52 protein-coding genes (2 of these 52 running past the window's edge) are annotated in these 56,436 nt (G+C 71.5%); 30 read left to right on the forward strand and 22 right to left on the reverse strand.

Translation table 11 applies throughout. From position 1 onward, the window contains the following. The 5 genes from rpsB to ABD331_RS08645 form a co-directional block, all read left to right on the forward strand. Positions 1–41: the 3' end of a 30S ribosomal protein S2 gene (gene rpsB, locus ABD331_RS08625; protein ID WP_344472354.1), read on the forward strand. Its footprint begins 931 nt before the window's first position; only the last 41 of its 972 coding nucleotides appear in the window; the start codon falls outside the window, past its left edge; its stop codon occupies positions 39–41. A gap of 992 nt (positions 42–1,033) precedes the next feature. Further along, on the forward strand, positions 1,034–1,867 hold the full coding sequence (tsf, locus tag ABD331_RS08630) for a translation elongation factor Ts (RefSeq protein WP_344472356.1): 834 nt from the start codon (positions 1,034–1,036) through the stop codon (positions 1,865–1,867). Between the two features lie 157 nt (positions 1,868–2,024). Then, entirely contained in the window at positions 2,025–2,723 is a 699-nt protein-coding gene (gene pyrH / locus ABD331_RS08635) for a UMP kinase (protein WP_344472499.1), read from the forward strand. Between the two features lie 43 nt (positions 2,724–2,766). Next, positions 2,767–3,324, forward strand: a complete 558-nt coding sequence (gene frr, locus ABD331_RS08640; protein WP_148435144.1) for a ribosome recycling factor — start codon at positions 2,767–2,769, stop codon at positions 3,322–3,324. 104 nt (positions 3,325–3,428) lie between these two features. After that, positions 3,429–4,268 carry a phosphatidate cytidylyltransferase gene (locus ABD331_RS08645; protein ID WP_344472358.1) on the forward strand — a complete coding sequence of 280 codons (840 nt, stop codon included), beginning with the start codon at positions 3,429–3,431 and terminating at the stop codon, positions 4,266–4,268. Between the two features lie 71 nt (positions 4,269–4,339). On the opposite strand, the gene ABD331_RS08650 is transcribed toward ABD331_RS08645, so the two are convergent. After that, a complete protein-coding gene (locus tag ABD331_RS08650) occupies positions 4,340–5,356 on the reverse strand; it encodes a suppressor of fused domain protein (protein WP_344472360.1) in 1,017 nt (338 codons plus the stop codon). Positions 5,357–5,480: 124 nt separating this feature from the next. Here ABD331_RS08650 and rlmN point away from each other — a divergent pair, with 124 nt between their 5' ends. Beyond that, the gene (gene rlmN, locus ABD331_RS08655; protein WP_344472362.1) at positions 5,481–6,581 is read left to right on the forward strand and encodes a dual-specificity RNA methyltransferase RlmN; all 1,101 of its coding nucleotides are present in this window, start codon (positions 5,481–5,483) and stop codon (positions 6,579–6,581) included. 52 nt (positions 6,582–6,633) lie between these two features. Here rlmN and ABD331_RS08660 read toward each other — a convergent pair whose 3' ends face one another. Together ABD331_RS08660 and ABD331_RS08665 are read right to left on the reverse strand one after the other, a co-directional pair. Beyond that, the gene (locus tag ABD331_RS08660) at positions 6,634–7,302 is read right to left on the reverse strand and encodes a hypothetical protein (protein WP_344472364.1); all 669 of its coding nucleotides are present in this window, start codon (positions 7,300–7,302) and stop codon (positions 6,634–6,636) included. Continuing rightward, the gene (locus ABD331_RS08665; protein ID WP_344472366.1) at positions 7,299–8,096 is read right to left on the reverse strand and encodes an ABC transporter ATP-binding protein; all 798 of its coding nucleotides are present in this window, start codon (positions 8,094–8,096) and stop codon (positions 7,299–7,301) included. The genes ABD331_RS08660 and ABD331_RS08665 overlap by 4 nt, the downstream gene beginning before the upstream one ends. Before the next feature lie 117 nt (positions 8,097–8,213). Here ABD331_RS08665 and ABD331_RS08670 point away from each other — a divergent pair, with 117 nt between their 5' ends. Then, positions 8,214–8,738: a DivIVA domain-containing protein gene (locus tag ABD331_RS08670; protein ID WP_344472368.1), complete on the forward strand. Its 525-nt coding sequence runs from the start codon at positions 8,214–8,216 to the stop codon at positions 8,736–8,738. Between the two features lie 102 nt (positions 8,739–8,840). On the opposite strand, the gene ABD331_RS08675 is transcribed toward ABD331_RS08670, so the two are convergent. Further along, complete coding sequence (locus ABD331_RS08675) at positions 8,841–9,491, reverse strand: HAD family hydrolase (RefSeq protein WP_344472370.1); 651 nt, start codon at positions 9,489–9,491, stop codon at positions 8,841–8,843. A gap of 19 nt (positions 9,492–9,510) precedes the next feature. On the opposite strand from ABD331_RS08675, the gene ABD331_RS08680 reads away from it, so the two are divergent. Next, positions 9,511–9,993 (forward strand): GNAT family N-acetyltransferase, encoded by a 483-nt coding sequence (locus ABD331_RS08680; protein ID WP_344472372.1) that lies wholly within the window; start codon positions 9,511–9,513, stop codon positions 9,991–9,993. A 147-nt stretch (positions 9,994–10,140) separates the two neighbouring features. Here the strand turns inward: ABD331_RS08680 and ABD331_RS08685 are convergent, their stop codons facing one another. From ABD331_RS08685 to iolC, 5 genes are all read right to left on the reverse strand, one after another. Then, positions 10,141–11,160, reverse strand: coding sequence for an AI-2E family transporter (locus ABD331_RS08685; RefSeq protein WP_344472374.1), 1,020 nt, complete (start codon positions 11,158–11,160; stop codon positions 10,141–10,143). Between the two features lie 212 nt (positions 11,161–11,372). Then, entirely contained in the window at positions 11,373–13,217 is a 1,845-nt protein-coding gene (iolD, locus tag ABD331_RS08690) for a 3D-(3,5/4)-trihydroxycyclohexane-1,2-dione acylhydrolase (decyclizing) (protein WP_344472501.1), read from the reverse strand. After that, positions 13,217–14,059, reverse strand: coding sequence for a 5-deoxy-glucuronate isomerase (iolB, locus tag ABD331_RS08695; RefSeq protein WP_344472376.1), 843 nt, complete (start codon positions 14,057–14,059; stop codon positions 13,217–13,219). Before iolB ends, iolD begins: the two co-directional genes overlap by 1 nt. Then, positions 14,056–14,961, reverse strand: a complete 906-nt coding sequence (locus ABD331_RS08700; protein WP_425565966.1) for a Cgl0159 family (beta/alpha)8-fold protein — start codon at positions 14,959–14,961, stop codon at positions 14,056–14,058. Before ABD331_RS08700 ends, iolB begins: the two co-directional genes overlap by 4 nt. Continuing rightward, positions 14,958–15,902: a 5-dehydro-2-deoxygluconokinase gene (iolC, locus tag ABD331_RS08705; RefSeq protein ID WP_425565967.1), complete on the reverse strand. Its 945-nt coding sequence runs from the start codon at positions 15,900–15,902 to the stop codon at positions 14,958–14,960. The genes ABD331_RS08700 and iolC overlap by 4 nt, the downstream gene beginning before the upstream one ends. A gap of 257 nt (positions 15,903–16,159) precedes the next feature. On the opposite strand from iolC, the gene ABD331_RS08710 reads away from it, so the two are divergent. The 8 genes from ABD331_RS08710 to ABD331_RS08745 all read left to right on the forward strand — a co-directional run bounded on the left by ABD331_RS08710 (position 16,160) and on the right by ABD331_RS08745 (position 26,279). Continuing rightward, the gene (locus ABD331_RS08710; RefSeq protein ID WP_344472380.1) at positions 16,160–17,548 is read left to right on the forward strand and encodes an extracellular solute-binding protein; all 1,389 of its coding nucleotides are present in this window, start codon (positions 16,160–16,162) and stop codon (positions 17,546–17,548) included. A 124-nt stretch (positions 17,549–17,672) separates the two neighbouring features. Next, positions 17,673–18,497: a carbohydrate ABC transporter permease gene (locus tag ABD331_RS08715; RefSeq protein WP_344472382.1), complete on the forward strand. Its 825-nt coding sequence runs from the start codon at positions 17,673–17,675 to the stop codon at positions 18,495–18,497. After that, the gene (locus ABD331_RS08720; RefSeq protein WP_344472384.1) at positions 18,494–19,312 is read left to right on the forward strand and encodes a carbohydrate ABC transporter permease; all 819 of its coding nucleotides are present in this window, start codon (positions 18,494–18,496) and stop codon (positions 19,310–19,312) included. Before ABD331_RS08715 ends, ABD331_RS08720 begins: the two co-directional genes overlap by 4 nt. Further along, positions 19,312–20,376, forward strand: a complete 1,065-nt coding sequence (locus ABD331_RS08725) for an ABC transporter ATP-binding protein (RefSeq protein WP_344472386.1) — start codon at positions 19,312–19,314, stop codon at positions 20,374–20,376. The genes ABD331_RS08720 and ABD331_RS08725 overlap by 1 nt, the downstream gene beginning before the upstream one ends. Next, a complete protein-coding gene (locus tag ABD331_RS08730; RefSeq protein ID WP_344472388.1) occupies positions 20,373–21,593 on the forward strand; it encodes a CehA/McbA family metallohydrolase in 1,221 nt (406 codons plus the stop codon). Before ABD331_RS08725 ends, ABD331_RS08730 begins: the two co-directional genes overlap by 4 nt. After that, on the forward strand, positions 21,584–22,477 hold the full coding sequence (locus tag ABD331_RS08735) for a TIM barrel protein (RefSeq protein WP_344472390.1): 894 nt from the start codon (positions 21,584–21,586) through the stop codon (positions 22,475–22,477). Before ABD331_RS08730 ends, ABD331_RS08735 begins: the two co-directional genes overlap by 10 nt. Next, the gene (locus ABD331_RS08740; RefSeq protein ID WP_344472392.1) at positions 22,474–23,553 is read left to right on the forward strand and encodes a Gfo/Idh/MocA family protein; all 1,080 of its coding nucleotides are present in this window, start codon (positions 22,474–22,476) and stop codon (positions 23,551–23,553) included. The genes ABD331_RS08735 and ABD331_RS08740 overlap by 4 nt, the downstream gene beginning before the upstream one ends. Then, positions 23,550–26,279: a glycoside hydrolase family 38 N-terminal domain-containing protein gene (locus tag ABD331_RS08745; protein WP_344472394.1), complete on the forward strand. Its 2,730-nt coding sequence runs from the start codon at positions 23,550–23,552 to the stop codon at positions 26,277–26,279. The genes ABD331_RS08740 and ABD331_RS08745 overlap by 4 nt, the downstream gene beginning before the upstream one ends. Before the next feature lies 1 nt (position 26,280). Here ABD331_RS08745 and ABD331_RS08750 read toward each other — a convergent pair whose 3' ends face one another. Then, positions 26,281–27,738, reverse strand: a complete 1,458-nt coding sequence (locus tag ABD331_RS08750) for a PucR family transcriptional regulator (protein WP_344472396.1) — start codon at positions 27,736–27,738, stop codon at positions 26,281–26,283. Between the two features lie 70 nt (positions 27,739–27,808). Between ABD331_RS08750 and speB the strand changes: the two genes are divergently transcribed. From speB to ABD331_RS08765, 3 genes are read left to right on the forward strand one after another with little or no spacing between them, the layout of a single operon-like run. Beyond that, on the forward strand, positions 27,809–28,741 hold the full coding sequence (gene speB / locus ABD331_RS08755) for an agmatinase (RefSeq protein ID WP_344472398.1): 933 nt from the start codon (positions 27,809–27,811) through the stop codon (positions 28,739–28,741). Beyond that, the gene (locus tag ABD331_RS08760) at positions 28,738–30,243 is read left to right on the forward strand and encodes a purine-cytosine permease family protein (protein ID WP_344472400.1); all 1,506 of its coding nucleotides are present in this window, start codon (positions 28,738–28,740) and stop codon (positions 30,241–30,243) included. The genes speB and ABD331_RS08760 overlap by 4 nt, the downstream gene beginning before the upstream one ends. Beyond that, positions 30,240–30,851: a cyclase family protein gene (locus ABD331_RS08765; RefSeq protein ID WP_344472403.1), complete on the forward strand. Its 612-nt coding sequence runs from the start codon at positions 30,240–30,242 to the stop codon at positions 30,849–30,851. The genes ABD331_RS08760 and ABD331_RS08765 overlap by 4 nt, the downstream gene beginning before the upstream one ends. On the opposite strand, the gene ABD331_RS08770 is transcribed toward ABD331_RS08765, so the two are convergent. Next, complete coding sequence (locus tag ABD331_RS08770; protein WP_148435166.1) at positions 30,848–31,342, reverse strand: Lrp/AsnC family transcriptional regulator; 495 nt, start codon at positions 31,340–31,342, stop codon at positions 30,848–30,850. The two genes, ABD331_RS08765 and ABD331_RS08770, sit on opposite strands and share 4 nt — an antisense overlap. A gap of 203 nt (positions 31,343–31,545) precedes the next feature. Here ABD331_RS08770 and ABD331_RS08775 point away from each other — a divergent pair, with 203 nt between their 5' ends. From ABD331_RS08775 to ABD331_RS08810, 8 genes are all read left to right on the forward strand, one after another. Further along, on the forward strand, positions 31,546–32,979 hold the full coding sequence (locus ABD331_RS08775; protein WP_344472409.1) for a gamma-aminobutyraldehyde dehydrogenase: 1,434 nt from the start codon (positions 31,546–31,548) through the stop codon (positions 32,977–32,979). A gap of 21 nt (positions 32,980–33,000) precedes the next feature. Next, a complete protein-coding gene (locus ABD331_RS08780) occupies positions 33,001–34,068 on the forward strand; it encodes an ABC transporter ATP-binding protein (protein WP_344472411.1) in 1,068 nt (355 codons plus the stop codon). Positions 34,069–34,077: 9 nt separating this feature from the next. After that, on the forward strand, positions 34,078–35,295 hold the full coding sequence (locus ABD331_RS08785) for a polyamine ABC transporter substrate-binding protein (protein WP_344472413.1): 1,218 nt from the start codon (positions 34,078–34,080) through the stop codon (positions 35,293–35,295). 2 nt (positions 35,296–35,297) lie between these two features. Beyond that, on the forward strand, positions 35,298–36,149 hold the full coding sequence (locus ABD331_RS08790) for an ABC transporter permease (RefSeq protein WP_148435169.1): 852 nt from the start codon (positions 35,298–35,300) through the stop codon (positions 36,147–36,149). Then, positions 36,146–36,931, forward strand: a complete 786-nt coding sequence (locus ABD331_RS08795; RefSeq protein WP_344472415.1) for an ABC transporter permease — start codon at positions 36,146–36,148, stop codon at positions 36,929–36,931. The genes ABD331_RS08790 and ABD331_RS08795 overlap by 4 nt, the downstream gene beginning before the upstream one ends. Before the next feature lie 162 nt (positions 36,932–37,093). Next, positions 37,094–38,488 carry an NAD(P)/FAD-dependent oxidoreductase gene (locus ABD331_RS08800; RefSeq protein WP_344472417.1) on the forward strand — a complete coding sequence of 465 codons (1,395 nt, stop codon included), beginning with the start codon at positions 37,094–37,096 and terminating at the stop codon, positions 38,486–38,488. Between the two features lie 15 nt (positions 38,489–38,503). Then, a complete protein-coding gene (locus ABD331_RS08805) occupies positions 38,504–39,361 on the forward strand; it encodes an alpha/beta hydrolase (protein WP_344472419.1) in 858 nt (285 codons plus the stop codon). Between the two features lie 116 nt (positions 39,362–39,477). After that, positions 39,478–40,386: a serine hydrolase gene (locus ABD331_RS08810; RefSeq protein WP_344472421.1), complete on the forward strand. Its 909-nt coding sequence runs from the start codon at positions 39,478–39,480 to the stop codon at positions 40,384–40,386. A 202-nt stretch (positions 40,387–40,588) separates the two neighbouring features. On the opposite strand, the gene ABD331_RS08815 is transcribed toward ABD331_RS08810, so the two are convergent. From ABD331_RS08815 to ABD331_RS08850, 8 genes are read right to left on the reverse strand one after another with little or no spacing between them, the layout of a single operon-like run. Further along, positions 40,589–42,100, reverse strand: a complete 1,512-nt coding sequence (locus tag ABD331_RS08815; protein ID WP_344472423.1) for a DHA2 family efflux MFS transporter permease subunit — start codon at positions 42,098–42,100, stop codon at positions 40,589–40,591. A 35-nt stretch (positions 42,101–42,135) separates the two neighbouring features. Beyond that, a complete protein-coding gene (locus ABD331_RS08820; protein WP_344472424.1) occupies positions 42,136–45,186 on the reverse strand; it encodes an AfsR/SARP family transcriptional regulator in 3,051 nt (1,016 codons plus the stop codon). 7 nt (positions 45,187–45,193) lie between these two features. After that, positions 45,194–45,937 (reverse strand): isocitrate lyase/PEP mutase family protein, encoded by a 744-nt coding sequence (locus tag ABD331_RS08825; RefSeq protein WP_344472425.1) that lies wholly within the window; start codon positions 45,935–45,937, stop codon positions 45,194–45,196. Next, a complete protein-coding gene (locus tag ABD331_RS08830; protein WP_344472426.1) occupies positions 45,934–46,731 on the reverse strand; it encodes a hypothetical protein in 798 nt (265 codons plus the stop codon). Before ABD331_RS08830 ends, ABD331_RS08825 begins: the two co-directional genes overlap by 4 nt. Before the next feature lie 46 nt (positions 46,732–46,777). Further along, positions 46,778–47,449, reverse strand: coding sequence for a DUF998 domain-containing protein (locus ABD331_RS08835; RefSeq protein WP_344472428.1), 672 nt, complete (start codon positions 47,447–47,449; stop codon positions 46,778–46,780). Next, positions 47,446–48,660, reverse strand: a complete 1,215-nt coding sequence (locus ABD331_RS08840) for a glycosyltransferase (RefSeq protein ID WP_344472430.1) — start codon at positions 48,658–48,660, stop codon at positions 47,446–47,448. The genes ABD331_RS08835 and ABD331_RS08840 overlap by 4 nt, the downstream gene beginning before the upstream one ends. A 55-nt stretch (positions 48,661–48,715) precedes the next feature. Beyond that, on the reverse strand, positions 48,716–49,528 hold the full coding sequence (locus tag ABD331_RS08845; protein ID WP_344472432.1) for a DMT family transporter: 813 nt from the start codon (positions 49,526–49,528) through the stop codon (positions 48,716–48,718). A gap of 36 nt (positions 49,529–49,564) precedes the next feature. Beyond that, positions 49,565–50,182, reverse strand: a complete 618-nt coding sequence (locus ABD331_RS08850) for a DedA family protein (RefSeq protein WP_344472434.1) — start codon at positions 50,180–50,182, stop codon at positions 49,565–49,567. A 390-nt stretch (positions 50,183–50,572) separates the two neighbouring features. Between ABD331_RS08850 and ABD331_RS08855 the strand changes: the two genes are divergently transcribed. Continuing rightward, positions 50,573–51,709 (forward strand): sensor histidine kinase, encoded by a 1,137-nt coding sequence (locus ABD331_RS08855; protein ID WP_344472435.1) that lies wholly within the window; start codon positions 50,573–50,575, stop codon positions 51,707–51,709. A 9-nt stretch (positions 51,710–51,718) separates the two neighbouring features. On the opposite strand, the gene ABD331_RS08860 is transcribed toward ABD331_RS08855, so the two are convergent. The 3 genes from ABD331_RS08860 to ABD331_RS08870 form a co-directional block, all read right to left on the reverse strand. After that, a complete protein-coding gene (locus tag ABD331_RS08860; RefSeq protein WP_148435181.1) occupies positions 51,719–52,360 on the reverse strand; it encodes a VC0807 family protein in 642 nt (213 codons plus the stop codon). A 214-nt stretch (positions 52,361–52,574) separates the two neighbouring features. Then, positions 52,575–53,234, reverse strand: coding sequence for a leucine efflux protein LeuE (gene leuE / locus ABD331_RS08865; protein ID WP_344472438.1), 660 nt, complete (start codon positions 53,232–53,234; stop codon positions 52,575–52,577). Between the two features lie 52 nt (positions 53,235–53,286). Then, the gene (locus ABD331_RS08870) at positions 53,287–54,462 is read right to left on the reverse strand and encodes a serine hydrolase domain-containing protein (protein ID WP_344472440.1); all 1,176 of its coding nucleotides are present in this window, start codon (positions 54,460–54,462) and stop codon (positions 53,287–53,289) included. A 118-nt stretch (positions 54,463–54,580) separates the two neighbouring features. Between ABD331_RS08870 and ABD331_RS08875 the strand changes: the two genes are divergently transcribed. Next, positions 54,581–55,447 (forward strand): TIGR03619 family F420-dependent LLM class oxidoreductase, encoded by an 867-nt coding sequence (locus tag ABD331_RS08875; RefSeq protein ID WP_344472442.1) that lies wholly within the window; start codon positions 54,581–54,583, stop codon positions 55,445–55,447. A 31-nt stretch (positions 55,448–55,478) separates the two neighbouring features. After that, positions 55,479–56,436, forward strand: the 5' portion of a protein-coding gene (locus ABD331_RS08880; protein WP_344472443.1) for a selenium-binding protein SBP56-related protein. Its footprint extends 434 nt past the window's final position; the window shows 958 of its 1,392 coding nt (coding positions 1–958); its start codon is at positions 55,479–55,481; its stop codon lies beyond the right edge, outside the window.

The raw sequence follows: 56,436 nt of genomic DNA on the forward strand, positions 1-56,436 counted from the left end.
CCGAGGTTGCCGCTGAGGGCGAGACCGAGCAGCAGGCCTGACGTCCGCGCGCCAGGGGTGCCGCTGCTCCGCCGCCGAGGTTCTCGGTCTGAGGGCGGGTGTGGTGGAGTTGCGGTTCCCCCGTGGCGCAGGTCTGGCGAGGGTGCTGCCGCGTAGGTCTGGGATGACCGGGCCGACGGCAGCGCCGGGCCGGGCCGCGATGAGCTGGGTTGCGGTGAGCTGGACTGCGGTGAGCTGCGACGGCTCGCCGACTGGTTCCGCTGGTCGGCGGGCGCTGGCAGGCTGGTTGCGCCAGTTGGCGGGTGCCTGTCCGCTGGTTCTGCCGGTCGGCGGGTGCCTGCAGACTGGTTCTGCTAGTCGGTGGGCGCTGGCAGGCTGGTTCCGCCGGTTGGCGGGCGCTGGCAGGCCGGTCCCGCTGGTTGGCGGGCGCTGGCAGGCTGGGTTCCGCCGGTTGGCGGGTGCCTGTCGGTTGGGTCTGCCGGTTGGTGAGCGATCGCAGGCCGGTCGGCGGGTGTACGCGCGAGTGCAAGGCAACGTGACAGCTGAATAAGGCAAACCACCGGGCGGCTGCGGGTCTCGGGTGGGCGGTCAGGCAAGGCGGGCGTTCCGGATCGGCAAACGGCTGAGACGGGACGGCATGCCGGGCGGGCCGCTCCGGGTCCCGGGCGGTAAGCCAGGCCAAGGCGAGGTGTCGGTGAGGCCAGGGTCTCCTGACTTCGTACGCCGGGGCCGGGCTCATTGCCCGCAGGCTGGAAGGCGGAAGGCTGGAAGGCGGAAGGCAGCAGGCGCGACGCGCCCGAAGGTGGTGCCGAGGTGAGATCGTTGGGCGGTGCCGAGCCGAGGTGGTACGCCGAGGCGAGGCTGGGCAGTATGCCGAGCGAAGCAGCAGCGAAGCCGGGCCGCCCCGCGCCCCGAGCTAGACAAGGCTCCTGTACGGCGGGCGCCCGCCGTACGAACCCCGGGTGGATGGCCGGATACCGGCTCCCGCCCGGACCACGATGACGACGACGAAATCCCACAAGGAAAAAGAGCAATGGCTTCCGTGAACATGGCCGACGTCAAGCGGCTTCGTGAGATCACCGCTGCCGGCATGATGGACTGCAAGAAGGCGCTGGAGGAGTCGGAGGGCGACTTCGACCGCGCGATCGAGCTGCTGCGCCTCAAGGGCGCCAAGGACGTGGGCAAGCGTGAGGCCCGCACCGCGTCCAACGGCCTGGTCGCGCTCAAGCAGGACGGAGACTCCTCCGCCGCGCTGGTCGAGATCAACTGCGAGACCGACTTCGTGGCCAAGGGCGAGCGTTTCCAGGAGCTGGCCGCCCAGGTCGTCGCGCACGTGCTGGCGACCAAGCCGGCCGACGTGGCGACGCTGCTGGAGTCCTCCTTCGACGGCAAGACCGTCAAGGAGCACCTCGACGTCGCCAACGCCGCGCTCGGGGAGAAGATCGAGATCCGGCGCTTCGCGGTGCTGGAGGGCGGCTACATCGGCGCGTACATGCACAAGACGGACCCGGCGCTGCCGCCGGCCGTCGGCGTGCTGGTGCAGCTCGACAAGCCGAACGCCGAGGTCGCCAAGGACATCGCGCAGCACGCCGCCGCGATGGCGCCGCAGTACCTCAAGGCCGAGTCCGTTCCCGCCGAGGTCGTCGAGAAGGAGCGCAAGCTCTTCGAGGAGATGACCCGCGAGGAGGGCAAGCCCGAGGCCGCCATCGGCAAGATCGTCGAGGGTCGCGTGAACGGCTGGTACAAGGACTTCACGCTGCTGCAGCAGGCCTTCGTCAAGGACAACAAGAAGAGCGTGGGCAAGTACGCCGACGAGAACGGCGTCGAGGTCCTCGGCTTTGTCCGCTTCAAGGTCGGTCAGGCTTAGGCTTAGGCAACAAGCTGCCAGCTCAACGATCCGCCGAATGAAGGAGGCCGCCGCCGTGCAGGACCACCGGGAGTCAGCCCACGAATCCACACGGACGGCGGCTTCCTCATCTCAAGATCCACAAAATCCGCACAACCACCTCAGGTGGAAGCGGGTGATGTTGAAGCTTTCAGGAGAGGCGTTCGCCGGGGGCGAGCCGCTGGGCATCGACCCGCTGATCGTCGATCACCTGGCCGACTCGATCACCGAGGCGGTCAAGGAGGGCGTGCAGGTCGCGGTCGTGGTCGGCGGCGGCAACATGTTCCGCGGCGCGACGCTCTCGCAGGGGGGCATCGACCGGGCCAGGGCCGACTACATGGGCATGCTCGGCACGGTCATCAACTGCCTGGCGCTGCAGGACTTCCTGGAGCGGCGGGGCGTGGAGACCCGGGTGCAGACCGCCATCACCATGCAGCAGGTGGCGGAGCCGTTCCTGCCGCGCCGCGCGATCAGGCACCTCGAGAAGGGCCGCGTGGTCATCTTCGGCGCGGGGCTCGGCTCGCCGTACTTCTCTACCGACACCGCGGCGTCCCAGCGCGCTCTGGAGATCGGCGCCGAGGCGCTGCTCAAGGGCACCCAGGTCGACGGGATCTACGACTCCGATCCCCGCAAGAACCCGGACGCGGTCCGGTTCGACCACCTCGACTACGGCGAGGTGCTGCTGCGCGACCTCGCGGTCATGGACGCCACCGCGATCAGCCTGTGCAAGGACAACGATCTGCCGATTGTGGTCTTCGACCTCATGGGTGAGGGCAACATCCTGCGAGCGGTACGCGGTGAGAAAATCGGCACGCTGGTGAGTCCGGCAGGCAAATGACGGAGCGAGCCCGACACCGCCAGCTAGTAGACAGGGAGCCGCTGTGATCGACGAAACCCTCCTCGAAGCCGAGGACAAGATGGACAAGGCCGTATCGGTCGCGAAGGAGGACTTCGCGACCATCCGTACGGGCCGCGTCACCCCCTCGATGTTCAACAAGATCAACGCCGAGTACTACGGCACGCCGACGCCGATCCAGCAGTTGGCGTCCTTCCACGTGCCCGAGGCGCGCATGGTGACCATTCAGCCCTACGACAAGGGCTCGACGAATGCGATCATCAAGGCCATTCGCGACTCCGACCTCGGCGTGAACCCCACCGACGACGGCCAGGTGATCCGTGTGACGTTCCCTGAGCTGTCCGAGGAGCGCCGCAAGGAGTACATCAAGGTCGCCAGGAACAAGGGTGAGCACGCCAAGGTGTCGGTGCGCAACATCCGCCGCTCCGCCAAGGAGACCCTGGACAAGATGATCAAGGATGGCGAGGCGGGCGAGGACGAGGTGAGGCGGGCCGAGAAGGAGCTCGACGACCTCACTCAGAAGCACGTCGCGAAGATCGACGAGCTGCTCAAGCACAAGGAAGCCGAGCTGCTCGAGGTCTGAGCGGCGCGCCGCACGGCGGGTCGCCTGGAGCGGTCCGCCGCACGTAGCGGGTCACTCACGGCCCTCGCCGCCGATGGCGGGGGCCGTGGCTCTTGGAGAAGTCTGTGGAAGAACGTACGGCTGGCACCAGCTCGAGCGGCGGCAGCCGTACCGGAAGGAACCTGCCCGCCGCGATCGCGGTCGGCCTGGTCCTGGCCGGGCTGGTCATCGGCACCGTGTACACGATCAAGGAGCTGTTCCTCGTCGTGGTCGCGGGCGCCGTCGGCGTCGGCGTGCTGGAGCTGGTCAAGGCCTTCGCCACCCGTGACATCAAGGTGCCCGCCGTCCCCGTGCTCGCGGGCCTGGTGGCGATGCAGGTGGGGGCGTACTGGGGCGGGCCCGAGTGGCTGCTGGCCACGTTCGCGATCTTCGCGTTCGTGCTGCTGATCTGGCGGATGTTCAGCGACGGGACGGCCGGTTACGTCCGTGACGCGTCGGCGTCGGTGTTCACGCTGTTCTACCCGGCGATGCTGAGCGCGTTCGTGGCGCTGATGCTGCATCCGGACGACGGCAACCACCGCGTGCTGATCTTCATCGCGGTGACCGTGGCGAGCGACATCGGCGGTTATGTCGCGGGTGTGCTGTTCGGCAGGCACCAGCTCACGGTGATCAGCCCGAAGAAGACCTGGGAGGGGCTGGCGGGGTCGGTCGTCGCGTGCACGGGGGTCGGGGCCTGGCTGGTGATGTGGCTGCTGGACGGCCAGTTCTGGCAGGGCGCGCTGATCGGGGCGCTGGCGGCGCTGCTGGCCACCGTGGGCGACCTGATCGAGTCGATGATCAAGCGGGATCTCGGCATCAAGGACATGGGGACGATCCTGCCGGGACACGGCGGGCTGATGGACCGGCTGGACTCGCTGGTGACGACGCTGGTGCCGGTCTGGCTGCTGATGATCCTGTTCTTCTGACCTGGCTGACCTGGCTGACCTGGCTGGTCTGGCTGACCTGGCTGGTCTGCGGGGCTGCGTGTCTTGGGGTCTCAGTGGGTCTGGAGGGCCTGTGTGGTGACGGGTGAGAGCCAGAGCCACCGGACGATCTCGCCGCCGAACGCGAACCCTGACATGTCGGGCATGTGGGCCGGGTTGGCCTGCATGAGGACCCCCGAGTACTGCGGCCCCAGCGGGAACGTCGAAGGCTCGTGATACCACTTCGCCGTGTGCCCGTGGCCCAGCCAGGTGACCGAGTGCCACGGATACTGCGACAGCCACACCAGCAGCAGCGCCGCGTCCTTCGGGTCGTCGCGGGTGGCCACGGCCAGCTCGATCCTGGCGTACGCGCCCGGCTTGTCGATCCACTGCTCCACCGTCGGCATGCGCTGGCAGCTCATCCCCACCGTGGACAGCACCGTGAAGCCGCGCTCCCCGTGCGGCGGACGCTCGGTGATGCCGACCGTCGGCAGCCGCTCGCCGCTGGCGTCCCAGTAGCGGCCCGCCGGGCCCAGCACCCGGTCGAGGTGGCCCATCACGAACTGCTGGAACGACGGCCACGACCCCTCGCCGTGCCGCCACCGCCAGTAGGACCTGGCGTTCGAGATCCGGGGACGCAGCCCTTCGAGCGCCTCCGACAGCGCCCAGGCGAACGGCGACTCGCCCACGGCGTCCCGCGCGTACCCGGGCATGCCCCTGCTCATGTCGGCCCAGCCGGGGATGACCGCGAGCAGTTCGTCGTCCTCGTACAGCGCGACGCCGTCGCCCTCCTCGAACCACAGCGGGCTGAGCTGCCCGAGCGGCCGGCGGCCGTCGGGGTGCAGCGTGTTCGCCCTCGGCATGAGCGGCGGCAGGCCCGCGTTGATGCGGGCCAGGTCGACGACGGCGGGAGCGGGGCGATGGTTGGCCAGCCAGACGGCTCCGTGGACCGTGCCGTCCGGTGAGCACAGGTAAGCTACCGAGGAGTCCTCGTCCCGCTCGACCACGAGCGTCCGGCTCCCGTACGGGTTGCCGGCGGCGAGCACGACCTCGGTGCCACCCTCGCCAGATGCCGACCGAAAAATCGCCATACGAGATGACTGTAGATCGGGCGGAGACCAAGACGCGAGCCGTAGTGAGACCAGGAATGCCACCTCCGATCCGAACGTTGATTACCCTGGTCGCAAACCCCTCAAGCTAAGCAAAGGCAGCACAGTGTCCCAGCCTCCAGGTCAGCTCACCTTCGTCGCGCCGCGGCGGGCCAAGCCCGCACGGCACCTGGCCGACCTGTCGATGGCCGACCGGCGGGCCGCCGTGACGGAGCTGGGTGAGAAGGCCTTCCGCGCCGACCAGCTCTCCCGCCACTACTTCGAACGCCTCACCACCGACGTGCAGGCGATGACCGACCTGCCCGCGGCGGCCAGGGACAAGCTGTCGGCGCTGCTGCCCACCCTGCTCACGCCGGTCAAGGAGCAGACCACCGACGGCGGCACCACCCGCAAGACGCTGTGGAAGCTGTTCGACGGGGCGCTGGTGGAGTCGGTGCTCATGCGCTACCCCGACCGCGTCACCATGTGCGTGTCCTCGCAGGCCGGCTGCGGCATGAACTGCCCGTTCTGCGCCACCGGCCAGGCCGGGCTGACCAGGAACATGTCCACCGCCGAGATCGTCGAGCAGGTCGTGGCAGGCGCCCGCGCGCTGGCCGCCGGCGAGGTGCCCGGCGGGCCCGGGCGGGTCAGCAACGTCGTGTTCATGGGCATGGGCGAGCCGCTCGCCAACTACAAGCAGGTCATCGGGGCGGTGCGCCGCCTGGTCGAGCCCGCCCCGAACGGGCTCGGCATCTCCGCACGCGGCGTCACCGTCTCCACCGTGGGGCTGGTGCCCGCCATCAACAAGCTCGCCGACGAGGGGCTGCCCGTCACGCTGGCGCTGTCGCTGCACGCGCCTGACGACGAGCTGCGCGACACGCTGGTGCCGATCAACACGCGCTGGAAGGTCGCCGAGGTGCTCGACGCCGCCTGGGCGTACGCTGCCCGGACCAAGCGGCGCGTGTCCATCGAGTACGCGCTGATCAAGGACATCAACGACCACGAGTGGCGGGCCGACCTGCTCGGCAAGCTGGTCAAGAACAAGCTCGTGCACGTGAACCTGATCCCGCTCAACCCGACGCCCGGGTCCAAGTGGACGGCCTCGCGGCCGGAGGATGAGCGGGCGTTCGTGCGGCGGCTGGAGTTCCACGGCGTGCCGGTGACGGTGCGGGACACGCGCGGGCGCGAGATCGACGGCGCCTGCGGGCAGCTCGCCGCCGCCGAGTAACGCCAGGCAGGGGTACGAGCGCGTCGGGGCTGCTGGAATGGTCTGGCGTGGGTCATGAGCGGCGGCGGAGCCAGCCGTACGCCGCCAGGCCGAGCAGACACCACGCCAGCGAGATCGCGGCCAGCTCCGGGAAGCGGCCGAGCAGGTCGCCGGTGTTGGCGGCCTTCATCCACGAGATGAGCGGCACCGTCAGCCAGTACAACGACGTCGAGCTGAGCAGCAGCATCGCCAGGAAACCCAGCAGCAGGCTCATGATCGAGATGGCCGGCGACGGCAGGACGGCGCGGCTGGTGAGAGCGCCGAGGGCGGTGCCGGCCAGGGCGGAGAGCACGTACAGGACGAGCGCCACCAGCAGCAGGCCGGACGTGGGCGAGCCGGAGACGCCGGCCAGCAGAGCCCAGCCCAGGCCGAGCGCCGCGAAAACCGCGCACGCCGTGAACGCCGCCAGCAGCCCCGCCGCCACCTCCCTGCCCCGCCCGCCGACCTGGATGGCCGACATCTCGCGCTGCCGGTCCGGCTCGGTGTCGAGCAGGCTCCTGGCGGCCCAGGCGAGGACGGGCACGAGGAGCACGGCGCCGTCCACCAGCACGGTGGCCTCGGCGCCCTTCGGCGCGCGGCTGCCGTGGACGATGGCCAGCAGGGCGAGGGTGAGCAGCAGCGCCTGGTACACGCGGTGGGAGCGCACGTAGGCGGCCAGGCGGTAGGCGGCCAGGGCGATCATGCGGTCTCCTCGGTCTCACGAGCGGCCTGAACGGCGGCGCCGGTCTCGCGGGTCTGGGGCGAGGACTCGTCGGTCTGTGGCGGGATCTCGCGGGCTCGGAAGCCCTCCTCGCGCATCCTGGCCAGGAAGCGGGGCAGCTCCCCGGCCGGTAACGTCACGGCCACGGTGGCCTGCGCCGGGGTGACCGGCGACGGCGCCACCGTGCTCTCCTTGAGGTGACCGTCCACCATCGACCAGTGACGCAGCCCGGGCAGCCCCCGCAGGCCGCCCTGGTGATCGCTGGCGATGACGATGCCGCCCCGCCCCGCCACCTCGGTCGCGATCGCGGGCAGCGCCTCGCGGGTGTCGGCGTCGAGGCCGGCGAACGGCTCGTCCAGGATGAGCAGGCCGGGATCGGCCATCAGCGCCTGGGCCAGCCCCACCTTGTGCGCGCTGCCCTTGGACAGGTCGCCGAGCGGCGTGGCGAGCAGGTGCCCCATGTTGAGGCGTTCGGTCCACGGCTCCCAGCGGGCGCCGCCGCGTACGCGGGACATGTGCCGCAGGTACGCCGTGACCGTGAACGGCTGGGCGGCCGGGAACCGGTCGGGCGCGAAGCCGACCACCGGCGGCCGGTCCGCGATCGTGCCCGTGGTCGGCCTGGCGAGGCCGGCCAGCAGCCGGAGCAGTGTGGACTTGCCCGCTCCGTTCACGCCGATCAGCTCGATCACGTCGCCAGGGGCGAGCTGGGCGTCGGCGTCTTCGATGACGAGAGGATCACGTCTTCGGTACCGGAAGGAAACCTTGGACAGGCGCATGATCCCGTAACGGTATATGTCATGTCGCAGGCTCGGCGTAAAGGTCCGACAATGGAGGGACCCCCAGCACGAAACTCAAGAGGAGTGAGCTTGAACCGCTTTCCGCGCGTCATGGGTATGCGTTCAGGCTATGACCCCGTCGAGGTTGACGCCCTGATCGGGCGGATCGAGTCGACCCTCGGCAGAGGCTCTCACCTGTTGGAGCCCGTCACCGCCGACGAGGTCCGCACGGCCACGTTCCGCGCCAAGCGCGGCGGCTACCAGGAGACCGCCGTCGACTTCGCGCTCGAGGCGTTCGTGGTGGCGCTGGAGGCCCAGGCCAAGCGGCCCATCCGCCTGGCCATGGCCGAGCCCACCGGCGAGATGCTGCGCGAGCAGTGGTTCGAGACGCAGGCCGCACGGGTCGAGCGGGTGGCCTTCCGTCCCGGCCGCATGGGCACCGGTTACAACGAGGACGAGATCGACGCGTTCCTCGACCGGATCGTGGCCACGTTGCGCGGCACGACCGACTACCCGCTCAAGGCCAAGGAGGTGCGCGACGCGAAGTTCTCGACCGTGATGTTCAGGGCCGGGTATCTGATCGCGGACGTGGACGCGTTCCTCGCGGGCATCGCCGACGTCCTGGAGCAGCGGGCGCTGTAGGCGGCATCCGACCTCAGCGAGCGACCCGTGCTCCGAGCGGTTGCTGAGGGTGAGCAGCTCGCGCTTGAGGGGGTTGCCCGACTGCGGTGAGCGGCACGCGCTCTAGGCGGTGGCTTCGACTGCGGCGAGCAGGCCGCGCAGGTCGGGCTGGGTGTGCGGGACGATCGACGGGTCGGACGGCCGCAGGCCGTGCCGGTTGATCCACACGCGACGCAGCCCCAGCCGGTGCGCGGGCTCCATGTCGTGGAAGTAGCTCTGGGCCACGTGCACCCACACCTCCGGCTCGTAGGAGCTCCTGAACAGCTCGAAGTGCGCGTCCGCCGGTTTGTACGCCCCCGCGTCCTCGGCCGTCACCACCGCCTCGAACGGCACCGGCAGCCGCCGCCGCGTCCCGGCGATGAGGTCGCGGTCGCAGTTGGTCAGCAGCGCCAGCCGCCACCCCGCCTCGCGCAGCGCCGTCAACTCGGCCCGCACGTCGGGGAACACCGGCCAGTACGGCAGCGTCGTGGCCAGCACGTCGGCGTCGTCCGCGCCGAGGTCCACCTTCTCCTCCTCGCACGCCCTGCGCAGCGTCTCGGCCAGCACGTGGCGGTAGCGCATCGTGGGCGACTCGGCCTGGACGAGGTGCTCGTGCCGGTTGTACGCCTCCAGCAGCCGCGCCCCCTGCCCCGGCGCGATCAGTTCGGCGCTGGTGCCGATGCCGTGCCGCCAGTCGACCAGAGTCCCGAAACAGTCGAACGTAACCCATCGCATGGATCCCATAATGACGGTCATGAGCATTTCCGTCCGCGATATCGGGCCCGATGATCTTCCGGTGGTCACCCGCGTCATCACCGGGAGCTGGGGCGGCACCACGCTGATGATCCTGGGCGGCGGCAAGCAGGTGGACGTGACGGAGCTGCCCGGCTTCGTCGCCGAACTCGACGGGGAGGTGGCCGGGCTCGTCACGTACCTGGAGGACGAGGGCGCGGTGGAGATCGCCTCGCTCGACGCGGTGATGCCCGGCAAGGGGGTGGGGCGGGCGTTGCTCGACGCGGTGCGGGCGGTCGCCGTCGAGCGGGGCGCCGTGCGGCTCTGGCTGATCACCACGAACGACAACACGCACGCTCTGCGGTTCTACCAGCGCTACGGGTTCGATCTCGTCGCCCTGCACAGGAACGCCATGGATCGGGTGCGCGCCATCAAGCCGGGCATCCCGGCCGAGGCCGACGGCATTCCGATCAGGCACGAGCTGGAGCTCGAACTTCTCCTGTAGGAGAACACGGTCGGGCACGGCGGGGAGCGAGGCGGGGTTGCCGTCGCAGCGCCGACGTGAGCGGGCGAAGGCGGGAGTGGGCAGGCGAGGGTGTGAGGTGAGCGGGCTCAGGTGGAGTGGGCAGGCGAGGGTGTGAGGTGAGCGGGCTCAGGTGGAGTGGGCGGGTTCGGTGGAGCGGGGGTGGCGGAGCAGGGCGACGATGACGGAGGTGACCGGGGCGGCCAGGAACGCGCCGGTGATCCCCGCGATCACGCTGCCCACCGTGATCGCCACCAGGATGACCGCCCCCGGCAGGTCGAGCGCCTTGCCGTAGATCTGGGGCGCCAGCACATGACCCTCGATCTGCTGCACCGCCACGGTCACCGCCACCACGATCAACGCCACCAGCCACCCCTTGGCCACGAGCGCCACCACGGCCGCCAGCAACCCCGCGAAGAACGCCCCCACCACCGGCAGGAACGCCCCCACGAACGTCAGCACCGCCAGCGGCAGCGCCACCGGCACGCCCAGGATCCACAGTGAGATCCCGATGAAGAACGCGTCCACCAGCCCCACGATCGCGACCCCGTGGATGTAGCGGCCGATCACCGAGAAGATCAGGTCACCGGTCTCGGCCACGCGGGCCCGCATCCCGGCCGGCAGGAGCTCGACCAGCCAGCGGAAGAGCCGGTCGCCGGCGTGCACGAAGTACACCGACAGGATGACCGCCAGGACGGCGCCGACCACGATCTCGCCCACGGTCCTGACCCCGGCCAGCGCCCCCGTGGTGATCTGGCGGCCCTGCGTGGACAGGTACTCCCTGGCCTGCGCGACGAGCTGCTGGTCGTTCAGCCCCAGGTGGGACGTGAGCACGTGCAGGTCGTCGAGGACCTTGCCGACGCTGGCCCGCAGCTCCGACACGCTGGCCACCGTCGGCGGGACCACCAGCGCGATCAGCGCGCCTGCCAGCACCAGGCCGCCGGCGAAGACGATCGTGGTGGCGGCGGCCCTGCCCAGCCCGCGTCTGCGCAGCCAGCGGGCCGGAGGGAGCAGCAGTGCGGTCAGGAAGACGCCGATGATGATCGAGATGGCCACTGTCCGCACGTGGTAGAGGCAGAAGAAGGCCACCGCGATGACCGCGAACCACCCCAGCAGCCGCCACGGCCCCATCCCGTTCCCCCCGATCATGCCTGGTCAGAGGCGTTCCCCCAGGCGATCACGGGCAACCCTGATCAGCCGGCCGGGCTGGGGCCAGGAGGGAAGGGCCGGACGGGATGGGGCGAGCGGGTGGTTGTCAGGTGGGCTGGTGTCGGGCGGGCTGGGGTCAAGGTGGGTGGCGTCAGGTGGCCTGGTGTTGGACGGACTGGTGTCGGGCGGGCTGGGGGTGGAGGGACTGGGGGTCAGGTGGGTGGGGTGAGGTGGGGGCGTTGCGAGCGCTTGTTCGCCTCGTACGTCCCCCGCGCCGCATAAGTGGCACTGGTGGTGGCCACCTCAGCCACCGGCACGTCCCACCAGGCCTCCGAGGACGGCACGTCATCGGCCATCCGATCCGTACGCACGTAGATCACCGTGGTGGAGTCGCCCGCCCGAGCGGTGTCGAGCGCCTTGCGCAGGTCCGCGACCGTCTCGGGCCGCAGCACCGTGGCCCCCAGGCTGGCGGCGTTGGCGGCCAGGTCGACAGGCAGGGGCCCGCCGTCGCGGCGCTGGTAGGAGGTGCCGAGCCGTTCGGCGCCGACGCTCTGCGACAGGCGGCCGATGGAGGCGAAGCCGGAGTTGTCCACCAGGACCACGACCAGCTTGACGCCTTCGGAGACGGCGGTGACCAGCTCCTGCGCCATCATCAGGTACGAGCCGTCGCCCACCAGCACGAACACCTCGCGCTCGGGGGCGGCCAGCTTCACCCCCAGCCCGCCGGCGATCTCGTAGCCCATGCAGGAGTAGCCGTACTCGACGTGGTAGCTGCCGGGGCCGCTGGGCCGCCAGAGTTTGTGCAGGTCGCCGGGCATCGATCCGGCCGCGCACACCACCACGCCGTCGTCGCCCGCCGCCGCGTTGACGGCCCCGATGACGGCGGCCTGCGGGATCGGCGTGCCTTCGAGCGCGTAGGCGGCGTCCACGGCGGTGTCCCAGGCCCTGGTCAGCTCGGCGGCGCGCTCGCGGTAGGCGGCGGGCGTGCCGTGGCCCGCGCAGGCTTCGGCCAGGTCGGTGAGGCCTTCGCGGGCGTCGGCGACGAGTTGCAGGCCGGAGAGCTTGGCGGCGTCGAAGCCGGTGATGTTGAGGTTCAGGAACGCGGCGTCCGGCGCGAAGATCGTGCGGGAGGCGGTGGTGAAGTCGCTGTAGCGGGTGCCGACGCCGATGATCAGGTCGGCCTCGCGGGCCAGCGTGTTGGCGGCGGTGGTGCCGGTGGCGCCGATGGCGCCGAGCGCGAGCGGGTGACCGTACGGGAGTGCGCCCTTGCCCGCCTGCGTCTCGGCGACCGGGATGCCGCACGCCTCGGCGAACGCCTGGAGCCGGGCGGTGGCCTCGCTGTAGATCGTGCCGCCGCCCGCCACGATGAGGGGGCGGGCCGCCGACCTGATCAGCTCGGCGGCGCGGGCCAGGGCCGCGCGTTCGGGGCGGGGCCTGGGGATGTGCCAGACGCGGCGGGCGAACAGCTCGTCCGGCCAGTCGAACGCCTCCGCCTGCACGTCCTGCGGCAGCGCCAGCGTCACCGCGCCGGTCTCGGCCGGGTCGGTGAGCACCCGCATGGCGGCCAGCAGCGCGCTGGGGAGCTGCTCGGGGCGGTTGACGCGGTCCCAGTAGCGGGAGACGGGCTTGAAGCAGTCGTTGACGGAGATGTCGTAGGAGCGCTGGTCCTCCAGCTCCTGGAGCACCGGGCCGGCGGCGCGGGTGGAGAAGATGTCGCCGGGCAGCAGCAGCACGGGCAGGCGGTTGATGGTCGCGCCGGCCGCGCCGGTGATCATGTTCGTGGCGCCGGGGCCGATCGAGGTGGTGCAGGCCAGCGTGGACAGGCGGTTGGCGGCGCGGGCGTAGGCGGCGGCGGTGTGCACCATGGCCTGCTCGTTGCGGCTCAGGCGGTAGGGCAGGTCCTCGGTGGAGGTGGCGAGGGCCTGGCCCAGGCCGGCCACGTTGCCGTGGCCGAAGATGCCGGCGCAGCCGCCGAAGAACCGGCGTTCCGCCCCGTCGCGCTCGCTCCACTGGCGGGCCAGGAAGCGCACGACCGCCTGTGCGACGGTCAAACGGATCACGAAGTCCTCCCGAACGGCAGTCTGGGGTCGATGGGCTGGGCGTCCCAGGAGGAGCGGATCCAGGCGTGGCGAGGGTCGTCGCAGAACGCCATCGAACGTTGCTCCGCGGGGCCTGCCAGGACGTTCAGGTAGTACAGGTCGTAGCCGGGCGCGGCCATGGAGGGGCCGTGGTAGCCGTAGGGGACGAGCACCACGTCGCCGGAGGAGACCTCGGCGAGGGTGTCGACGTGGCCGCGCTCCGAGGAGTAGACGCGCTGGTAGCCCATGCCCTGGTCGGCCACCTCGAAGTAGTAGATCTCCTCCAGGACCGCCTCGCCCTCGCCCGGGGTGTCGTGCTTGTGCGGGGGATAGGAGGACCAGTTGCCGCCGGGCGTGAGCACCTCGACGGCCATGAGCTTGTGGCAGCCGCCGAAGGCGTCGGGGGAGCAGAAGTTGTTGACCTGGCGGGTGGCCTGGCCTGCGCCCCTGATCTCGACGCTCACCTCGGTGGCGGCCACGTAGCGCGGGGGGAGCGCCTGGGTGGCGCGGGCGGAGGGGAACGCGATGCGGCCCGCCCCCTCGACCGTCACCTGCGTAGATATCGGGATATAGGCGAAGTCGGAGGGGCTGTCGAACACCGAGGAGCGGCCGGTCAGCACGAACGTGTCGCCCGGGATGGAGACCGTGCACGAGCCTGCCAGGGGGAGGACGAGCATCTCCTCCTCGCCCGTGTCGAAGGACAGCGGGGCGTCCGTCAGGTCCGCCACGCGCAGCCCCGAGTAGGTCCAGCCGGCCGCCGAAGGGGTGATCTCGACCGACCAGGGGCCGCTGGCGGTCTTGCCGTACGGAAGGTGAGTCATGTGCGGGCCTCTCGTACCAGTGCGGCGGCGCCGTCCACCGCGGTCGCCACGTCGTCGTCGGGAGGGTAGAGCAGGGCGCGGCCGACGACGAGGCCGCGCACGCCGGGCAGGCTCAGCGCGCGGTGCCAGTCGGCGTAGGCGGCGTCGATGTCGGGCGGGTCGCCTCCCAGGAGCAGGGCGGGCAGCGTGGTCGCGGCCATCACCCGCTCCATCTCCGCCACGGCAGGGATCTTCAGCCAGGTGTAGGCCGAGGTGACGCCGAGCGCCTGGGCGACGCTGATCGCGCGGATCACCGCGTCGGGCGACAGGTCGTTGCGCAGGGCGCCCGACTCCGAGCGCAGCGACCAGAACGGCTCCACCATGGCCACCAGCCGCCGCCGGGCCAGCTCGGTGACCGCGCGGGCGCAGGACTCCAGCGTCGTCACGGTGGCGTGGTCGGACGGGTCGATGCGGCAGAGCATCTTGCCGCCGTCGAGCCGCATGGTGTCGATGGCGGCGGCGTCGAAGCCGGTGAAACGGTCGTCCGCCTCGAAGACCGAGCCCTGCAGCCCGCCGCGGTTCATGGAGCCGAAGGCCAGCTTGCCCTCCAGGGCGCCCAGCAGCAGCAGGTCCTCCAGGACGTCGGGGGAGGCCAGGATGCCGTCCACGCCGGGCCTGGACAGCGCCAGCCGCAGGCGGTCGAGCAGGTCGACGCGGCTGGCCATGGCGAAGGGCCGGTCACGCACGCCGAGTGCGCCGCGCGCCGGATGGTCGGCGGCGATGATCAGCAGCCGCTCGCCCTCACCCGGCAGGCCGCGGCGCTGACGGCGGGCCGCGGACGCGGCGATCTCCTCCGGCTGGGTGGCGCGGATGCGGGTGAGCCGCCCGTAGTCGGCCGACCGGGACAACGCGATGTCGCTCAAGAGCGCGCCCCGTTCAGCAGGTCTTCCACCTCTGAGGTGGACGGCATCGCGTCGGCGCAGGCCAGGCGGGCGGCCACGTACGCGCCCGCCGCGTTGGCGAAGCGGAGCGTGCGCTCCAGCGGCCAGCCGCGCAGCAGGCCGAGGCAGAGCGCGCCGCCGAACGCGTCTCCCGCGCCGATCCCGTTGATCACCTTCACCTCCATGGGCTCCACCCAAGCGCTCTCCTCGGAGGTACGCGCGAAAACCCCTTCTGGGCCCATTTTCACGATCGCGAGCCGTACGCCGGCGTCGAGCAGGGCCTGCGCGGCGGCCTCCGGATCGCGGACGCCGACCGCGACCTCGACCTCCTCCAGGTTGCCCACGGCCACGTTCGCGCGCGGCAGCATCCCGCGCGCCGCCTCGTGGGCCGCCCCGCGCGACTCCCACAGCACCGAGCGGTAGTCGAGGTCGAACACCGTCCACCCGGACGTGCGCGCCGACAGGGCTGCGGCATGGGTGGCGGCGCTCGGCTCCTGGCTCAGCCCGGTCAGCGAGAACCAGAACAGCCCGGCTGCCGCGATCGCGTCCAGGTCGAGCACCGACGGGGTGATCTGCAGGTCGGGCGGGTGCTCGCCGCGGTAGAAGTAGATCGGGAAGTGGTCGGGAGGGAAGATCTCGCAGAACGTGACGGGCGTGGGCCGGCCCTCGACGGTGGTCACGAAGGCGTCGTCCACGCCGAAGCCGCGGATCGCCCGGCGCACGTAGTCGCCGAACGGGTCGGCCCCCACGCCGGTGATCACCGCGGAGCGCAGCCCGTGGCGGGACGCGGCGACGGCGACGTTGGTGGGGCTGCCACCGAGGAACTTGCCGAAGGTCTCGACGTCGGCCAGGCCGACCCCGGTCTGCAGCGGATAGACGTCGACGCCGGAGCGGCCGATCGTGATCAGGTCGTACAACAGCACCTCCAGGGACGGAGCTCACTTCGTCACTATGGCATATTGTCATGACATTCGGATGTCCGCTATGTTGCGGATCACGTCCCGCCAGAGTCCACGGTTGTTCACTACCCGGCATCCCGGGTAGTGAAGATCGCCCCCGCGCCGGCATCGGCGCAGCATGCGGGCATGTCCTCGAATTACGGCCAGGTCTTTACGTCATATGAATGTCATGACATATTGGCCCATGGCCTCCTCCCTTAGGACTACGTCGGAGGGTTTGCATGGCATTGCGGAAACGGTCGATGGGTGTGGTCGCGGTCATCGCCGCCGCCGGTCTGGGGCTCGCCGCCTGCGGCCAGTCCTCCGGCGGAGGCGGCGACACCATCGAGCTGACGATCGCCCAGAACGCCATCGCCGGCGGCAAGAACGCCGCCGCGGCGAAGTACATCGCCGACTGGGTGATCCCCAAGTTCGAGGCGGCGCAGAAGGCGAAGGGGAAGGACGTCACGGTCAAGTTCGTTCCCAGCGGTGTCGACGACGAGCAGTACAAAACCAAGCTCTCCCTCGACCTCAAGTCAGGCAAGGGCGCGGACGTGATCGACATCGACGGCATCTGGGCCGGCGAGTTCGCCGAGGCCGGCTACATCAAGCCGCTGTCCGAGCTGGTCGGGGCGGAGGCCGACAGCTGGGACGGCTGGGCCCAGATCCCCGAGGCCGTGCAGGCCATGGCCGAGTTCAACGGCAAGAAGTACGCCCTGCCGGTCGGCACCGACGGCCGCGTGCTCTACTTCAACAAGAGCCTGTTCACCAAGGCCGGGCTGCCGGCCGACTGGCAGCCCAGGAGCTGGCAGGAGATCCTCGACGCGGGCGCCAAGCTCAAGTCCTCCGGCGTGCCCGTCCCCATCCAGATCAACGCCGGCACCGCGATGGGCGAGGCCACCTCCATGCAGGGCGTGCTGCCGCTGCTCGCGGGTGCGGGCGGCGAGGTGCAGCAGGACGGCAAGTGGTCCGGCGCCTCCCAGCCGATGAAGGACGCGCTCGGCCTGTACCAGAAGATCTACGGCGGCGGCCTCGGCGATCCGAAGCTCCAGCAGGAGGCCAAGGGCCGCGACAAGTCGTTCCAGCAGTTCGCCGAGGGAAAGATCGGCATCCTGATGGAGGGCGACTACTTCTGGCGCGGCGTGGTCAACCCCAAGACGGGCGTGGCCAAGATGGCTGACCGCGACCAGACCGTCGGGTACGCCATGATCCCCGCCATCGAGCCCGGCAAGGGCATCCGTGGCCAGGACTTCGTCAGCATGTCCGGTGGCGCCCTGCGCACGGTGAACCCCAACAGCAAGCACCCGAAGGAGGCGTTCGAGCTGCTGGCCTTCACGCTCTCCCCGGAGGCGCTGAAGGAGGAGACCAAGGACGGCAACGTCCGCATCACCCCGCGCACGGACGTCAACAAGGAGATCCTGGCGGGCGAGCCGCTGCTGACGTTCATCTCGGAGAAGGTGCTGCCGGTGACGGCCTACCGGCCGCCGGTCGCGCTCTACCCGCAGGTGTCGGTGGCGCTGCAGGAGGCCACCGCCGCGGTCGCCGGCGGCACGGCTCCGGACCAGGCCGCGGCCGACTACCAGAAGAAGCTTGAGGGAATCGTCGGTGGCGCGGGCAACATCGCCTCCTGAGGCTCCAGAGACCCCTGAGGCCTCTGAGGCCTCTGAGGCCTCTGAGACAGGCCGCGGCACGAAGGAGCCCTCCCGCTACAGCTCGGACGCGGCGGGCCTGGGCAAGGCGCGGGCAGGGGTCTTCATGGCCCCCGCCCTGCTGCTGATCGCCGCCTTCCTCGTCTTCCCCGCGCTCTGGGTGCTCTACCTCGGCCTGACGAACTACCGCCTGACGGGGATCGCCGCCGCCGAGCCGCAGTTCGTCGGCCCCGGCAACCTCCTCGACGCGGTCGCGAACCCGACGTTCTGGAGCTCCACCTGGCTGACCACGCAGTTCGTGCTGGGCTCGGCCGTCATCGGGCAGGTCGGGCTCGGCTTCACCATCGCGTGGCTGCTGCGCGACCGGCGCGGCCCGCTCAAGCGGGTGGTCGAGGGCCTGGTCATCCTGGCCTGGATCCTGCCCAGCGCCATCGTGTCGTTCCTGTGGGTGGCGCTGCTCGACCGCGACGGCGGCACGCTCAACGCGCTGCTGGGCATCCCCGGCACCGCCTGGCTGCTGGACCATCCGATGTTGTCGATCATCGTGTTCAACACCTGGCGCGGCACCGCGTTCTCGATGATGTTGTACGGCGCTGCGCTCGGCAACGTGCCGCCCTCGCACCTGGAGAGCGCCCGCCTGGCCGGCGCCTCCGGCTGGCAGCAACTCAGGGACGTCGTGTTCCCGCACATCAGAGGGCACATCCTGACGAATCTGCTGCTGATCAGCCTGTGGACGTTCAACGACTTCACCCCCTTCCTGCTCACCGCCGGCGGCCCCGACGGCAAGTCGGAGATCCTGGCCGTGCACGTGTACAAGGTGGCGCTGCAGGGCGGCGAGCTGGGTTACGGCGCCGCCGTCTCCACGATCATCCTGCTGATCAACCTGGTCGTCGCGGTGTTCTACCTGCGGCTGTTGCGGAGCAAGAAATGACGCGGTTCGTCCTGGGCCGGATCGGGTTCTGCACGCTGATCGCCGTGCTGCTGGCGTTCTTCACGATCCCGCTGCTGTGGCTGGTGACCGCGCCCTTCACCACCGACCCCACCTACGAGGTGTCGGTGCCCGACTTCACCTGGGACAACTTCCTGGCGGTCGTGGAGCACCCGTACGCGCTGCCGTCGTTGTGGAACTCGGTCGTGCTGTCGGTCGGCACCGCCCTGCTGGTCGTGCTCTTCTCCGCGCTGGCCGCCTACGCGCTCAGCCGGGTGCGGCTGCCCGGCCGCGACGCCCTGCTGTACGCGCTGCTGCTGCTGTCGTCGATCATCACCGGCACGGCGGCCATGGTGCCGCTGTTCCAGCTCGCGGTGGAGCTGAACCTCATCGACTCGCAGCTCGGGCTGATCCTCATCCTGACCGGCGGCCTGCTGCCCGCGGCGATCTTCATGCTGAAGGACTTCATGGATGCCACGCCCAAGTCGTACGAGGAGTCGGCCCGCGTCTTCGGCGCCACGCCGCTGCAGATCGTGCGCCACGTGGTGGTCCCCCTGGTGCGGCCGGGGCTGGCGACCATCGCGGTGTGGGCCGTGGCCAACGTGTGGGGGAACTTCCTGATGCCGTACCTGCTGCTGAGCGATGTGGAGAAGCAACCGGCGGCGGTGATCACGTACACGCTCTACACCGAGGGCGGGCAGGCCAACCTCAGCATGTTGTCCACGTTCGGGCTGCTCTACTCCATCCCGGTGGTGCTCATGTACCTGTTCGTCAGCAAGAAGTACGGCTTCCGCTTCCACGGAGGGATCAAGCGTTAATGGCCGCCATCGAACTACGCGGGCTGACCAAGGTCTACCCCGGCGGGGTGAAAGCGCTCGACGCGCTCGACCTGGCCATCCCCGACGGCGAGTTCTTCGCCCTGCTCGGGCCCTCCGGCTGCGGCAAGACCACGCTGCTGCGCACGATCGCCGGCCTGGAGACCGCCACCGGCGGCGCCGTGGTCATCGGCGGGCGCGAGGTGACGGGCGTGCAGCCGGGCGGCCGGGACGTGGCCATGGTGTTCCAGGACTACGCGCTGTTCCCGCACATGGACGTCACGGACAACATCGCCTACCCGCTGCGCATCAAGAAGGTCGCCAAGGGCGCGCGCCGCGACAAGGCCGCCGAGGTGGGGGCCCGGCTCGGGCTCGACCACCTCATGGACCGGCGGCCCGGGCAGCTCTCCGGCGGGCAGCAGCAGCGGGTCGCGCTGGCCAGGGTGATGGCCACGCAGGCGCAGGCGTACCTGTTCGACGAGCCGCTGTCCAACCTGGACGCCCGGCTGCGGCTGGAGGCCCGCACGTTCCTCAAGAAACTCCAGCGCGAGCTGGGGGTCACCACCGTCTTCGTCACCCACGACCAGGCCGAGGCGCTGGCGATGGCCGACCGGATGGCGGTCATGGAGGCCGGGCACATCCGGCAGATCGGCACTCCGGCCGAGGTCTTCCAGCGGCCTGCCAACACCTTCGTGGCCGGGTTCATCGGCTCCACCCCGATGAATCTGCTGGACGGCGCCGTGCGAGGTGACACGCTGGAGGTGGCAGGGTGCAAGATCGCGGTTCCCGCCTCCGCCGGCGGACCGCTGTCCGATGGGGAGGAGATCGTGTACGGCGTACGGCCCGAATACCTGGCCTACTCGGCCGGGCCCGCGGAGGGCGCGTTCGGCGGGCAGGTGGCCATCGTGGAGAACCTGGGCGCCTCCCACCTGGTGACCCTCGACGTCAACGACGTGACCGTGCAGGTCGTGGTGCCCGAGGGCAGCGAGCCCGCGGTGGGCGACGACGGCTACGCGCTGCCCCGGCGTGACCGGGCGCTGGTCTACCGGAACGGAGAGCTCGTGTGAGGGGGCACTGGTCGCTGGACGACCGGCTGGCGCGGATCCTGCGCGAGGTGCCGTTCGAGGTGCCGCCGGGGACGGCCGCGGTGCACGTGAAGCTCTCCTACGACAGGTCGCAAGGCGTGATCGACCTGGGGTGCGGCGCCCCCGGCGGCTTCCGCGGCTGGTCGGGCGGGGCGCGCGACACGTACACGATCACCCGCGACTGGGCCACGCCCGGCTACCTGCCCGGCGAGCCCGAGCCCGGCACCTGGAACGTGTGGCTGCGGCTGCACCGCATCCCGCCGCAGGGCCTGGACTACACGCTGGACATCTCCTTCGAGCGGGCCGCGCCGCCCGAGCCGGTGGCCGAGGAGCCGCCGCACGGCGAACGGCCGCCGCGCCGCGACATCCCGGACGTGGGCGGCCTGCGCTGGTACGCGGGCGACTTCCACGCCCACACCGTCCACAGCGACGGCACCCTCACCATCGCCGAGCTGGCCGAGCTGGCCCGCGGGCGCGGGCTCGACTTCCTGGCCGTCACCGACCACAACACGACCAGCCACCACCCCCGGCTGGCCAGGATCGACCGGGGCGTCACGCTCATCCCCGGCCAGGAGGTCACCACCGACCGGGGCCACGCGAACGTGTTCGGCGAGGTCGGCTGGGTGGACTTCCGCGAGCCCGCCGACTCCTGGGTGGAGCACGCCGAGCGCGCGGGCGGGCTGATCTCGATCAACCACCCGCTCGGCGGCGACTGCGCCTGGCTGCTGCCGATCAGCCGCCGGCCGCGCGTGGCCGAGGTGTGGAGCTCCGGCTGGTGGGACCGCCGCTGGGGCGCCCCGCTGGCCTGGGCCGACGCCTGGCGCGACGACGTGATCGCGATCGGCGGCAGCGACTTCCACACGCCCGGCTCCGACGGCCTGCCAGGCTCGCCCACGACCTGGGTGCTGGCTGAGAACACCGGCGCGGAGCCGTCGGGCGCTCACGCGGGGCGGGTGGGCGCGCACGCCGTGCTGGAGGGCGTGCGCGCGGGCCGCACCGCCGTGTCCACCGGCCCTGACGGGCCGCTGCTGCTCAGGCTGGGCGACGAGCTGCTCGCCCTGGACGCCGACGGCCTCGTCCTGGTACGCCCGGACGGCACGCGGCAGGTGGTCCGCGGCGAGCGCGCGCTGCTGCCCGCCATCGACGGACCACACCGGCTGGAGACCTACGAGAACGAGGTGATCGCCCTATGCGCGTGAGGAAAGTCGCCAACGCCCCGGTGAGCTTCGGCGTGTTCGAGCTGAGCGACGGCCCGCCGCCGCTGACCCCCGACGAGATGGTCCGCGCGCTGGCCGAGGCCGGCTACGCGGGCATCGACTCCGGCCCCATCGGCTACCTGGGCACCGGCTCCGAGCTGACCGACCGGCTGGCAGGGGCCGGGCTGCTGCTCTGCGGCGGCTGGGTGGACCTGCCCTTCCACGACGCGGACGGCTACGACAAGGCGCTGCCGGTGCTGGACGCGGCGCTGGACGTGTTCGCCGCCGCGCCTCCCGGCGACCTCCCGCCGCGGCCCACGATCGCCTGCCCCGGCACGCCGGAACGGTTCGCGCGGCCCGGCGGGACCGCTCCAGGGCTGCCGGCCGCCGAGTGGCCCGCGTTCGCCGCCCGCATCCAGGACACGACCGAGCGGTGCCGCGCGCGCGGGTTCGAGCCCGCCTTCCACCACCACCTCGGCACCCACGTCGAGACGCCCGACGACGTCGAGCGGCTGCTGGAGCTGACCGACGTGCAGCTCTGCCTCGACACGGGCCACCTGCTGCTGGCCGGCGGCGACCCGGTCGCGGCGCTGCGCGCCTGGGCGGACCGGGTCGGGCACGTGCACGTCAAGGACGGCGACACCGCCATACTCCGCCAGGCCCTGGCCGACGGCGTGGACCTGCGCGAGCTGATGGGCCGCGGCGGGTTCGCCCCGCTCGGCGAGGGCGAGCTGGACCTGCCCGCCGTGGTGCGCACCCTGGACGAGATCGGCTACGCGGGCTGGATCGTGATCGAGCAGGACACCCTGCCGGGGCGGCGCACGGTCGCCCAGAACATCGCCGACCAGGCGGCCAACCGCCGGAAGCTGAAGGACTTGGGGCTTTGAGAATCGCGCTTGTCGGGTGCGGGGCCGTCACGCAGGCGGTCTACGTGCCGTTGCTGTCCAGGCGGCGGGACCTGTTCGAGGTCAGCGCCGTCTGCGACCTGTCGCGCACGCTGGCCGACGCCGTGGGCGACCGGCTGGGGGCGGCGCGGCGGTACACGGCGGTGGCGGAGATGCTGGCCGAGGGCGGGTTCGAGGCCGTCGTGGTGCTGGCGTCCGGCTCCCACGGCGAGACCGTGCGGCAGGCGCTGTCCGCCGGGTACGCGGTGCTGTGCGAGAAGCCGCTCGCGCTGACCAGGGCCGAGGTGGCGGCGCTGCCCGAGGGGCGGCTGATGGTCGGCTACATGAAGCAGTACGACCCGGCCGTGCGCAGGGCCGAGGAGCTCCTGGCCGAGTTGGGCGGCCCCGAGGTGGTCAGGGCGGTCGAGGTGACCGTGCTGCACCCGAGCGCGCGGTCGCAGCTCGCGTTCGCGAACCTGACCCCGGCCGCGGACGTGGACGCCGGGCTGCTCGCCTCGCTGCGCGCGGCGGAGGACGAGCTGGTGTCGCGGGCGCTGGGCGCGCAGGCCCCTGAGCAGGTGCGGCACCTGTACGGGGTGGCGCTGGGCTCCATCTGCCACGATCTGTCGCTCCTGCGGCGCTTCACCGGCTCACCGGCCGAGATCTCCCACGTCGAGACGTGGGGGCCCGCGCCCGGCTCCATCGAGATCTCCGGGACGCTGCCCGTACGGGGCCGCTTCTCCATCCGCTGGCACTACCTGGAGGACTACCCCGCCTACCGCGAGACCGTGGCCGTCCACCACGACCGGGGCTCGCTGGAGCTCGTCTTCCCCTCGCCCTACCTGATGAACGCCCCGACCACGCTCACCGTGGTGTCCGGGGGCGAAAGTCGTACGCACTGGCGTGAGGTGACCGAGGCGTTCGAGGTACAACTCGCCGCCTTCCATGCTTACGTGAACGATGGCAAGCCGCCGCTCACCGACGCGGCCGGCGGGCTGGAGGACATCGTCACGGCGCAGCGCATCGCGGCGCGCTACGCCGAACAGCATGATCTGCCATGGGGAGGCGAGGCAGCGTGAGCACGGAGATCGTCGTCGTACCGCACACGCACTGGGACAGGGAGTGGTACGAACCCTTCCAGCGCTTCCGGCTGCGCCTGGTGGCGCTGCTCGACGAGGTGCTCGACACGATGGAGCGGGAGCCCGCCTACCACTTCACCCTCGACGGGCAGCTCGCCTGCGTGGACGACTACCTGGAGGTCAGGCCCGAGAACCGCGACCGCGTGGCGGCGCTGGTGGAGTCGGGGCGGCTGGCGGTGGGGCCGTGGCAGATCCTGCTCGACGAGTTCCTCTGCTCGGGCGAGAACATCGTCCGCAACCTGGAGCTGGGCATGGCCAGGTCGGACAAGCTCGGCGGCGCCATGCCGGTCGGCTACCTGCCCGACATGTTCGGCCACACGGCGCAGATGCCGCAGATCCTGCGCAAGGCCGGGCTGCTGCACGCGTGCGTCTACCGGGGCGTGCCGCAGGCCGTCACGACGGACGCCTTCGCCTGGGTCGCGCCCGACGGCACGGCGCTGCGCACGCAGTACCTGCCGGCGGGCGGCTACGGCAACGGCGCCCACCTGTTCTCCGACGCCGAGGGGCTCGCACAGCGGGCGGCGGGCTTCGTCCGCACGATGCGGGAGTGGCACGGCCCCGACGGGCCGCTGCTGGCGATGTACGGCACCGACCACTCGGCCCCCGTGCGCGGGCTGCCCGGCATGGTGGCCGAGATCGGCGCCCGCATGGACACCCTGTCCGGATACCTCGGCGCGTACTCCGGCGACGTGGCCGGGCTGCCGCGGGTGCACGGCGAGCTGCGCTCCCACGCCCGCGCCAACATCCTGCCCGGCGTCATCTCCGTCCGCCCCCACGTCAAGCAGGCCATGAGCCGCGCCGAGCGGATGGTCGAGCGCTACGCCGAGCCGCTGGCCGCGCTGTGGGGCGCGGAGTGGCCCGGCCGCTTCCTCGACATGGCCTGGTGGCGGCTCGTGGACGCCAGCGGCCACGACTCCGTGACCGGCTGCGGCGTGGACGACACCGCCCAGCAGGTCGCCGCCCGCATCGCCGAGGCCGAGCAGCTCGGGCAGGCCGTCCGCGACCTGGTGACCGCCCGCCTGGCCGAGGCGGTGCCGTCCGACGGCGTGCTGGTCGTCAACCCCACCCCCGCCGCCCGGCACGGCGTCGTCATCGTGGACACGGCCGGCGCCGACCCGCTGGTGGACGCGTCGGGCGCGCCGGTGCCCGTGCAGCCGCTGGAGTACGCCGCCACGCTGCTGCTCGACGAGGACATGGACCTGGCCACGGCCCTGACCCTGATCCACGGCACCGAGCTGTACGGGCAGCACATCACCGGCTACACCGTCGAGGACGGCACCCTCACCTTCACCGTGGCCAGGCACACCTCCGTCGTCATCGACCTGGACGAGCTGCGCGCCGCCGCCGCGGGCATCACCAGCGTCCGCATCCTCGCCGAGCCGCGCCGCACGGTGGCCGCGCTCGTCGAGGCCCCGCCGCTCGGCCACACCAGCCTGCGCCCCGCGCCGCGCGAGCGCGTGTACGGCGGCGACCAGGTGGAGCGGCTGCCCGGCCTGCACCACCCGTCCTGCTGGCTCAGCTCCGACTCGGCGCCCCTGCCGGTGCGCGGCGACACGATGGTGCTGGACAACGGGCTGCTGCGCGTCACGATCGAGATCGACGGCAGCCTCACGCTCGTCGGCCAGGACGGCACCACCGTCACCGGCGCGGGCCGCATCGTGGACGGCGGCGACGTCGGCGACACCTACAACCACGCGCCGCCGCTGAGCGACCTGATCGTGTCGGAGCCGGTGGACGCCGATTTCGAGCTGGTCTGCACGGGGCCGCTGGTCGCCGTCGTGGACGTGCGGCGCACGTACCTGTGGCCCGCCTCGGGCGAGGGTCTTGAGGGCGCGCCCGAGGTGCCCGCCCTGACGCGCGGCGCCAGGATGGAGGAGATCGTCCTCACCACCCGGGTGGAGCTGCGCTCGGGGGAGCCGTTCGTCCGGCTGGGCATCACGTTCGACAACCGGTGCGACGATCACCGGGTGCGCCTGCACGTGCCGCTGCCCAGGCCCGCCGCGCGGTCGTACGCCGAAGGGCAGTTCGCCGTCGTCACCCGCGGGCTCACCGCGGAGGGCGGCTGCGGCGAGACGCCGCTGCCGACCTTCCCCGCCTCGTCGTGGGTGGCCGCCGGGGGAGTGGCGGCGCTGCTGGAGCACGTGACGGAGTACGAGGTGGTGGACGGGGAGCTGGCTCTCACGCTGCTGCGCTCGGTCGGCTACCTGTCCCGCAACCGCAACGTCTCGCGTCCCGAGCCGGCGGGGCCGCAACTGCCCACGCCCGCGGCGCAGTCGCGCGGGCTGCGGTCGGTGAGCCTGGCGCTGATGCCCTACCAGGAGGGATGGGACGAGGTGGTGCCGCAGGCGGAGGCCTTCCGGCACGACCTGCTCGTGGTGCCGGGGCTCGGCGACAGGAGCCTGCCGCTGCCCTCGCCGGAGGCGGGGTTGTCGGTCGACGGTGAGGGGGTGGTGATGACCTCGCTGCGTGAGCGTGACGGGTGGCGGGAGCTGCGGGTCGTGGCGCTCACCTCCTCCGGCACGGAGGCCGTGATCGCCGGGCGCTTCACCCGGGCACGCCGGGCCGACCTGCGGGGACGCCCGGGGGAGCCGCTCGGCGTGACGGACGGGACGCTGCGGCTGCCGCTGGGCGGCTGGGAGATCGCGACGGTGCAGCTCTCGGACTGAGTCAGGTGCTGAGACCGAGCTGGCGGGCCGCGCGGATGGCCAGCCAGACCTCGGCGAAGGCCGCGCTGGATTCGAGGTCCCTGCCGCTCAGCTCGCTGAACCTGCGCAGCCGGTAGGCCAGGGTGTTGGGATGGACGTGCAGCGCGGCGGCGGCGTCGCGCACGTGGCGGTTGTGCTCCAGCCAGGTGCGCACGGAGGCCAGCAGGTGCGACCGGTGCGCCTCGTCGTAGGCCAGCACCTTGCCCAGCACGTAGTCCACCAGCGCGGCCAGCGTGGCCGGGTCCTCGGGCAGCCACCGGCCTGTCGTGTCGTCGCCGTACAGGACGAGGGCCCGGCCGGACTCGGCGGCGTGCGTGGCCGCCCAGGCGGCCTCCCGCTGGGCCACCCGGAGCGGCTCTCCCGGCGGGAAGGGGCGGCTCATGCCGGCGGCGACGCCCGGGACGGCGGCGACGGCGGGGCCGAGCGAGGAGGGGCCGAGGAGGTAGTGGTCGTCGCCGCGGCGCAGCATCAGGTGGGGCAGGTCGTCCAGGGCGCGGCGCAGGGCGTCGTCGGGGACGCCGCGTACGATGAGCAGCGCCGTGTCGGCGTCCATGGACAGGCCGAGGCGGGCCAGGCGGCGGCGGGCGGCCGGCGGGTCGAGGAGGTCCTGCAGCAGCTCGGCCAGCGTCTCGGCGCCTTCCCTGCGCAGCGTCTCGCGCTCGTGCCTGGCCATCGCGACCTGGAGCGCGGCCACCGTGGCGATGTGCTGGACCACGGCCAGCCCGGCGGGGCTGGCGCCCTCGCGCTCGAAGGCCACCAGGTAGCCGGCCGGGCCGCCCGGGGCGGAGACGGGCAGGACGAAGCCGCCGGGGATCGTGGGCGGCGCGTCCGGCGCGGCGGGCAGCACGGCCGGCGCGGGGACGGGGACGCCGGGCAGGAGGGGGCGGCCCGAGCGGGTGGACAGGTAGACGTCGTAGCCGGACAGGCGCTCCAGGCGCTTGAAGAGCGTGGCCGTGTCCAGGTCTTCCGCGGCCAGCCAGCGCAGCGCCCCGAACACCTGGAGCTGGGCGCCGAGGCGGTGGCTGGCGTCCTCCTGCAGCGCCGCCGCGACCTCCTGCGCGATCGCGATGAACGGCACCGCCAGCGGCACCTCCAGCACCGGCATGCCGCGCTCCTCGGCGGCCTCGAAGAACGACGGGTGCAGCGGCGGCACGTGCAGCTGGGCCGACAGGGCCAGCGCCGAGACGCCCGCGTCGTCGAGCCGCTCCAGGTAGGCGCGCTGCCTGGCGGCCGAGCGGGGCACGCCGATACCGGTGGTCATGATGACCTCGGCGCCGAGCAGCCACGGCGTCGGGTCGTCCAGCTCGCTCACGTGCGCCCATGAGACGGAGCGGGACAACCCCGCCTCGCCCGCGAGCACGCGGAGCTGGAGCGCGGGGGAGCGGAGGAGATCCTCCACGGTGAGTTTGTGGTCAGCCACAACACACACCGTAGTACTTCGTAGCACCCACAATTGCCGCAGGTCAGAGGCATGACGAACACTGAGGCGCATGAACCTCGGCCCCATCGACTCCAGCAGGGTCCCGCGCTTCGCGGGACCGGCCACCTTCGCCCGCCTGCCCCGCCTCGACCAGGTGGAGCGGGCGGACGTGGCGGTGGTGGGCGTGCCCTTCGACACCGGCGTCTCCTACCGGCCCGGCGCCAGGTTCGGGCCCGCCGCCGTACGGGAGGCGTCCCGGCTGCTGCGGCCCTACCACCCGGGCCTGGACGTGTCCCCGTTCGAGCGGGTGCAGGTCGCCGACGCCGGTGACATCGCGGTCAACCCGTTCGACATCGGCGCCGCCATCGAGACCATCGAGGGCGCGGCCGACGACCTGGACGCCAGGCTGGTCACCATCGGCGGCGACCACACCATCGCGCTGCCGCTGCTGCGCTCGGCGGCCAGGAAGCACGGCCCCGTGGCGCTGGTGCACTTCGACGCGCACCTCGACACGTGGGACACCTACTTCGGGGCCGAGTACACGCACGGCACCCCGTTCCGCCGGGCCGCCGAGGAGGGGATCCTCGACACCGAGGCGCTCAGCCACGTCGGGATCAGGGGCTCCCTCTACGGCAAGAAGGACCTGGAGGAGGACCGGCGGCTCGGGTTCGGCATCGTGACCGCGGCCGACGTGCTGCGGCGCGGCCTGGACGAGGTGATCGGCCTGCTACGGCAGCGGGTCGGCGACCGCCCCCTGTATCTCTCCATCGACATCGACGTGCTCGACCCCGCGCACGCCCCCGGCACGGGCACCCCCGAGGCCGGCGGGCTCACCAGCCGCGAGCTGCTGGAGATCCTGCGCGGCCTGGCCGGGCTCAACCTGATCGGGGCCGACGTGGTCGAGGTGGCGCCCGCCTACGACCACGCGGAGATCACCTCGATCGCCGCCTCCCACGTGGCCTACGACCTCGTCAGCCTGCTGGCGCTCCAGGAGAAGACATGAGCAGTGGCTCCCTCACGGAGATCGAGACCTACGGCGTCGAGCGCATCCCCGACGCCGACCGCACCGCCCGCCCCGTCGACCTGTTCAGGGTCGCCTTCGGCGGCGCCAACACGTTCGCGACGTGCGTGCTCGGCGCCTTTCCCATCCTGTTCGGCCTGTCGTTCTGGCACGGCCTGGCCGCCACCGTGCTCGGGCTGGTGGCGGGGGCGCTGATCCTGGCGCCGCTGTCGCTGTTCGGGCCGCTCAACGGCACCAACAACGCCGTCTCCTCCTCGGCGCATCTGGGCGTGCACGGCCGCGTGGTGGGCTCGTTCCTGTCGCTGCTGACCGCGATCGCGTTCTTCTCCATCTCGGTGTGGTCGTCGGGCGACGCGCTCGTGGGCGGCGCGCACCGGCTGGCGGGGCTGCCGGACACCGACCTGACGTACGGGGTCGCGTACGGGCTGTTCGCCGTCCTGGTGCTGGTGGTCTGCGTGTACGGGTTCCGCTTCATGCTGTTCGTGAACAAGATCGCGGTCGCGGCGGCGTCACTGCTGTTCGTGCTGGGCGTCTTCGCCTTCGCCGGGGACTTCGACGCGTCCTACGCCGGCGCTGTCCAGCCGGGTGACGCGCTGTTCTGGCCCTCGTTCATCGGCGCGGCCCTGATCGTGCTGTCGAACCCGGTCTCGTTCGGCGCCTTCCTGGGCGACTGGTCCCGCTACATCCCGGCGAGCACCCCGCGCTCGCGGGTGATGGCGGCGGCATTCCTGTCGCAGATCGCCACCATCCTGCCGTTCTTCTTCGGCCTGTCCACCGCCTCGATCATCGCGGCCAAGGCCGCCGAGTACGTGGACCCGGCCGCCCCCAACTATGTCGGCGGCCTGCTGGCGGTCTCGCCCGGCTGGTACTTCGTGCCCGTCTGCCTGATCGCCCTGATCGGCGGCATGTCCACCGGCACGACCTCGCTGTACGGCACCGGCCTCGACTTCTCCAGCGTCTTCCCGCGCTTCTCCCGGGTGCAGGCCACGGTGTTCATCGGCACGCTGTCGATCGTGTTCATCTTCGCCGGGCGTTTCGCGGCGAACCTCACGCAGAGCATCTCCACCTTCGCCACACTGATCATCACGTGTACGGCGCCCTGGATGGTGATCATGATGCTCGGGTACGTGACGCGGCGTGGCTGGTACGACCCGGAGGCGCTGCAGGTCTTCAACCGGCGCCAGCGGGGCGGCCGGTACTGGTTCACGCACGGCTGGAACTGGCGCGGGCTGAGCGCCTGGCTGGTCTCGGCCGGGCTGGCGCTGCTGTTCGTCAACCTGCCCGGCCAGTTCGTCGGGCCGCTGGGGAACCTCGCGGGCGGCGTGGACATCTCGCTGCCGGTCGGCCTGGCCGTGGCGGGGCTGCTCTACCTGGCGCTGCTGGCGATCTTCCCGGAGCCGCGCGAGGTCTACGGCCCCGACGGGCCGCGCCTGGTCCGCTCGGCCGACACGCCGGTGCTGCCGATCGTGGAGCCGGCGACGTGACGCGCCTGCTCGACTTGTCGGCGCCGATCGAGACCGGGATGCCCGTCTACCCGGGCGACCCCGAGGTCTCGATCGGCCCGGCGCTCACCGTGGCCCGCGACGGCGTGAACGTGCTGGGCCTGCACCTGGGCTCCCACGCGGGCACCCACGTGGACGCGCCCTTCCACCTCGACGACTCGCTGCCCACCCTGGACGACCTGCCGCTGGAGCGCTTCCACGGCCCCGCCACGGTGGTGGACGCCCGGGGGCAGGGGGCGATGATCGGGCCCGAGCTGTTCGAGGAGGTCCGCGCGGGCGTGATCGTGCTGGTGGCCACCGGCTGGCCGTTCGGGCGCCAGGGCCATCCGTACCTCACCGCGGAGGCCGCCGAACTGCTGGTCGAGCGCGGTGTCCGGACGGTCGGGATCGACGCGTTCAGCGTGGATCCGACGCCCGCGGACGCATTCCCCGCGCACGAGAGGCTGCTGCGGGCGCACGCCGTCATCGCCGAGAACCTGTACGGTCTCGACCGGTTGATCGGGCAGCGGGAGATCGAGGTGTCGATGTTCCCGCTGCGGATCACCGGCGGCGACGGCTCACCCGTACGGGCCGTCGCCCGGGTCGGCTAGCGGGTGCCCCAGGAGTAGGTCTGCTTGCGCAGCTTGAGGTAGACGAACGACTCGGTGGCCCGTACGGCGGGGATGGCGCGGATCTTGCTGAGGATCTCCAGCAGGTGCCCGTCACCCTCGCAGACCACCTCGACGATCACGTCGAAGGAGCCCGCCGTGAGCACCACGTAGTCGATCTCCTCGATGCCGGCCAGCTCGTCGGCCACCTTCTCCAGGTCGCCCTCGCAGTTGACGCCGATCATGGCCTGCCGGGGGAAGCCGAGCGTGAGCGGGTCGGTGACCGCGACGATCTGCATGACGCCGGCGTCCTGGAGCCGTTGCACGCGCTGGCGCACGGCGGCCTCGGACAGGCCGACCGCCTTGCCGATGGCCGCGTAGGGTTTGCGCCCGTCGGCCTGGAGCTGCTCGATGATCTGCTTGGACAGGTCGTCCAGCACCACCGGGCTGCCGGAGCTCGCGCTGTTTCGGCGTACGCGGGGCGGCGTCGTCATTGAGCGGTTTCCTCCTAGCGGTCCGGCGTTACGGGGGCGTTCCCGCCGGGTTGCCGTCCTGGTGCGACATGTTGTCAGTTCTTCGCGGTCTGTCAAGCGAATTCGTAGCAATTTGATATCTTCACCACGAAATCCCTTGTCGTGATGCATCTGCTCTGTCAGAGTCGCGGCAACTCAGCCACCTCACGAGGAGGTCGTTAACCTTGACCACCCGTCTGCAGAACTTCATCAACGGTGAGTTCGTGGACGCCAAGAGCGGCCGATACTCCGACATCATCGATCCCTGCACGGGCGAGGCTTACGTCCAGGCGCCCGTCTCGGGTCAGGAGGACATCGACGCCGCCTTCGCCGCCGCGGCCGCCGCTTTCGAGTCGTGGGGCAGGACGACCCCGGGTGAGCGGGCGAACCTGCTGCTCAAGGTCGCCGACGCCATCGACGCCAGGGCCGACGAGATCAACGAGGCCGAGTGCCGCAACACCGGCAAGCCCCGCGCCCGCATGGCCGAGGACGAGACGCCGATCGCCGCCGACCACTTCCGCTTCTTCGCGGGCGCGGCGCGCACGCTGGAGGGCCCGACGGCCGGTGAGTTCCTGGCCGAGCACACCAGCGTCATCAGGCACGAGCCGATCGGCGTGGTCGGCCAGGTGACGCCGTGGAACTACCCGATGATGATGGCGGTCTGGAAGATCGCCCCGGCGCTGGCGGCCGGCAACACGATCGTGCTCAAGCCGTCCGACACGACCCCGGTCTCCACGCTGAAGCTGGCCGAGATCCTCGGCGAGGTGCTGCCGCCCGGCGTCTTCAACGTCGTGACCGGCGACCGCGAGAGCGGCGCCCTGGTCGTCGGCCACCCGACCGCCGCCATGGTGGCGATCACCGGGTCGGTCGGCGCGGGCATGTCGGTGGCCAAGAGCGCCGCCGACGACCTCAAGCGCGTGCACCTGGAGCTCGGCGGCAAGGCGCCCGTCGTGGTCTTCGAGGACGTCAAGGACCTGCGCAGGGCCGCCGCCGACATCGCCACCGCCGGCCTCTACAACGCCGGCCAGGACTGCACGGCCGCCTGCCGGGTGCTGGTGCACGAGAGCGTGCACGACGAGTTCGTGGCCGCGCTGACCGAGGCCGCCGCCGGCACCGTCACCGGCGACCTCGACAACGCGGACGCCCTGTACGGGCCGCTCAACAACGAGAGCCAGCTCGCCAAGGTGCAGGGCTTCATCGAGCGCGTCCCCGCGCACGCCAAGGTCCTCACGGGCGGCCACCGCGTCGGCGACAAGGGCTACTTCTTCGCCCCGACGATCGTGGACGGGCTGCGCCAGGACGACGAGATGGTGCAGAACGAGGTCTTCGGCCCCGTGATCACCGTTCAGACGTTCAGCGACGAGGCCGACGCCCTGGCCAAGGCCAACGACGTCAAGTACGGCCTGAGCGGCTCGGTCTGGACCTCCGACCACGGCCGCGCCATGCGCATGTCGAACCGGCTCGACTTCGGCGTGGTCTGGGTCAACACGCACATCCCGTTCGTCTCGGAGATGCCGCACGGCGGCTTCAAGCACTCGGGTTACGGCAAGGACCTGTCGGTGTTCGGTCTGCACGACTACACCAGGGTCAAGCACGTCATGCACTACATCGGCGAATAGCGGCAAGGAACGAACCTGGAGATGACCGGGCTGAGTGCGATCGAGCTTGCGGACGTCGTCAAGGAGTACCACTCGCATGGCGAGGTCGTCCAGGCAGTCAAAGGCGTGACGCTGGGCATCGAGGAGGGGGAGTTCTTCTCCCTCCTCGGCCCCTCCGGCTGCGGCAAGACCACCACCATGAGGATGATCGCGGGCTTCGAGGCGCCCTCGAAGGGCCTGGTGAAGCTGTACGGCCAGGACGTCACGAACGTCCCGCCGAACAAGCGCGACGTCAACATGGTCTTCCAGTCCTACGCGCTCTTTCCGCACATGAGCGTCTGGGACAACGTGGCGTTCGGCCTGAAGCAGCGCAGGACGCCGAAGGCGGAGATCGACCAGCGGGTCGGCGAGATGCTGGAGATCGTCGACCTCGCCGACCGCGGCAAGCGCATGCCGCGCCAGCTCTCCGGCGGCCAGCAGCAGCGCGTGGCGCTGGCCAGGGCGCTGGTCAACCGGCCGCGCGCGCTGCTGCTCGACGAGCCGCTCGGCGCGCTCGACCTGAAGCTGCGCCAGGCCATGCAGATCGAGCTCAAGCGCATCCAGCGCGAGGTCGGCATCACGTTCGTGTACGTCACGCACGACCAGAGCGAGGCGCTGACGATGAGCGACCGCATCGCCGTCATGAACGACGGGGCGGTCGAGCAGCTCGCCGGGCCGCGCGAGATCTACGAGCGGCCCGCCACAGCCTTCGTGGCCGGCTTCATCGGCACCTCCAACCTGCTCACCGGCGTCGCGACCGGCGGCGTGCTGCAGGTCGGCGGCGGCCGGGTGCTGGTGCCCGGCGTGGACGGCGAGGTGACGGTGACCGTGCGGCCCGAGAAGATCACCATCGGCACGGAGGAGCCCGCGCAGGGGCTCAGCGCCGTGAAGGGCACCGTGGCCGAAGTGGTGTATCTCGGCACGTATAACAGCTATGCGGTGAGTCTCGCTGACGGGGCCGAGATCACCGTGTTCCAGCAGAATGTGCACGACGCCACGGCGACGGCGGAGCGGGGCGACTCCGTCTGGCTGTCGTGGCAGGCGCAGCACTCGTACGTGATTGGAAGATGACAGCACCTCATGAACCCCCTCCTCCTGCGTGGAATGACGCAGCCCCGCACCCGTCGTGACGTCTTCAGGCTGGCCGGCGCCTCCGCCGCCGGCCTCGCCCTGGCCGCCTGTGGCGTGCAGGGCCAGAAGGCGGCGCCGCCCAAGGCCGACGCCGTCGCCGACTACTGGGCGAGCCAGAAGAAGAACGGCAAGGTCGTCTTCGCCAACTGGCCCGAGTACATGCCCGAGGACAAGGGCCCGCTGGAGAAGTTCAAGCAGGACACCGGCATCGCGTACGAGTACAAGGAGGTCATCCAGGAGAACGCCGAGTTCTTCGGCAAGGCGGACCCCGTGCTGCGCGCCGGCCAGTCGCTGGGTTACGACATCGTCGTCATGACGAACGGCATCCAGCTCCAGCACATGATCGAGCTGGGCTACGTGGTGCCGCTCGACCACGCCAAACTGCCGAACTTCCAGGCCAACGCCGGGCAGAAGTACAAGGAGCGCTCCTACGACCCCGGTAACAAGTACACGGTGCCCTACACCTCGGGTGTGACGGGCATCGCGTACAACACCGAGTTCGTCAAGGAGGAGATCACCAGCATCGAGTCGCTGTTCGACCCGAAGTACAAGGGGCGGGTCGGCATGATGGCCGACGCGCAGGAGATCGCCAACTTCGGCATGATCGCGCTGGGCATCGCGCCGGAGAAGTCGACCGAGGCGGACTGGCGCAAGGCCGGCGAGAAGCTGAAGGCCCAGAGCGACGCCGGAATTGTCCGGAAATATTATGATCAGTCGTATATCGACGCGGTGTCGAAGGGCGACGTCTGGCTGACCATGGCCTGGTCGGGCGACGTGTTCCAGCGGCAGCTCGCCGGCGAGCCGGTGAAGTTCGTGGTGCCCGCCGAGGGCGGCACCATCTGGACCGACAACATGCTCATCCCCAAGGGCGCGGCCAACCCGGTGGACGCCCTCATGCTGATGGACTACCTCTACCAGCCGGCCGTGGCCGCCGAGCTGGACGAGTACATCCAGTACGTCACGCCGGTCCCCGCCGTGGAGGAGCTGCTGCGCGAGAAGGCCAAGACGGCCAAGGGCGAGGACAAGAAGGCCCTGGAGGACATGGTCAAGAGCCCGCTCATGTTCCCGTCCGAGGCCGACTACGCCAAGCTGCACAACTACACCCAGCTCACCACCCAGCAGGAGCAGGTGTTCAACCCGATCTTCCAGTCCATCACCCAGGCCTAGCGATGCGGCGGCTCACCCCCTACCTGCTCGCCCTGCCGAGCTGGATGTGGCTGGCGATCTTCCTGGTCGTGCCCATGGTCGCGATGGCGTCGGTGTCGCTGCAGACCGGCAACGCCATCGACGGCTTCGCGATGACGTTCAGCTTCTCCAACTACACCGACGCGATCGGCCGCTACAGCACCCAGCTCGTCCGGTCGCTGGTGTACGGCGGGCTCGCCACCGTGGCCATGCTGGTGATCGGCTACCCGGTGGCGTACTTCATCGCCTTCAAGGCCGGCGCGCGCAAGTCGACGTACCTGTTCCTGCTGCTGCTGCCGTTCTTCGTCTCGTTCGTGCTGCGCACGATCTCGTGGAACTTCCTGCTGTCGGACAACGGCATCCTGTTCGGCACGCTGAAGGGCTGGGGGCTGCTGCCCGACGACTTCCACGTGCTGGCCACGGGGTTCGCGGTGATCGCGGGGCTGACGTACAACTTCCTGCCGTTCATGATCCTGCCGATCTACGTGGCGCTGGAGCGGGTGGACCCGCGGGTGGTGGAGGCCGCCCAGGACCTGTACGCGACGCGGGCGGCGGCCTTCCGCCGGGTGGTGCTGCCGCTGTCGCTGCCGGGGGTGTTCGCCGGGGTGCTGATGACGTTCGTGCCGGCCACGGCCGACCCGATCAACGCCGCCGTCCTCGGCGGCACGTCCACCACGATGATCGGCAACATCATCCAGACCGAGTACCTGACGAACCTCGACTACCCGACCGCCTCGGCGCTGTCGTTCACGCTGATGGCTGTGCTGCTGGTCGGGATCTTCATCTACGCCCGCGCCCTCGGGACGGAGAACGTGCTGGAGGCGGCGGCCCGATGAGAGGCACCAGGACCGGCGACCGGCTGCTGCACGTCTACACGTGGCTGATCATCGTCTGGCTGTCGTCGCCGATCGCCGTGATGATCCTGTTCGGGTTCAACGACAAGAAGAGCAAGTCCAACACCACCTGGCAGGGCTTCACCCTGCGCTGGTACACCGAGCTGTTCGACATCTCCGACCTGACCGTCGCGCTGCGCAACTCGCTGGTGATCGCCGTGGTCAGCACGATCATCACGGTCGTGATCGGCACCATGCTGGGGCTGGCGCTCGGCAGGCACCGCTTCCGCGGCCAGGGCGCGACGAACTTCCTGGTCTTCGCCGCCATCTCCACGCCCGAGCTGGTCATGGGGGCCTCGTTGCTGTCGCTGTTCGTCTCGGGGAACGTGCCGCGCGACGCCAACACGATCATCATCTCGCACGTGCTGTTCTCGCTGTCGTTCGTGGTGGTCACGGTACGGGCGCGGGTCGTCACCCTGGACCCCTCGATGGAGGAGGCGGCCAGGGACCTGGGCGCGACGCCCTGGGGCACGTTCCGGCAGGTGACGCTGCCGGCGATCATGCCGGGCGTGCTGGCGGGCGGGATGCTCGCCTTCGCGCTGTCCATCGACGACTACGTGGTGACCAGCTTCGTCAACGGCTCGACCGTGACCTTCCCCCTGTGGATCGTCGGCGCGGTCAAGACCGGCATCCCGCCGCAGGTCAACGTCATGGGTACGCTGATCTTCTGCATCGGGGTGCTGATCGCGATCGGCAACGCGGTCGCGGCGCGCCGCCGTAGCTGAGAGCATTCTTCCGGACTCCCTTCCGCAGGTCGCGGAGGGGTTTCACCTTGGCCAAGAACAGGGAGGCGAGATCGGATTCCGGCGGGGGGAACCCGCGCGTGATCACCTATTTGGTCCCGCAATCTTCATAGAACTCAGACTTTCGTAAGGGAAGTGGGATTTGTGGATCCGCTGAAGGCGCTGGCTGACGCGGAGCGCAAGCCGTACTGGCTGGACAGCCCGGCCAGACCCGAGCCGCGGCAGCGGCTCTTCGGACACACCACCGCCGACCTGGTCGTCGTCGGCGGCGGCTTCTCAGGGCTGTGGACGGCCCTGATGGCCAAGGAACGCGACCCCTCGCTGGACGTCGTCCTGCTGGAGGGCCGCAGGATCGGCTGGGCGGCCACCGGCCGCAACGGCGGCTTCTGCATGGCGACCCTCACCCACGGCCTGGCCAACGGGCTGGAGCGGTGGCCGGAGGAGATCGACCGGCTCGAACGCATGGGCGTGGAGAACCTCGACGAGATCGAACGCACGCTGGAGCGCTACGGCGTCGACTGCTCGTTCGAGCGCACCGGCGAGCTGCACGTCGCCACCGAGGAGTGGCAGCTCGACGGGCTCAACGAACACCTCGACCTGATCTCCGACCTCGGCCTCGACTACCTGCCGCTCGACCAGGAGCAGGTGCGGGCCGAGGTGAACTCGCCGACCTACCTCGGCGGGCTCTGGGAGCGCAGCGGCTGCGCCATGCTCGACCCGGCGCGGCTGGCGTGGGGGCTGCGGGAGGCGTGCCTGCGGCTCGGCGTACGCGTCCACGAGCGCACCCCCGTCCGCTCGATGAGCGACGACGGCACGACGATGACCCTGCGCACGCCGCACGGCTCGGTCGGCGCGCGGCACGTCGCGCTGGGCACCGGCGTGTTCCCGCCGCTGCTGCGGCGGCTCAGGCACTTCGTCGTCCCGGTGTACGACTACGTGCTGATGACCGAACCCCTGACCGAGGCCCAGCTCGACGCGGTGGGCTGGCGCAACAGGCAGGGCGTCGGCGACTCGGGCAACCAGTTCCACTACTACCGGCTGACCGACGACAACCGCATCCTGTGGGGCGGCTACGACGCCGTCTACTACAACGGCGGCCTGGTCAAGCCGGAGTACGACCAGCGCGACGAGACGTTCGTCAAGCTCGCGCAGCACTTCTACGACACCTTCCCGCAGCTCGACGGCGTGCGCTTCACCCACAGGTGGGGCGGCGTGATCGACACGTGCAGCCGGTTCAGCGCCTTCTACGGGCAGGCGCACGGCGGGCGGCTCGTCTACGCCGCCGGCTACACCGGCATGGGCGTCGGAGCCACCCGCTTCGGCGCGAACGTCATGCTCGACCTGCTGTCGGGCAAGCCCACCGACCGCACCGAGCTGCGGATGGTCAAGGAGAAGCCGATCCCGTTCCCGCCCGAGCCGGTCCGGTCGGGGGTGATCCAGTTCACCCGCTGGTCGATCGCGCAGGCCGACCAGCACCAGGGCAGGCGCAACCTGTGGCTGCGCGCGCTCGACCGGATGGGGCTCGGGTTCGACTCGTAGCGCACACTTGTGCGTATGAGAGTGGAATTCGTGGCGGACAGTCTCACGCTGGCCGGCGACCTGCGGGTGCCGGACGGCGTGGGGCCGTGGCCGGGGCTGGTGTTCACGGGGCCGTTCACGGGCGTGCGCGACCAGGTCACAGGGCTGTACGCGGCCCGGCTGGCCGAGCGGGGTTACGCCACGCTCGCCTTCGACCACCGCAACTGGGGCGAGTCCGAAGGGCGGCCGCGCCGCCACGAGGACCCGCAGGGCAAGCTGCACGACCTGCGGGCCGCGGTGTCGTTCCTGCGGTCGCGGCCCGAGGTGGACCGTGAGCGGATCGGCGCGGTCGGCGTCTGCCTCGGCGGCGGGTACGCGCTGAAGTTCGCCGCCTTCGACCCCCGCGTCAAGGTGTTCGCCGGGATCGCCGGGGCCTACAACAACCCCTACGCGATGCGCGGCGCCGACCTGGCGCCCTACCTCGACGTGCTGGAGCGGCAGGACCTGGGCGGGCCCGTCGAGTACCTGCCCGCCGTCGCCGAGCACGGCGAGGCCGCGATGCCCGGCGACGAGCCCCACGCCTACTACGGGACCGAGCGCGGCGCCTCGCCGCTCTGGTCGAACGAGGTCACCAGGGCCAGCGTGCTGGAGCTGCTCACCATGGACAACATGACCGGCAGCGACTTCCTGTCGCCCAAGCCCGCGCTGATCGTGCACGGGGTGGTCGACCGGTTCTGCGCGCCCGAGGGGGCCGAGGAGGTGTTCAAGCGGCTCGACCAGCCGAAGCGGATCGTCTGGGTGGACGCCAAGCAGCACATCGACCTCTACGACCGCGAACCGTACGTGACGCAGGCCGTGGACGCCACCGTCGGCTTCCTGAGCGAGCACCTCTGAGGTGCTGGGCAAGGTGGTGCTGAAGGTCTCGCCAGGAAACCGCCTGGCGTGATGGGGCGGGCCGCCTGGCCGGGCATCATGCGTACGACCCCCGATGAGATCACGGGGGTTCGTGCGTGCGTGGGAAGTGGATGGCGTGGCTGGGGCTGGCGGTCGCGGCCGGCTGCGGAGCCGGCAGGGCGCCGGTCGTGCCCGCCGCGGTGGAGGCGCCGGTCAAGGTGGCGCGATGCGTCCTGAAATATCGTGACAACCGGGCGGCGAACGTCGCCCGGGCGCGGCTCGAACGCGACCTCGCCGCCTACGCTCGCGACCGTCCAGGACGGATCGTCTACGGCGCGCAGGACCTCGTCACCGGCGTCCGGCTGGGGCAGGGCGAGCACGAGCACGACATGATCACCGCCAGCGGGGCCAAGGTGGACATCCTCGCCGCGCTGCTGTCCCGCCGCGACTCCCGCCTCGGCCAGGGAGAACGCGACCTGGCCTCCCGCATGATCCGCGAGAGCGACAACAGCGCCGCCGACGCGCTGTGGTCGCGGGTCGGCGGCGGCGGGGCCATGAGCGACTTCTACGCCAGGATCGGGCTCAAGGAGACCACGCCCGGGCCCAGCAAGTACTGGGGCGGCACCAACACCAGCCCCGCCGACCGCATCCGCCTGCTCAAGGTGCTCATCAGGGGCGGGGCGGGACTGAGCGCCGCCGACCGGGGGATGGTGCTCGGGCTGATGGAACGGGTGCAGAAGGACCAGGCGTGGGGCGTCAGCGCCGCCGCCAGGACCGGCGACCGGGTGGCGCTCAAGAACGGGTGGACGCCCCGGCCGTTCATCCACAACACGTGGGCGGTGACCAGCTACGGGCGGGTCGTGGGGCCGGGGCGGGACCTGCTGCTGTCCGTGCAGACGGATCGGCAGCCGGGGGAGGGGACGGGCATCCAGACCATCGAGGGGATCGCCCGGATGATCGGGCACCGGCTGGACGGCCTGTCCCCGACGACCACTCGCCCCTGCCCGACGAACCCCATCGCCTGAACCCAGACCTCCGCTCGCGCCTCCGCCCGCGCCCAGCCTCCGCTCGCGCCGAGCTTGCGCCTGCGCCCGCGCCCGTGTCCGCGCCGAGCTTGCGCCCGCGCCGAGCTTGCGCCCGCGCCTGCGTCCCGCCTGCGCCTGTGCTGAGCCTCGGCCCTTGCTGAGCATGCGGCTGTGCTGAGTGCCGTTTGCGTCGAGTGGGCGGTCAGTGTGCGGCGGTGAGCACCTCCTCAGGGATCTCCTTCGGCACGCCGCGCAGCCCCACCAGCGCCAGCACCGCCACCACGGCCAGCAGGCCCGCCGTGACGAGCGAGGTCAGGTGCACGCCGTCGAGAAAGGCCGCCTGCGCCGCGCGTACGAGCTGGCCGGCCTGATCGGCGGGCAGGGTGGCGGCCACGCTCAGCGCTCCGGCCAGCGACTCCCCGGCGGCGGCCCCGCCAGGCACCCCGGCGGGCAGATCGAGCGCCGCCCGGTACGCGCTGGTCAGCACCGTGCCCAGGATGGCGATGCCGAGCGCCCCGCCCAGCTCGAACGAGGTCTCCGACACCGCGGCGGCGGCCCCCGCACGCTGCCGCGGCGCCGTGGCGAGCACGTTGTCGTTGTTGACGGTGAACGCGAACCCGACGCCCATGCCGCCTATCACCATGACGGGCAGCAGCGTCAGGTAGTTCAACTCGGTGCCGAGCGTGGCGTAGTAGAGGAACGAGCCCGCGTTCAGCGCCAGGCCGAGCGCGACCACCCCGTTCCTGCCGAGGTGGCGGATGAGCCTGGCGGCCAGCACGCCGCCCACCGCGCCGCTCAGCCCGCCGGGAAGCTGCGCCAGCCCCGCCTGCAGCGGCGACCAGCCGAGCACGAGCTGCAGGTACCAGGCGAACATCAGCATCATGGCGGACATCGCGAAGATCGCCAGCAGGTTCGTCAGGATCGAGGCGGTGAACGCCCTGCGCGCGAACAGCCGCACGTCGATGAGCGGCTCGGCCAGCCTCGTCTGCCGCCACACGAACAGCGCCAGCAGCGCGACCCCCGCCACGCCCGCCGCGACCACGTCCGCGTGCCCGACGCCCTGGTGGGCGGCCTCCTTGACCGCGTAGATGACGGTCACCACGCCGGTGAACGACAGCACCACGCTGACCAGGTCGATGCGGCCCGCGTCCGGGTTGCGCGACTCGGGCAGCACCAGGAAGCCGGTGACGACCACCACCGCCATGATCGGCACGTTGATCAGGAACACCGAGCCCCACCAGAAGTGGTCGAGCAGCAGACCGCCGACCACGGGGCCGACGGCGAAGCCCGCCGCGCTCATCCCGCTCCAGATGCCGACCGCCGCCGTCCGCTCGGCCGGCTCGGTGAACACGTTGCGGATGATCGACAGGGTCGAGGGCATGATCGTGGCGCCCGCCACGCCCAGCAGCGCCCTGGCCGCGATCAGCAGCTCAGGGGTGGGCGCGTACGCCGTCACCGCGGAGGCGGCGCCGAACGCGACGGCCCCGATCAGGAGCAGGCGTTTACGGCCGATGCGGTCGCCCAGGTTGCCCATGGTGACGAGCAGGCCGGCCAGCGCGAAGCCGTACATGTCGCTGATCCAGAGCAGCTCCGTGGAGGTCGCGCCGAGGTCGGCCACCAGGCTGGGGAGGGCCAGGTGGAGGACCGTGAGGTCGAGCGAGAGCAGCAGCGTGGCCAGGCAGGCGACGGCCAGGCAGGACCATTTGTTCTTCATGCCGCACATCGTGATCGCCGCGGCTGACGACGGACCTACCGCTCGCTGACCGCCCCACCGATCTCCGCCAGGGCGGCGTCGATGCGGGCGCGGGTGTCCTCGGTGCTGTACCACTCGTCGGGGCACACCTCCCGCGCACGCACCAGCAGCGGACGAGCCGCCCCAGGGTCGCCGGACCGCAGCTCCACCAGCCCCAGCCCCAGCCACGACCAGGCCAGGATCTCCATCGAACCGTTGCGACGCGACAGCACGGCCGCCTGCTCGTAGTCCGCCCGCGCCCCTTCCGCGTCGTCCAGCGCGAACCGCGCGTCGGCCCGCCGGCACAGCCCCTCGGCGATCTCAGTGGCCGCCCCCAGCTCCCGCGCCAGTTCGAGCGCCTCGTCGGCCAGCGTGTGCGCGCTGCGGTAGTCGCCCTGCAACTGGCGCAGCGCACCCAGCCCGGACAGCACCAGCACCATGCCCCACCGCTCCCCGATCGACCTGAACCCGGACAGGGCGGCCTCGAAGTGCTCCAGCGCCTCGTCGATCCGGCCGAGAATCTGCAGGACGAACGCGTGGCCGCAGCTCGCCAGCGCCTTCTTCCACGGGGTCAGGCCGCTGACCTTGTCCATGTAGAACTCCTGCATCGCGCCGAAGTCCGCAGGCGGCCCGGTGAACATCGACAGCAACATCATCATGAACTCCACCCGCACCGGCAGGTAGTCGATCGGCAGCAGCCGCCGCACCTCCTCCAGCCGGGTGCGCAGCGGCTCGTCCCGCCCGCCGGCCCAGGCCACGACGAGCACGCACATGCCGTACTCCTCCTCCAGGCCGGGGACACGGGTCTCGCCCAGCGCGGCGAGCAGCGCGGCGGCCAGGTTCGCGCTGGCGGTGCGGTGACCGCGCATCCACCAGTAGCAGGCGCTGTGCGCCAGCAGCCGCATGCCCAGCTCGAACTGCCCGGACGCGGTCGCCCAGCGCACGGCCGCGTCCAGGTCGCCGCTCTCCTCGTCCAGCCTGGCCAGCCACTCCAACTGCGCGGCCGTACGCAGCAGCGGGTCAGCCGTCATGATCAGGTCGAGGTAGCAGCGGGCGTGCGCGTCGCGGACCGCGTGCTCCTCGCCCGACGCCTCCAGCCGCTCCGCGCAGAACGCCCGGATCGTCTCCAGCATCCTGAACCGGCCGTCCACGAACTCCACCAGCGACTTCTCCGCCAGCGAGAACAGCACCTCCTCCGGCAGCCCGCACACCCGCTCGGCCACCTCCGGCCGCGCCCCCGCCACGAACGCGCTCAGCCGCCTGGCCATCACCTGCTCGCTCTCGTCCAGCAGGTCCCAGCTCCACGCCACGACCGCGTGCAGCGTCTGGTGGCGGGGCAGCGCCGTACGGCTGCCGCGGGTCAGCAGCCTGAACCGGTCGTCGAGCCGCGCCGCGACGTCGGCCACCGACAGCGTGCGCAGCCGCGCCGCCGCCAGCTCGATGGCCAGCGGCAGCCCGTCGAGAGCCCGGCAGATGTGCACGACGTGTGCGGCGTTGCCCCCGTCCACCACGAAACCGGGACGCACGGCGGCGGCGCGGTCGGCGAACAGCCGCACGGCCGGATAGCCGAGCGGCTCGTCCGTCTCGACGGGCGGCAGCCGCAGCGGCGGCACCGGCAGGATCGACTCGCCCGTGATGCCCAGCGCCTCCCGGCCCGTCACCAGCACGCGCAGGTCGGGGCAGTTCGCCAGCAGGTGGTCGGCCAGCTCGGCGGTGGCGGCGACCAGGTGCTCGCAGTTGTCCAGGACCAGCAGCAGCTCGCGGTCGGCCAGCGCGGTGACGAGCCTGGCCCACGGGTCCAGGGTGGGGCGCTCGTGCAGGTTCAGCGTGGCGTCGCGGATGCCCAGCGCGGCCAGCACCGCCTGCGGCACGCCGCCGGCGTCGGAGACGGGGGCCAGCGGCACGAAGCAGATGTCGCCCGGCTCCCGCTCGGCCGCCTCGCTCGCCAGCCGCGTCTTGCCCGCGCCGCCCGGGCCGATCAGCGTGACGAGCCTGCTGTCCTGCAGCCTCGCACCGACCTGCGCCAGCTCGTCGGTACGGCCCACGAAGCTGGTGAGCTGCGCCCGCAACCCCTGCCTGGACCGCTGCCCGGCCTGCCCCCGCCCCGCATCGGCCCCGGCGGGACCCGCATGCCCCGCGCCGGTCGCGTGCGACGCGCCTGGCGGAGCGGCGTGTGAGGTGCCCGGCTGGGCGGCCTGCCACGCGTCCGGCGAGGCGGCGTGCGACGTGCCAGGCGGAGCGGCCTGCGACGCGCTTGGCGGAGCAACGTGCGACGCGTCTGGTGGGGTGCCAGGTGCGGGCGAGTGTGTGGTGCCGAGCCCAGCCGGGTAGGCGGGGCCGAGGGCGGGGTCGGCTCGCAGGACGGCGAGGTGGGCGGCGGCCAGTTCGGCGCCGGGCTCGACGCCCAGCTCCTCGTCCAGCAGCTTCCTGGTCTCCTCGTAAACGCGAAGCGCCTCGGCCTGCCGCCCGCTCCCGTACAGAGCCCGCATGAGCTGCGCCCGCAGCCGCTCGCGTAACGGATACCCGGCCGCGAGCTGGCTCAGCTCGGCCACCAGCTCACGATGCCGGCCGAGGTCGAGGTCGGCCCGTACCCGGTCTTCCGTGGCGGCCAGCCGCAGCTCCTCCAGGCCGGCCGCGGCGGCCTCGGCGTGCGGGGCGTCGGCGAGGGGCGCGCCCCGCCACAGCTCCAGCGCCTCCCGCAGCAGCGCCGCCGCCCGCCGCGGGTCACCGCCGGCCAGCGCCTCCCGGCCCTCCGCGGTCAGCAGCTCGAACCTGCGCGCGTCCACGTCCCGGGGGTCGGCCACCAGCCGGTATCCGGCGGGGTGGAACTCCACCAGCTCCCTGCCCAGCGCCCGCCGCAGCCGGGACACCTGCGACTGCAGCGCGTTGGCCACGCCTTCCGGTGGGCGGGCGCCGTACATGCCGTCCACGAGCTGCTCCGCGCCGACGACGCGGCCGGCGTGCAGGGCGAGCAGCGTCAGCAGGGCGCGTACGCGGGGGCCGCCGAGCGTGACCGGCCGGCCGTCCTCGTCCAGCACGTTCGTGGGCCCGAGGATCTGGAAGCGCATGCTTCGATTATCGCGGCAAGCCGGCGACGATCTCGGCGTACGACGGGATCGTGGGGGCCTGCTCGCCGCGGGCGGAGAGTGCCGTCGCCAGCGCCGCGCCCAGCGCGGCCCGGTAGAGCAGCGATCCGGTGCTCACCCTGGCGACCCCGGCCTCGCCGAGCAGCGCCAGGCTCGGGCCGTTGGGCTGGTGGAGCACGTTGAGTGGCAGCGGGGTGCTCGCCGCGACCTTCGCGATCTCGTCGAGGTCGGTCAGCCCCGGGACGAAGACGCCGTCGGCGTGCCCGTAGGCCGCCACCCGCTCGTAGGTGCCCGCGCCGTCGCCCAGCCAGTACGTGTCGGTGCGGGCGTTGACGAACACCCCGTGTCCTTTGGCGGCCTCGATGATCCGCTGGTGCAGCTCGATGGGCCGCAGCGTGCCGTCGGGCCGGCCGTCCTCCAGGTTGACGCCCGCCACGCCGAGTGCGGCCAGGCTCGCCACCAGGTCGCCCACCTCGGCGGGGTCGTCGCTGAAGCCGCCCTCGATGTCCACTGTCACCAGGACGCCCAGGCCGCTGATCGCCTCGGCCAGCTCGATCGTCTCGGCCTTGGTGGCGCCGGCGGCGTCCGGCTTGCCGTGTACGGCGGCCACGCCGAGGCTGGTCGTGCCGATCGCGGGGAAGCCGTGCCCGGCCAGGTAGGCGGCCGAGCCGTAGTCCCAGGCGTTGGGCAGGAGCAGGGGGTCGCCGGGGCGGTGCAGGTCGTGGAAGTTCACTTGAGCAGCCCTTCCAGGACGCCCGCGGCCAGCGCGAGCGCGTGCTCGGGGGCGGGGCAGGGGCGCACGCCGTGGCCGAAGGTGAGGTGGGGGACGTGGCCGAGCGCGGGGTCGGTCGCGTCGGGGTCGCGGTTGACGGCCACCAGGTCGATGGTCACCTCGTCGCCGGTGCGGGTGTCGAGCCGGCGGGTGGCCTTGAGCGGCGGGTCCTGCCTGAGCGTCTCGCACAGCAGCAGGTCGATGTCCTGTCCGGGCGTTCCGTGCGGCGGCGGGTCGAGGTCCTGCCCGGGCGTTTCGTGCGGCGGCGGGTCGAGGTCCTGGTCGTTCGCGGCGTGCTTGAGCGCGGTCTCGATGAGGCCTTCCGTGGCGGCGTGCGCCTGGAGCAGCAGCGTGATCACGGGCACTCCGGCCAGCTTCAGCAGCTCGGCCACGGCGGCGTCGGCCTGCGGGCTCTCCTCGCCCGACAGATAGCCGGCCGCGGCGGCGGGCACAGCGCGGGTGTCGGCGACCCCGAGCGCGGCCCCCAGCACGGCCACCGGCACGCCACGCCAGTCGCCGCCCCGCTGCCTGGTCAGCGCCTCGGCGGCGGACCGCAGCGCGGCGGGGTCCAGCCCGCTCAGCAACGCGACCAGCTCGCGGCGCCGCTCGGCGTGCGCGGGGCCGGTGCTGAACCGGGAGACGCGGGCGCGCAGCCAGGCCAGCGTCCCTTCCGCGCCGTCCTGGCGTACGGGCGGCGGCACGTACCTGGGGTTGGAGAGCACCGCCTGGGCTTCGGCATGTCGGGTGATGAGCATGGGGTTCACGCTAGGACGAGGTCCTTTCGGCGGCCGTCGAAGTGTGTCAGGCGGCCAGCCGTTCCTGGGGAGCGGGGGCGGGCTCCTCGGCGGGGGCGGGCTCGCTGCGGACCGCGGCCCGGACGGGCAGGGCGGCCAGCGCCATGGCGATGAGCAGCGCCATCTCGGCCAGCACGACGCCGCGCTCCAGCATCCCGTAGTAGCCGCCGCCGTTGATCAGCGACGAGGTGAAGGAGGCGGGGTGAGCCGCCAGGTAGATCGCCAGGGTCGCTCCGGCGGCGACGCTGAGCGCGCGCACCGCGTTCCAGCCGGGCGTGGCCTTGCGGCCTCTGGCCAGGATCCAGCCGGCGACCGGCAGCGAGGTGAACACGAGGGCCGCCGACCAGCGGTGGATCTCGCCGGACACCGTCCCGATCTGCGAGGTGCCGGGGTCGGTCGGGAAGATCGCGCTCATCATCAGGCCCGCGGCCCCGGCGACCAGCAGCACGCGGGCGGGCGCGGTGCGGGCCGGGTCGGTGGTGGCCAGCCCGTACGCCAGGCACAGGCAGGCCGCCGCCAGCGCGAGCATCCCGATCAGGACGGGCACCAGCCCGCCGGACACCAGCGCGTAGTCACTGAGCAGCACCTGGGTGGGCAGCGCCACGTCCGCGTACGCGAGCGCGGCGGCGGACACCAGCGTGCCGAGCGCCGTGCCCCAGATGCCCTGCCTGGGGGTCATCGCATCACCTCGTCATAGATTCGCTCGAACCGGGCGAGAGACGCCTGGTCGTCATGGGTGAGTGCCAGCTCCCTGCTGGCCTTGCCGAGCCGGGCGCGCAGCCCGTCGTCGGCGAGGACGGTCGTCAGGTGCCGGGCCAGCGCGACCACGTCGCCCGGCTGGTAGAGGTAGCCGTTGTCGTCCACGAGGTGCGGCAGCGCCATCGCGTCGGCGGCGACCACGGGCAGCCCGGAGGCCATGGCCTCCAGCGTGGCGATGCTCTGCAGCTCGGCGACGCCCGGCATGGCGAACACGTCGGCGGCGGAGAAGGCCTGCGGCATGTTCTCGTCGGCGACGAAGCCGAGGAAGAACACCCGCTCGCTCACGCCGATGCGCCTGGCCAGCCGCTCCAGCTCCGCGCGCTGGTTGCCCTTGCCGACGAAGGCGACCTGGGCGTCGGTCTCGTTGAGCACCAGCGGCAGCGCGCGGATCACCTCGTCGAGGCGCTTCTCCTCGTCGAGGCGGCCGACGAACAGGATGGTGGGCCGGTCGGGCAGGTCGAACATCTTGCGCGCCCACGCCTTGGGCTCGGCGTGCGGGTGGAACCTGGTCAGGTCGATGCCGCAGGAGACGGGCTCGACGTCGTGCCCGAAGCCCTGGTCGGACAGCAGCTTGGCGGCCAGCGGGGTGGGCGTGGTGATGTGGTCGGCCCGGCCGAAGACGCGGCTGAAGTCGCGCCAGGCCAGCCGGCCCGCCTTCTCGCGCAGCCGCGCGGGGATGTGCGCGAACTGGAAGAGGTTGTCGGGCATGAAGTGGTTGGTGGCCACGATCGGCACGCCGGCCCGGCGGGCGGCGGCCATGGCGGCCCTGCCGACCACGAAGTGCCCCTGGGTGTGCAGGACGTCGGGCTTGATGATGGAGACGAGCCGGTCGAGCCTGGTCGGCACGGTGACGCGCATGGTCGGGTGGACCAGCAGCGGCGCGGAGCGCAGCCGGTGCACGATCACGCCGTCGCACACGTCGGCGCTGGCCGGGCCCTGGTCGGACTGGCAGATGACGTGCACCTGGTTGCCGCGCGCGGCCAGGCCGGTGGCCAGGCGGTGGGTGAAGTAGGCGGCGCCGTTCACGTCGGGCGGGTAGGTGTCGGACGAGATCAGGATCCGGCGCGGGCGCTCGGGGGCGGGGGACAGCGCGTCGGTCAGGTCGGGGACGCTGTGCAGGGGCATGGCCATCTGGATGAACTCCGGTTTCAGTGGTGGCTTGGGGAGAGCCGTGGACGTGGGGATCTCATGCGGGGTCGCGATGGGCCTCCAGCGGGCTGGTCCGCGCCAGGGCGACGGTGCCCGCGGCGGTCAGCAGGGCCGCCAGGACCGGCAGGATCCCGGTCGGCAGCGGCTCGCCGAGCAGCAGCGCGCCGAACGCCACCGCGGTCAGCGGGTCGGCGACCTGCAGCGAGGCGAAGGAGACGCCGAAGTGCCCGACGGCGTAGGCCCGCTGGAGCATCATCAGCGCCAGCAGCGCGGGGATCGGCAGCGCCAGCAGGTACCACCAGTTCCACCCGCCGTCCACCAGCACCCGCACGAGGGTGGCGGTGGCGCCGTACAGCACTCCCGAGCTGGTCGCGAGCAGCGCCGCCCGGCCCGCGGGCGAGGCCGCCCTGGAGCCGGCCCACAGCAGCACGGCCGCGATCCCGGCCACGCCCAGCAGCGTCAGCACGCCGTCCGGGCCGAGGTGGGTGGGACCGTCGGACTCGGGGACCAGCAGCACCAGGCCGATCAGCCCCGCCGCCACCACCCCTGCCGCCGTCAGCTCCTTGCTCGACGGCCTGCGGCCGTGCAGCGTGGCGGCGATGGGCAGCGCGAACAGCAGGCTGGCCACGCCCATCGGCTGCACGATCGTCAGCGGCCCGAGCCCGAGTGCGACGATGTGCAGGCCGCCACCCGCCAGGATGGACACGCCGCCCAGCAGCCAGCGCGGCCTCCGGAGCAGGGCGAGCATCCCCCGCTTGGCGGAGCCGACCGCCTCGAACTGCTGCAGCGCGGCCCCGAGCGCGAAGAACAGCGAACCGACCAAGGCGATCACCGCGGCCAGCACAGTCATGCGCACTCCTTTCAGACGGATGGTTGCCAGGCAGGGTCAAACGGACGTGTCCGCTGGAAGACGTTCCGGGGAAGCCTTGATGGCGCGACGCTTCCTGACCCATCGCACGATCTCCACCACGGCGGTGACGGACAGCGCGATGCCCAGGCCGAGCAGCAGTCCCTTGATCGGGTCGTTCTCGAACGCCATCCCGCCGAAGAAGCCGATCAGCCCGGAGTACACGGCCCACGAACCGGTGGCGATCGCGTCGAAGAAGGTGAACGCGCGCAGCGGGTGCCGTACGGCGCCCATGGTCAGCGTGGTCGCGGTGCGCCCGCCGGGGATGTACCTGGCCACGACCAGGACGAGCCCGCCCCGCTCCGCCAGCGCGCCGCGTGCCCAGACGAACGCCTTCTTGCCGCGCAGCTTGCGTGCCGACTTGCTGCCGATCAGGTAGGAGATGTGGTCACCGGCGAACGCGCCGAGCGCGGCCACCACGATGACCAGCGCCAGGTTCGTCTCGCCGGTGGCGGCGAACACCCCCGCGGTGATCACGGACGTCTCGGCGGGCACGATGGGGAAGAACCCGTCGAGCAGCGCCAGGGCGAACAGCGCGACATACAACCACGGCGACGACATCACCTGTTCGACGAGGTCGAGTATGGCGTGCGACATGAGCGTGTACTCCGATCGTTAGGGCACCCCCACAGCCTGCTGGCGTGGGACGTCCGGGAACATCGGGGATGCCCCCGGTCGAACGCGGCCCTTTCCCCGATACGGATCAGGGCCGATACCCTTTGAAGGTAGAAACCCCGCAGGTCACGGCACATCGGACGATCGGCACGCACTACCCCCTACTTTCGTCGGGGGCCGGCGTGCGATCTCCGGATGACATCTACGATCAAACCCGTTCGCGCAGGCGGAATCAGGAGTGGAGATAGGCGCATTCGTGGTGGGGCTAGCCCTACCTGGGGGGTGGACGGCGCCCCACCCTGACTTTCGTCAGGGGTGCCACCTGACGTCGGTCGGCAGCCGCATCCCCCGGCCGCCGCTAACGTCGGTGCCGTGAAGCGTTTGCGCCGGGAGAACCGCCGCGAGGTGGTCTATGACGTGCTGCTCTTCGTCGCGCTCGGCGTGTGCGTCGCCGCCATGGGGCCCGACCCGTTCAGGGATCCCGCCGGGTTCGGCACGGTGACCGTGCCGCGCTGGGGGCTGGCCGCGGTGGCCGTGCTCGTCGGCCGGCCCTACCCCCTGGCCGCGCTGGTGCTGCTGCTGCCGCTGGGGCCGTGGCGGTTCAGCGAGGGGTTCGCGACGGTGGACCTGAGCTGGCTGCTGCCCCGGCGGAACGTGAAGATCCTGCCGCTGCTGGCGACGTCGCCGTTCATCGCCTGGTACGCGTACCTGACCGGGCGGCGGATGGCCAGGGGATGGCCGGCGCTGCTGGCGTTCTGCGTGATCTCGCTGGTCGGCGTGGTGGTGGTGCTGAGCAAGGGCGGCGATCTGGCCCTGTGGGTGTCCATGACCACGGCGGTGGCGGGCACCTACCTGGTGCCGTACCTGTTCGGGGTGCTGCGCCGCAAGCTGCTGCAGCAGCGGCGGCAGGCCAGGCTGTCGGCCGAGGCGCAGGCCAGGATGCGCGAGCGGGCCAGGATCGCGCGGGAGATGCACGACTCGCTCGGCCACGACCTGGCGCTGATCGCGGTCAGGGCGGCGGGGCTGGAGCTGGCGCACGGGCTGGCCTCCGCCCAGGTCAAGGCGGCGGGGGAGCTGCGGCTCGCGGCGGCCGACGCGACCGAGCGGCTGCGCCAGATCATCGGGTTGCTGCGCGAGGACGGCGACGCGGCGCCGCTGTCCCCCGTGGGGGAGGACGTGTCGGAGCTGGTGCGCAGGGCCGCCGGCTCCGGGATGTCGATCTCGCTCGACCTGGCTCCAGGGCCGGTGCCTGGGCTGGCCGGGGCCGTGGTGCAGGAGGGGCTGACCAACGCCGCCAAGCACGCGCCGGGGGCCGAGGTGTCGGTCTCGGTGGGGCCGCACGAGGTGCTCGTCCGCAACGGGCCGCCGCGCTCACGGCCCACCGCCAGGACGGGCGGGCTGGGGCTGGCGGGGCTGCGCGAGCGCGTACGGCTGGCGGGGGGAACGCTCAGCGCCGGGCCGGCGGGCGACGGCTTCGAGCTGGTCGTGTCGCTGCCCCGCGAGGGCTAGCGGAGTGGCTCAGGCGTGGGAGACGTGCAGCCGGTGCAGCAGCCGCTTGAAGGCGATGACGGAGAACGTGATCGCCGTCCCGCTGATCACGGCCACCGCCGAGGTGCGCATGATCATGAACGCGCCGAGCGAGCCGCCGAGGTACTCGTAGACCGCCAGGAAGATGCTCAGCGTGGAGTTCATCAGCAGCACGAACGCCCACAGCAGGGTGATCCTGGCGAAGAACCTGCGCACCCGCTCGTGCTTGAGCACCGCGGACGGCAGGTGGATGTAGTCGAGCGTGAGCTTCTGCACCAGCGGCTTGTTGAGCCGCACGGAGGCGAGGAAGGCCATGCTGATGCAGATCGTGCCCATCTCGGGCTGGATGAAGAACCACATCCAGGTGCCGGTCCAGAACGCCACGATCGCCCGGATGGTGATCGCGAACGCCGCCAGGTACATCGTGGCGGGCACCTTGACCCGCTTGACGAGCCGCCACGCCACGCCCAGGTACACCCAGGCGACCGTGAGGGCCAGCGCCCACTGGAAGCCGAGGGCCACCATGGCGAGGTAGAAGACGGCGAGGGGGGCGACCACGCCTTCGAGCAGCCGGGGAGCCGCCTGCCGGGCGAGCGCGGTGAGGCGTGGGAGGGTGACCGGTGGATGGTTCAAGGCTGCTCCGCAGATAGGCCGACGATCGACGTCTACCCGGGCTTCGGGGGACCAGGCATTCCAGATGGCTCGCACGATGTCACCGATGCGGCCAGCACCGCCGCCCCGGGAAGCGCGCCGGTGGCTTACCGTACCCGAGGAGGAGTGATGAGACCGCCTCTTTTGACGCGTTCCATCTGTCTCCACGAAAACAGCGCAACCTTGAATGCGGCTTTCATCCGAGTGACGCTGTGGCGAGCTTCGCGCCGAACCCCAGGAAGACGGCCCCGACGCCGGAGGTGAGCCCGGCGCTGAGCCGGCGGTGGCGGCGGAACTGCGCGGCCAGGAAAGTGCCGCAGAAAATCAGGCCGGTCAGGTAGAGGAAGCTGAAGAGCTGGATGACCGCGCCGAGGATGACGAACGACAGCGCGGGGCTGGCGTACGACGGGTCGACGAACTGCACGAAGAACGACAGGAAGAACAGGATGGCCTTCGGGTTCAGCAGGCTGATCGTCAGCGCCTTGCGGAACGGGCGCGGGCGGGCCTCCGTCTTGACGGCGGCCACGGGGGCGGCGCCCTCCGCGCGGGCCGTGCGCCACGACCTCCAGGCGCCGCGGATCATCTGGAAGCCGATCCACGCCAGGTAGCCGGCGCCGGCGTACTTGACGATCGTGAACAGCAGCGGGTTGGCCCGCAGCAGCGAGGCGGCGCCGGCGGCGGTGAGGACCATCAGGACCGTGTCGCCGACGAAGACGCCCGCCGCGGCCCGGTAGCCCTGCCGGACGCCGTGCTGGGCGGCGTAGGACAGGACGTACAGGGAGTTCGGGCCGGGCAGGAGGATGATCAGGAAGGCGCCGATGACGTAGGCCCAGAAATCCGTGATGCCGAAGAACATGATGCCGCTTGCTCCTGGGGAAGAACTGGTGACATATCACGGTATCCGGTGGTCAGCGGTCCGGTGCGTACCAGATGCCTCCGTAGGACTGCCGGTGGCCGAGCGCCCGGTACGCCGCGTCCACCAGCGCCTGGCCCCGCGGGTTCACGCCGAGCCCCGCGCCCTGCTTGCTCATCGTGTAGCCGAACGCCAGCCGCGCCGCCGGATCGCAGAACCCGATCGAGCCGCCCATCCCCACGTGCCCGAACGCACTCTGCGACAGCAGCACGCCCTCGCTGTCGGGCTCGGGCAGGTGCCGGTTGTCCACCGACTTGACGAAGCCCAGCGCGAAGTGGGTCGGCGCGAGCAGCACCGCGTCGGCGCCCGCCGAGGCGGTCAGCGACATGAGCGCCAGGTGCTCCGCGCTCACCAGGTCGCCGCCGCCCAGCGACAGCGGCCGGTACAGGCCCGCCAGCCCCCGCGCGTTGGTGATCCCCCCGACGGCCCCGATCTCGGCGGCGTGCGCGGCCCTGCTGTCGGACTCGCCGGCGGCCATGTACCCGCCCTCGTGCGCCAGCACCGCCGCCTGCACCGACGCCGGGTCGCCGAACGCCTTGAGGTAGAACGAGGCCGGCGCCTGCGGCGGATCGGCGGGCACGGTCGGCGCGACCCGCCCCTCCTGCTCCTCGGGCAGCCCCAGCCAGAACTCCAGCCCGAGCGGCTCGGCCACCTCCTCGCGGAAGAACGTGCCGAGCGAGCGCCCGCTCACCCGCCGCACCACCTCGCCCACCAGATAGCCGAACGTGAGCGCGTGGTAGCCGTGCCTGGTCCCCGGCTCCCAGAACGGCTCCTGCTCGGCCAGCCGCCCGGCCATCAGCTTCCAGTCGTAGAAGGCGCCGGGCGGCAGCGGCTCGCGCAGCGCGGGCAGGCCCGCCTGGTGGGACAGCAGGTGCCGGACGAGGGTGCCGCCCTTGCCGCGCACGCCGTACTCGGGCCAGTAGCGGATCACCGGCGCGTCGAGGTCGAGGTCGCCGCGCGAGGCGAGCACGTGGGCGCACAGCGCCGTCGCGCCCTTCGTGCACGACCACACGTGCCCGATCGTGTCGCCCGCCCAGGGACGGCCGGGCGCCGCCTGCCCGCCCCACAGGTCGACGGCCACGTCCCCGTCGACGATCACGCACACCGAGGCGCCCAGCTCGCCGCGGTGTTCCAGGTTCGCCTCGAACTCCTCGCGCACCTGGGAGAACATGGGGTCACAAGTGCCATGCACGGTCATTTCCCGAATGCATCACGAAACCCGGCACCTGTAAACCGATGACTTTCCGCCCTTGCGCTGGTCAGAAGTGCAGACAAGGAAGGAGCACGAGATGGATCTCGGAATCGCGCTTCCCGTGACGGGCCCGCAGGCGAACCCGGAGGAGCTGGTCCGCGTCGCCCAGACGGCCGAGCGGGCCGGGCTCGGCGCCGTGTGGGCCTACGAGCGCCTGCTGCGGCCCGCCGAGCCGTGGATGCTCGGCCTGGAGCAGGTCATCCCGCTGCCCGAGGAGAGCTCCTCGGTGTACGACCCGCTGGAGACGCTCGCCTACCTCGCGGCCAGGACCAGTACGATCCGCCTCGGCACCAACGTCGTGGACGCCCTGTTCCACCCGCCCGTCGTGCTCGCCAAGCGCCTGGCCACGCTCGACCGGCTCAGCGGCGGGCGCCTGTGGGCCGGGCTGGGGCAGGGCTGGATGAAGCAGGAGTTCGAGGGGGTGGGCGTGCCTGTCAAGCGGCGCGGGGCGGGCTTCGCGGAGCACGTCGAGGCCATGCGCGCGTGCTGGGGCCCCGACCCGGTGAGCTTCTCCGGCCGCTTCTACACGATCCCGGAGTCGGGCATCGGGCCCAAGCCGGTGGGGCTGACCCTGCTCGGCGGCGCGGCGGCGCCGGTCGCGGTCGAGCGGGTGGCCGCGCTCGGCATGGGGCTGGTCACGGTGGTGTTCGACTGGGACCTGCTCGGGCAGGGCGTCGAGGCCTACCGCAAGGCCGGCGGGCAGGGCCCGCTGGTGATCCAGGTGAACGGCACGATCGGCGACAGGCCGCTGGACGAGCGCGCGCCGCTCACCGGCTCGGCCGAGCAGGTGGCGGAGGATCTGGCGCGGGCCAGGGCGCTGGGCGCCGACCACGTGTTGTGGCAGCCGATCGGCTTCGACGCGGACGGTCTGGTCGAGCGCATCGCGAAGATCATTACCTATTGACCGTGTAGGGAATCGGGCTATATCTGGAGAGATGACCCTCTGGACCCCGGATCCCACGTTCTATCCATCCCCCAGAGACGCCGCCGGCGCCCCCGCCGAGAAGCTGGCGTACGTCGCCGCGTTCGACCGAAGCTGTGCCCGGCCTGACGCACTCGCCGTCATCGACACCGACCCGTCCTCGCCCGCGTACGGCACCGTCGCCGGCTGGACCGACCTGCCCGACACGGGCGACGAGCTGCACCACTTCGGCTGGAACGCGTGCAGCAGCGCCCTGTGCCCGAACGCGCCGCACCCGCACGTGGAGCGGCGCTACCTGGTCGTGCCCGGCCTGCGCTCCTCGCGCATCCACATCTTCGACACCAAGGACCGGATCAGCCCCGAGCTGGTCAAGGTGATCGAGCCGGAGACGCTGGCCCGCCGCGCCGGCTACTCGCGCCCGCACACGGTCCACTGCGGCCCCGAGGGTCTGTACGTGTCCGCGCTCGGCGGCGCCGACGGCAGGGACGGGCCCGGCGGGATCGCGGTGCTCGACCACACCTCGTTCGACGTGCTCGGGCAGTGGGAGCTGGACCGGGGGCCGCAGTACCTGGCCTACGACTTCTGGTGGCACATCAACCAGGACGTGCTCGTCTCCTCGGAGTGGGGCACGCCGTCCATGATCGAGGAGGGGCTGGTCGGCGAGCTGCTGCTCGGCCGCAAGTACGGTCACAAGCTGCACTTCTGGGACCTGCGCAAGCGCAGCCACGTGCAGGAGGTGGACCTGGGCGACGAGCACCAGATGCCGCTGGAGCTGCGCCCCGCCCACGACCCCACCCGCCTGTACGGCTTCGCCGGCGTGGTCGTCAGCGTCGAGGACCTGTCGGCGTCCGTCTGGACCTGGTTCCACGAGAACGGCCGCTGGCAGGCCCGCAAGGTCATCTCCATCCCCGCGGAGCCCGCCGACCCGAGCCGCCTCCCGCCGATCCTCCAGCCGTTCGGCGCGGTGCCGC

The organism is Nonomuraea monospora (assembly GCF_039531895.1).
GTDB lineage: Bacteria > Actinomycetota > Actinomycetes > Streptosporangiales > Streptosporangiaceae > Nonomuraea > Nonomuraea monospora.

Excerpts from the sequence above, each read along its gene's own strand:
- tsf (WP_344472356.1), top strand. The coding sequence starts at position 1,034 with ATGGCTTCCGTGAACATGGCCGACGTCAAGCGGCTTCGTGAGATCACC.
- pyrH (WP_344472499.1), top strand. The coding sequence starts at position 2,025 with ATGTTGAAGCTTTCAGGAGAGGCGTTCGCCGGGGGCGAGCCGCTGGGC.
- ABD331_RS08650 (WP_344472360.1), bottom strand. The coding sequence starts at position 5,356 with ATGGCGATTTTTCGGTCGGCATCTGGCGAGGGTGGCACCGAGGTCGTG.
- ABD331_RS08660 (WP_344472364.1), bottom strand. The coding sequence starts at position 7,302 with ATGATCGCCCTGGCCGCCTACCGCCTGGCCGCCTACGTGCGCTCCCAC.
- ABD331_RS08665 (WP_344472366.1), bottom strand. The coding sequence starts at position 8,096 with ATGCGCCTGTCCAAGGTTTCCTTCCGGTACCGAAGACGTGATCCTCTC.
- ABD331_RS08670 (WP_344472368.1), top strand. The coding sequence starts at position 8,214 with ATGCGTTCAGGCTATGACCCCGTCGAGGTTGACGCCCTGATCGGGCGG.
- ABD331_RS08675 (WP_344472370.1), bottom strand. The coding sequence starts at position 9,491 with ATGCGATGGGTTACGTTCGACTGTTTCGGGACTCTGGTCGACTGGCGG.
- ABD331_RS08680 (WP_344472372.1), top strand. The coding sequence starts at position 9,511 with ATGAGCATTTCCGTCCGCGATATCGGGCCCGATGATCTTCCGGTGGTC.
- ABD331_RS08685 (WP_344472374.1), bottom strand. The coding sequence starts at position 11,160 with ATGATCGGGGGGAACGGGATGGGGCCGTGGCGGCTGCTGGGGTGGTTC.
- iolB (WP_344472376.1), bottom strand. The coding sequence starts at position 14,059 with ATGACTCACCTTCCGTACGGCAAGACCGCCAGCGGCCCCTGGTCGGTC.
- ABD331_RS08710 (WP_344472380.1), top strand. The coding sequence starts at position 16,160 with ATGGCATTGCGGAAACGGTCGATGGGTGTGGTCGCGGTCATCGCCGCC.
- ABD331_RS08715 (WP_344472382.1), top strand. The coding sequence starts at position 17,673 with ATGGCCCCCGCCCTGCTGCTGATCGCCGCCTTCCTCGTCTTCCCCGCG.
- ABD331_RS08720 (WP_344472384.1), top strand. The coding sequence starts at position 18,494 with ATGACGCGGTTCGTCCTGGGCCGGATCGGGTTCTGCACGCTGATCGCC.
- ABD331_RS08725 (WP_344472386.1), top strand. The coding sequence starts at position 19,312 with ATGGCCGCCATCGAACTACGCGGGCTGACCAAGGTCTACCCCGGCGGG.
- ABD331_RS08735 (WP_344472390.1), top strand. The coding sequence starts at position 21,584 with ATGCGCGTGAGGAAAGTCGCCAACGCCCCGGTGAGCTTCGGCGTGTTC.
- speB (WP_344472398.1), top strand. The coding sequence starts at position 27,809 with ATGAACCTCGGCCCCATCGACTCCAGCAGGGTCCCGCGCTTCGCGGGA.
- ABD331_RS08760 (WP_344472400.1), top strand. The coding sequence starts at position 28,738 with ATGAGCAGTGGCTCCCTCACGGAGATCGAGACCTACGGCGTCGAGCGC.
- ABD331_RS08770 (WP_148435166.1), bottom strand. The coding sequence starts at position 31,342 with ATGACGACGCCGCCCCGCGTACGCCGAAACAGCGCGAGCTCCGGCAGC.
- ABD331_RS08780 (WP_344472411.1), top strand. The coding sequence starts at position 33,001 with ATGACCGGGCTGAGTGCGATCGAGCTTGCGGACGTCGTCAAGGAGTAC.
- ABD331_RS08785 (WP_344472413.1), top strand. The coding sequence starts at position 34,078 with ATGAACCCCCTCCTCCTGCGTGGAATGACGCAGCCCCGCACCCGTCGT.
- ABD331_RS08790 (WP_148435169.1), top strand. The coding sequence starts at position 35,298 with ATGCGGCGGCTCACCCCCTACCTGCTCGCCCTGCCGAGCTGGATGTGG.
- ABD331_RS08795 (WP_344472415.1), top strand. The coding sequence starts at position 36,146 with ATGAGAGGCACCAGGACCGGCGACCGGCTGCTGCACGTCTACACGTGG.
- ABD331_RS08805 (WP_344472419.1), top strand. The coding sequence starts at position 38,504 with ATGAGAGTGGAATTCGTGGCGGACAGTCTCACGCTGGCCGGCGACCTG.
- ABD331_RS08815 (WP_344472423.1), bottom strand. The coding sequence starts at position 42,100 with ATGAAGAACAAATGGTCCTGCCTGGCCGTCGCCTGCCTGGCCACGCTG.
- ABD331_RS08820 (WP_344472424.1), bottom strand. The coding sequence starts at position 45,186 with ATGCGCTTCCAGATCCTCGGGCCCACGAACGTGCTGGACGAGGACGGC.
- ABD331_RS08830 (WP_344472426.1), bottom strand. The coding sequence starts at position 46,731 with ATGCTCATCACCCGACATGCCGAAGCCCAGGCGGTGCTCTCCAACCCC.
- ABD331_RS08835 (WP_344472428.1), bottom strand. The coding sequence starts at position 47,449 with ATGACCCCCAGGCAGGGCATCTGGGGCACGGCGCTCGGCACGCTGGTG.
- ABD331_RS08840 (WP_344472430.1), bottom strand. The coding sequence starts at position 48,660 with ATGGCCATGCCCCTGCACAGCGTCCCCGACCTGACCGACGCGCTGTCC.
- ABD331_RS08845 (WP_344472432.1), bottom strand. The coding sequence starts at position 49,528 with ATGACTGTGCTGGCCGCGGTGATCGCCTTGGTCGGTTCGCTGTTCTTC.
- ABD331_RS08850 (WP_344472434.1), bottom strand. The coding sequence starts at position 50,182 with ATGTCGCACGCCATACTCGACCTCGTCGAACAGGTGATGTCGTCGCCG.
- leuE (WP_344472438.1), bottom strand. The coding sequence starts at position 53,234 with ATGTTCTTCGGCATCACGGATTTCTGGGCCTACGTCATCGGCGCCTTC.
- ABD331_RS08870 (WP_344472440.1), bottom strand. The coding sequence starts at position 54,462 with ATGTTCTCCCAGGTGCGCGAGGAGTTCGAGGCGAACCTGGAACACCGC.
- ABD331_RS08875 (WP_344472442.1), top strand. The coding sequence starts at position 54,581 with ATGGATCTCGGAATCGCGCTTCCCGTGACGGGCCCGCAGGCGAACCCG.